We start from the raw sequence: 57671 nt of genomic DNA, 5'->3' as shown, positions 1-57671 counted from the left end.
AAATATAGAGGGCTTGTATTAACAACAAAAGGTAAAAAAATCGGAGAACGTCTCGTATATCGTCATGACTTGCTAGAGCAATTTATGCGTATTATCGGTGTGGATGAAAGTAAAATTTACAATGATGTAGAAGGAATTGAACATCATTTAAGTTGGGAAGCAATTGATCGCATTGGTGATTTAGTGGAATACTTTGAACAAGATGCAGTCCGAGTGGAAACACTTCGTGGTGTTCAAAGAGCAAATGAAGAGAAAAGTAATTAAGGGGAACGTATGGCGTTTCCTTTTTTATTTCAATTCGAAAAGGATGGGAGAATTATGAAAGCAATTATTTTTGATTTTGATGGATTAATTGTGGACACAGAAACGATATGGTTTCACTCTTTCAGAGATGCTGTTCGTGAATACGGCGGGGAACTACCTTTAGAGGAATTTGCGAAATGCATTGGAACAACAGATGAGGTACTTTATACATATTTAAATGATCAATTAAAAGAGAAGTTTAACAAAAGTGCATTAAAAGAAAAAGTGGCAACTTTACATAAAGAGAAAATGAGAATACCAGAAGCTCGTGACGGGGTAAAAGAATATTTAGAAGAAGCGAAAGAAATGGGATTAAAAATCGCACTAGCTTCTAGTTCTTCTAGAGAATGGGTTATTCATTTTTTAGAAGAGCTACAAATTCGAGAATATTTTGAAGTAATTAAAACGAGAGAAGATGTTGAGAAGGTAAAACCAGATCCAGCTCTTTATCGAGTTGCAATAGAAGAATTAGGAATTAAGCCGTCTGAAGCTGTTGTATTTGAAGATTCATTAAATGGATTGAGAGCAGCAGTTGCAGCGGGATTAACGTGCGTTGTGGTACCTAATGATGTGACACGGAATTTACCATTTGAAAATCATCATCTTCGAATTGAAAGTATGAGAGAGAAAAGTTTAAAAGAAGTGCTTCAAAGTATAAAAAAAGACCGTATTTCCTAAAAGGAAGCACGGTCTTTCTTTTTGCTTTTTTTGCCTTCAATGACAGTTAAATGAGACTGTTTTCTTTTTCGTTTCAAAGTGGAAGAATTCCCTTTTTTACTTTTGTCATTAGAAGTATTTGACTTAAAGAAAGAATTGCCTAGGGGTGCTACATTTTGTTTCCCATGTTTGCGGTTCGATTGTTTTGCCGCACGCTTATATGAGCTTTGTGAATTTGCAGAACCACTGGAATTTGTAAACATCTTGTATAGCAAGTAAAAGATACCAACAACAAGTAACATGTACCCGATATTTCTTAATACACCCATGGGATTTGTAATAACAGATGAAACAAGGCCGAATATTGCCAATCCGATAATAAGCACAAATATAGCGAAAGTAAACGAACGACCGTTCATAAGGGACACCTCCTAAAAACGTATATTAAAATTAGTATATTAACGATGAGGAAAGGAGTTGAACACCATTTTTAAATAATTATTGTTTGTTCTCTAAACGTAATAATTCTTCAAACGATGCAATTGCTACTTCCACTTGATCATCTGTTGGTTCTTTCGTTGTTAATAGTTGTAGCCATAATCCAGGATATCCAAGTACGCGTAATACGGGAATATCTCGTAATCGATTTGTAAATTGTAATACTTCAAAAGAAATACCAAGTACAACTGGAATTAATAAAATTCGGTTTATAACTCGTGCCCAAAGAGGATCTGTAGGGACTAGGAAATAAACGAACATTCCAATAATGACTGTAAATATAATAAAGCTACTGCCACATCTATAATGGAGACGAGTTTGCTTTTGAACGTTTTCTACAGTCAGAGGAAGGTTATTCTCGTAAGCATTGATTACCTTATGCTCTGCACCGTGATACTGAAATACCCGCTTAATAAGTGGGGTTAAAGAAATAAAGTATATATAGCTCAATAATAGCATGAGCTTAATGACACTTTCGACAATGATTTGCCCAGTATGAGACGGGAAAATCGGTCTTGTTAATTCAGCTAATAGTGCAGGAACTGCTGTGAAAATGACTTTACCGAATATAAAAGATAAAACGCCAACAGCTGCAACTCCTAATACCATCGTTAATTTTGATTGTTCTTCTTTTTTATTTGCAATTTGTTCATCATCTTCTGGGTGGACGTCAAATCGTTCTGAAGCGAAGTTTAAATGCTTTGCTCCATTCGCACTTGCATCCACAATAGCGGCAATCCCTCGTAAAAATGGAATTTTTTTTAGGGTAGATAGTACTTTATTACGAACGCGTGGTAATCGATAAAATTCAATCGATTTATCTTTACGACGAACCGCTGTAACAGTATATTCTCTACCGCCAAACATAACTCCTTCTATGACCGCTTGCCCGCCATATATTTGTTTTGACTCTTCTGCCATGTTAACACCAACCTGTATTTGTTTCTCTCTTATGTAGAAAAAGAGGCAATTGTCATACTGGGTTCTGTCGTTTTGAAATAAGACAATCACCGAGTTTCCTTTATTTTATCGGCAAATACAAGTAGATGACAAGGGAAAATGTTATGAGAGTCGGACATTTCTTATTCTTTTTATAGACAAATTTCGCAGGATTTAAACATGCTTCAAAATAGTTTCGGGCATACTATTGAGCGGAGGTGTCGATGTGAGTCAAGAACAATTAGGAACAAGGGATTTTGTGCAGATTGGTTTGTTTGGTGGAATCTTTTGGGGCGGGGTATGGTATTTCCTTCATATATTTTCATTCACGGAGGCGGGCCCGAATTATTTCCTTTTACCATTTGCGTTTGGAAGTTGGAAAGAGGGTGTATGGGGCAATGTGTTCGGAATAGTGTGTATGGGACTTCTTTCAATTTTGATTGCCTTTTTGTATAAAGCATTTTTTGCAAAGTTTGAAGGGATTATAGCGGGAATTATTTATGGGCTATTTTGGTGGGCACTACTGTTTTTGGGGATGGGTTTAATGGCTCCTGTTATTAAAAGTGCGCTCCATTTACCAAAAGAGACAATTGTGACGACAATATGTATTTTTATATTGTATGGTGTGTTTATAGCATATTCTGTTTCTTACGCAGTAAATAGCAATAAAGCAGAACAAGAAGGGTAAGAGAAGACGAACTATTCAAATAAGTAACTCCTATGTTAAAATATTGTATAGATATTTAATATTAAGGAGTTTTAAGAATATGAAAAAGTTACTCCTCGTAAACGGTCCTAACCTAAATCGCCTCGGTGTTCGTGAGGTAAATGTATATGGAAAGGGCACGCTAACGACACTTGAAGCAGATATGAAGCAAGAAGCAGAAACAATGGGAGTGGAGTTAGAATGTTTCCAATCGAATCATGAAGGTGCCATTATCGACATTATTCATGAAGCGGAAGATATATATGAAGGGATCATTTTAAATCCGGGAGCATTTACGCATTATAGCTATGCGATTCGTGATGCCATTGCGAGCATTTCGATTCCTGTTATTGAAGTACATATTTCTAACATTCATCAGCGTGAATCGTTCCGTCATGAATCTGTGACGGCAGCTGTTTGTGCAGGTCAAATTGTAGGATTTGGTTTTTATGGCTATAAGTTAGCGTTATTTGCATTAATGGAGAAATTGAGGGAGGCATAAAGTAATGGAGAAAATTGAAAGATTACGAAGTGCATTTGATGAGGCTGGTATTGACGGTATTTTGTTAACAAATGAACATAGTCGTAGATATATGGCTAACTTCACAGGAACAGCAGGCGTTGTTCTTATTTCAAAAGATCGTGCTCAATTTATTACAGATTTCCGTTACGTCGAGCAGGCAAGTAAACAAGCGGTTGGATATGAGGTTGTACAGCACGCAGGATTGATCATTGATGAAGTGGCAAAGCAAGTGAAAGAGCTTGGAATTCAAAAGCTTGGTTTTGAGCAAGATACTCTTACATATAGTTCTTATTCAGTGCATAAGGAAGCGATTGATGCTGAATTTATCCCGACTTCTGGACTTGTAGAAAAGTTACGCTTGATAAAGACTGATTCAGAGATTAAGATATTAAAGGAAGCTGCACAGATTGCAGATGCTGCCTTTGAGCATATTCTATCATTCATTCGCCCGGGAGTATCTGAAATTGAAGTGTCAAATGAACTTGAATTTTTCATGAGAAAACAAGGAGCAACATCTTCTTCGTTTGATATTATCGTTGCTTCAGGTCTTCGTTCGGCATTACCGCACGGCGTGGCATCTGAAAAAGTGATAGAAACAGGAGATTTCGTTACATTAGACTTCGGCGCTTATTACAAAGGATATTGCTCTGATATTACTCGTACGATTGCAGTCGGTGAACCATCTGATAAATTAAAAGAAATTTATAATATCGTTTTAGAAGCACAACTACGTGGTGTGAACGGTATTAAAGCTGGTTTAACAGGTCGCGAGGCTGATGCGCTAACGCGTGACTACATAACGGAAAAAGGATATGGTGAATACTTTGGACACTCTACTGGTCATGGAATAGGTCTTGAAATCCATGAAGCACCAGGTTTAGCGTTCCGTTCTCATACAGTACTTGAACCAGGTATGGCTGTAACAGTAGAACCAGGTATTTATATTCCAGGTATTGGCGGCGTACGTATTGAAGATGATATCATTGTGACAAGTGAAGGTAATGAAGTAATTACGAAATCACCAAAAGAACTTATTATTTTGTAATACACAGGAGGATTTTTTTACATGATTTCAGTAAACGATTTTCGTACAGGTTTAACAATTTCAGTGGACAATGCCCTTTGGCAAGTACTTGATTTCCAACACGTAAAGCCAGGTAAAGGTGCTGCATTCGTTCGTTCTAAACTACGTAATCTTCGCACAGGTTCTGTTCAAGAGAAAACATTCCGTGCAGGTGAGAAAGTAGAAAAAGCACACATCGAAAACCGTCGTATGCAATACTTATACGCAAGCGGTGAGGCTCACGTATTTATGGATAACGGAACTTATGAGCAAATCGAACTTGGTGAAAAACAAATCGAGCGCGAGCTTAAATTCCTAAAAGAAAACATGGAAGTAGCAATCATGACTTACCAAGGCGAAGTACTTGGTGTTGAACTTCCAAACACAGTTGAATTACAAGTTACAGAAACAGAGCCTGGTATTAAAGGTGATACTGCTTCTAACGTAACAAAACCAGCTACATTAGAAACTGGTCTTGTTGTACAAGTACCAATCTTCATTAACGAAGGCGAAATGCTTATCATCAACACTGGTGAAGGTAAATACGTTTCTCGTGCATAGTAGAAAAGCACTCGTGATAATTCACGAGTGCTTTTTTTATAGGAAATAGGGTAGATAGTAAATAGCTGTTATTATAAAACTGACTAAAACAAGTGAAAGAGTACCCATAATAGATGGAGTCAAAACAATTTGAAATGGTTTTATTTCGCCAGTCTCAACGCCAGTTAATGTTTTACTTATTGCGTGATCTGTAATGTTATTTCTATGGTTACTCATAATAATTAACCACATAATTGCAAATATTGCTAAACTACCAAGGAAAAAGGTCTCTATAAATGACCAACCGACCAATAATGAAAAAAGATAAATAAGAGCTAATTCTACTACAACGGTTAAACTAACTTTCAATGCCTTCATATTTTTCCCCCTCATTCTGTAATTTCAACCAGTTTAAAAAATTTTCACGTGACACGACATGCAGAGAGCAAGGTGACTTTACTTCTTTCTCTAGTGCAGCGTGTTCGTCTGGAAACTTGTTTTCCACATGCAATGAAATATAAGGTAGTTTTTCTTGTGCTTTTAAAGAGCGGATATTATTCGTTTTAGCACCAGCAAATACGTAGGAAAGTTGTAAGTCTAAAAAGGCGATTTTAAAGATTTCTTTTTTAGCAGCCTCGTTATAGCCTTTTCCCCAGTACGGATAGCCGAGCCAACTACCAATGTGAGATTGCTTTTTCTCATTATTAATATGTTTAAGTGTGGTGAGGCCAATTATTTCATTTTCTTCATTCACAATCATTCTCGATAAGGATTTCTTTTGACGCTCTTCGTCTATTGCGAAAAGAAGAAATGTTTTCGTGTCTTCGATGTTTTCTACCGTTATCCCCAATGCATTTTTTATATGTGGATCACTTGATAGCTCGAAAATCACATTTGTATAGCATAAATCTAGTGGTAATAAAGTGACGTGCTGCATGGTTTAAACCTCTTTTAAACTAAATATACCATAATATACCATGAAATAATATGAATATTCAGATTGTAATTCGGAATTTAGAGAAAAATTATGTTTTTACTTCTGAAATAGACAACCTCTGCATATGGTTGTACAAATATATTCTTTTTTAGAATACGAAGTTAGTAACTGTTACGGGAGAAGGTGGAAGAATGAAACAGTGGCTAGCGGCAATGGAAACATCCGTGCTTGTTATGGGGGCACTTCGATTATTTTCAGGTAGTGCGGAGATATTTGCTGCTTTGCTTATGCTTTATGTGAATGATGCGAAGAAAGCGTTGTTTATAAATGGTATGTTGGCGTTTGTTGGACCTACCGTATTAATTTTAACAATGACAATTGGGATAGCGAGTGTAGCAAGTGAAATTTCTTTCTTGAAGCTCTTTTTTCTAGCGCTTGGAATTTGCTGTATTTTTATCGCATTACTGAAATAGTAAGTCGAGTATAGTGGGGAGAAGCCGATGAAAGAGGTATTAGAAGTTTTACCAAAAACGATGAAGTACTTAATTGAAGAATGTAAGCAATACGATGCTTTAGAGGAAATTCGCGTTCGAATTGGAAGGCCGCTAGAGTGTATTGCACACGGAAAGGTGTTTTTTTATGACTATATCACTACTGCAGAGGATGCTATTTACTTATTGAATAAGTTAAGTCAATTCTCAATTTATACGATGGAAGAGGAATTAAAACGTGGGTATGTGACGCTTCGCGGAGGGCATAGAATCGGGTTAGCAGGAAAAGTCATTACAGAAAAAAGCGCAGTGAAAATGATTCGTGATGTCTCTTCCTTTAATATTCGTATTGCTCGTCAAAAAATAGGGATTGCTGAACCGCTTTTGCCATATTTGTATGAAAAAAGGTGGTTAAACACGATGGTAATTGGCCCTCCCCAAACGGGAAAAACGACACTCTTAAGAGATGTAGCACGTTGCATGAGTCAAGGGGTAAGTGCTTCGGAAATTCCTTCCTGTAAAGTGGGGATCGTTGATGAACGGTCAGAAATTGCTGGTTGTGTGAAAGGGATCCCGCAATATGATTTTGGTACCCGAGTCGATGTGTTAGACGCATGTCCAAAGGCAGAAGGAATGATGATGATGATTCGTTCTATGAGTCCTGATATTTTGATCGTAGATGAAATTGGCCGTAAAGAAGATAGTGAAGCAATTATGGAGGCAGTGCATGCAGGTGTCCAGCTTTTTATAAGCGCACACGGATTTTCCTATGAGGATGTTGTGAGACGTCCATCGCTCAAGGCAGTGCTAGAGCTTGGTATATTTGATAGGTTTGTGGAGTTGTCAAAAGCGAGGGGTCCAGGAACGGTTATGCAGGTGAAAGATAAATATGGAAAACCAGTGTTATCAAATAGAAAGGCTGAGGGCGTATGGTGAAAATATTTGGTGCAGTGTTAATCGTTGCGGTCAGCACCTTTTTCGGGTTTTCGTACGCTAAAAGATACAGTGAGAGACCGAGGCAACTTAGGTTATTAAAATCAGCACTTCAATCATTAGAGGCAGAAATTATGTATGGACACACACCTTTATCTGAGGCTGCCGAGCGATTAGTTAAACAAATGCCAAAGCCATTAAATTGGATATTTCAAAGTTTCGCTAAAAAACTAGAAAGTGGAGAACAAACAGTAAGGGAAGCTTGGATAGATAGTTTGAAAGAGAATTGGAAGTTGACGGCTTTTCAACAAACCGAGTATGAAATACTGCAGCAATTTGGTGAAACGCTCGGGCAACATGATCGTGAATCACAACAAAAACATATTCGCTTATGTATTACACATTTGGAGAGAGAAGAAGAGGAAGCGAAAGCTTTACAACTGCAATACGAAAAAATGATTAAGAGCTTAGGGGTACTAGCAGGGCTACTTATTGTAATTTTACTGCTATAGGGGGGAGAAAGGCGATGTCCATTGATGTTGGATTAATATTTCAAATCGCCGGAATCGGCATTGTTTTAGCTTTCATTCATACTGTACTAAAAGAATTGAAGCGTGAGGATATTGCAAATTGGGTTATCCTTGTCGGTTTTGTCGTCATTTTATTTCATGTTGCATTTTTAATTAATACGCTATTCGACAAGATTAAAAGTGTCTTTCTCTTCCAGTAAAGGAGGCGGTTCGAATCGAAATTATACAAATTGTCGGATTAGGCCTCGTTGCTACGTTTTTAGCTGCTGTTTTGAACCAGCATAAATCTAGTATTACATCTTTATTTATTGTGTTCGTAGGTAGCGTGATGTTTCTTATTTTAATCGATCAAATTCATTCTATTTTACAAATGATTGAGAGAGTAGCGAGTGAAGCGAAAGTTAGCAACGTCTACGTGGAAACGTTACTAAAAATTATTGGAATTGCTTATATTGCCGAGTTTGGAGCTCAAATTACAAAAGATGCTGGTCAAGGTGCCATCGCTTCGAAAATTGAACTTGCTGGGAAAATCTTAATTCTCGTTATGGCAATTCCTATTTTGACGGTTGTAATTGAAACTATTCTCGGATTTTTACCGACGGGATAAGGGGGAGTGAATGTTGAGGAGGTTTGGAGCTAAGCTGCTATTTGCTTGCTTCCTTTTCTTTTCTTTACCGGTTGTTGTACAAGCTTCTCCTGTAGAAACAAACGTCGTTGATCAACAATTGGATAAGCTCGGAATTGAAGATGTGAAGCAATTTTGGGACGGGCTTGTTACAAAATATGGTGGCTATTTGCCAGAGAGTCAAAAAGGGAGTTTTATGGAGTTTGTAAAGGGAGAAAAAGAATTCTCTCTAAAAGAGTGGATGATAGGGTTATTAAAATATTTATTTCATGAGCTTGCAGCTAATGGAAAACTGCTTGGCACACTCATTATGCTCACAATCTTTAGTGCATTGTTGCAATCACTGCAATCCGCTTTTTCAAAAAGTAGTGTAAGTAAAATTGCTGATGCTGTTGTATATATGGTACTTATTATTTTTGCTTTAAATAGTTTTTATGTCGTTATGACATATGCAAGAGAAACGATACAAACAATGGTAGATTTCATATTAGCGCTATTGCCAATTTTATTGGCGCTTATAGCGACTGGTGGCGGGGTTGTATCTGTATCTTTCTTTCATCCGATTATCATTTTCTTAATGAATACAAGCGGGCTTCTTATGAATTATATCGTTCTACCGCTTTTATTACTGGCAACGATATTAAGTATTGTAAGTACAATGAGTGATCAATATAAAGTTACAAAATTGTCCAAGCTTCTGCAAAACGTTAGCGTTGGGATTATCGGTATCTTCTTAACCATTTTTTTAGGGGTATTATCTGTACAAGGAACAGCGACAGCCGTTGCTGATGGCATAGCTGTGAAAACTGCTAAATTTGTAACAGGAAACTTCATTCCAGTAGTTGGAAGAATGTTTACGGAAGCGGCAGATACTGTTATTAGCGCATCAGGATTATTGAAAAACACAGTCGGAATTATTGGGCTCGTCATTTTATGCTTAATTGTTGCTTTTCCTGCGATTCAAATTTTCTGTATTGCATTTATTTATAAATTCGCAGCAGCAGTATTACAACCGGTTGGCGGCGGAGCAATTATTCAATGTTTAGACATTATTGGAAGAAGCATCATTTACGTATTTGCTTGCTTAGCTATCGTATCATTTATGTTCTTTTTAAGTATTACAATTATTATTGCTGCGGGGAATATTACACTTATGATGCGGTAGGAGGTGAAGAGTATGCAATTTGTTACAGAGTGGATCAGAAATATTATCGTTTTTTTGCTCTTAGCGACAATGCTTCATCTTATTCTTCCAAATTCGAATTTGCAAAAATACGTTAAATTCGTTGTAAGTCTTTTGTTAGTCGTATTAATTTTAACACCCCTTTTTAAACTATTGCAGACAGATGTAAATGAAGTAATTGCAAATTTTAATGAAGAAAAGTACGTAGCAGAAGGATCTGTAAAAAATTCAATAGATTCGAAGAAAAAAGAAATACAAGCTCTAACACGTGCATATAGTTTAGAAGAGATGGCTACCAAAATGAAAAAAGAAGTAGGAAAAGAGTTTGAGAAAAAGTATGGTATGGCTGTCTCTGAAATACAAATAGTCGCAGCAGAAAATATAGAAGAAGTAAAGTCAGCGAAAGATATTCAATCTGTTGTTGTGACGTTGAAAGAAAAAGAACGTAGTAAAAATGATGCAATCGAAACAGTAAAGCCAATTGAAATTAACACGAAAGAGCCTCCAAAAAAAGTGGAAGAAACGAATGTAGAAATGAAAGATTTCTTTTCAAGCAGGTGGCAACTAGAGGGTAAACAAATCCAAGTTCAAATGGAAGGGAGGACAGGTAGAGTAAATGGACAATAAAGATAAAAATTCGAAGTTCTCATTTTTTCGAAACTTATTGAATGGGGATCAAAAAGAAAGCAACGAGAAGGGTAAAAAGGTAACACCTAAGTTTTTACTTGTCCTACTCATACTTGGAATTTTGCTTATGTTTTCTAGTAGTCTCTTTTCAAGTAAAAAAGAAGAAGTACCTGTATTTAAAGAACAAAAAACTCAAAACCAAGAAAAAGACGTACCAACTTTCGGACAAAAAAGTAATGATAGTATGTCAAATGTAGAAAAATATGAAAAAGCGTATGAACAAGAATTAAAAACTGCTTTAGAAGAAATAGCAGGAGTAAAAGACGTAACGATTAAAGTGAATTTAGATTCATCTGAAGAAAAAATTTTAGAAAAAAATACAGTGAAACGCTCACAAACAACAGGTGAAACAGATAAAACAGGCGGTAAGAGAGAAGTAGAGGACGAGTCTCTTGATGAAAAGACTGTCATTATACGTGAAGGGGATAAAGAAACTCCTGTTGTTTTACGAACAGAGAAGCCGAAAGTACGTGGTGTTCTTGTCGTAGCAAAGGGAGTGGATAATATACAAGTTAAAGTAATGGTAAAAGAAGCTGTGATAAGGCTGCTAGATGTACCGGCCCATCGCGTTTCAGTTTCACCGAAAAATTGATAGGGAGGAAATAAAGTGTTAAAAAAACAAACAGTTTGGTTATTAACGATGTTAAGTTTAGTTGTTGTACTATCTGTGTATTACGTGACAACTCCTGACAAAATGAATACAGCATCGCCAGCAACAGGTGAAAAGATTGGACAAGAAAAACAAGGTACTGATAAAGCAGTAACAAACGAAGCGCCTAAAGAAACTCCGAAAAAAGAAAATACAAGCAAAGAAACAACAAATAAAGAAACAGACAAAAAAGAAAATGCAAAAAAAGAAACAAGTAAAAAAGAGGGCAATGTATCAGTTCAATCAAGTGATGAGAATTTCACAGCTTTACGTATGCAAATGGAAGATCAGCGTAGTGAACAAAAAGCAAAATTACAAGAAGTGATGAGTTCAACAAAAGCTTCAGCAACAGAAAAGAATAAAGCGAAAGAAAATTTTGATGCCATTACGACAATGGAAACGAAGCAAGAATTACTTGAGACAGTAATTAAATCTCAAGGAGGATATCCAGATGCTCTTGTAAGAGCTGATGGTACTGATATTAGAGTAACGGTTAAAGCGGCAAAACATTCACAGAAAGAAGCAAATAAAATTATTCAACTTGTAAGAAGTGAAGGCGGATCAAAAGATGTAGGTGTGAAATTTGATCCACCAGCGAAATAAGTGAAACTTTAATCCGTAGGGATTTCCCTACGGATTATTATCTTTTACTAAGCAAAGGGTATGCAAATAGTAAAAAGAGTATGTAAGTACGTGTGAATAGAAAAAAGCTATCATTTTCGATAGCTTTTTTCTATTGCGTCTTTGTAATTATTTTTACTATGTTCAGCTCGGAATGGAGAAACACGTTGTGAGTAAAAGATTAATGGTTCATGGTACTGATGATTACTTTTTCCGGATTTGACGTGGATGCAAAGAACGCATGCCCAAACGATTACAGCAGGTAAAAAGAGAATGAGCCATATCATATTTCCACACCTCGACACAATATATTTTCTACACTTTGAACATACTATTCTTATATGAAGGAATGATGAACGGTGTGTAAACAAAAAAAAATATTTGGTAAAAATATGTTATTGACTATAGGTGTGGTGAAGAGGGAATGGCATGTTTGCTGTGTAACGTTTTGAAAAAGTAGTGAATGTTTTTTAAGAAGTGGTCTTGCCAATTTCGTGTGAAACTTGGTATTATTACTAGGTATTAAATTTTTATTGGAATAATATTTTTACAGGAGTTTCGATTTATTATAAAGAAATATAAATTGGAATGTTTAAAAAATTTATCGTAAGATGGAAATAGTAAATATTTCTATTAGTTAATGAAATATATTTTCTAATAGAATACATCGTATTTTTACAGTCAATCTAGTTTTCGTGACGAGAATCTGTAAAAACGGGACAAACAAGAGTATGGGAGTGGATTTTACATGTTTAAAATTCAAGAAGTTCGCGAATTAATTAAATTAATTGATAGCTCTAATATTGATGAATTTGAATACAAAAAAGACGGTACAACAATCAAAATGAAAAAGCGTGGTAATGAAGTTGTTGCTGTGCAAGCACCTGCAGCAAAACAAGCTATGCAACCAGTAGCGCCTGTTGAAGTTGAAACGAAAGTAGCAGCAGCACAAGCAGAAGCGCCAAAACAAGAAGAGAAGAAGGCTGTTCAAAATGAAAACCTACATAAAATCACATCACCGATGGTAGGTACATTCTATTCTTCTTCTTCGCCTGATACACCTCCATATGTAAGTGTTGGGGATAGAGTATCGAAAGATTCTATCGTGTGTATTGTCGAGGCTATGAAGTTATTTAACGAAATTGATGCTGATGTAGAGGGCGAAATTGTTGAAATTCTTGTTAATAACGGACAGCTTGTTGAGTATGGACAACCGCTATTTCTTGTAAAAGCGTAATAAGGGAGTCTTTGTGATGATAAAAAAAGTATTAATAGCCAATCGTGGGGAAATTGCTGTACGAATTATTCGTGCTTGTAAAGAAATGGATATTGAAACAGTTGCAATTTATTCAGAAGCAGATAAAGAGTCACTTCACGTACAGATTGCAGACGAGGCGTATTGTGTAGGACCAACGATTTCGAAAGAAAGCTATTTAAATTTGACGAACATTATTAGCGTTGCGAAGTTAACAGGCTGCGATGCTATTCATCCGGGATACGGATTTTTAGCAGAGAATGCAGATTTCGCAGAATTATGCCGTGAATGTAACTTGATTTTTATCGGTCCAAGTCCAGAAGCTATTTCAAAGATGGGCACAAAAGACGTTGCTCGTGATACAATGAAAGAAGCAGGGGTTCCGATTGTACCAGGTTCACAAGGGATTATTAAAAATACCGAAGAAGCGATCGAGCTTGCTAATCAAATTGGATATCCAGTTATTATTAAAGCGACTGCAGGTGGCGGCGGAAAAGGTATTCGTGTTGCACGCCATGAAGAAGAGCTTATAAAAGGAATTCAAATTACACAGCAAGAAGCTAGTACCGCTTTTGGGAACCCTGGTGTATACTTAGAAAAGTACGTTGAAGATTTCCGCCATGTTGAGATTCAAATAATGGCAGATACACACGGAAATGCCATTCATTTAGGAGAGCGTGATTGTACAATTCAGCGCCGTTTGCAAAAACTACTAGAAGAAAGTCCATCACCTGCACTTGATGAAGATATTCGCAAGCAGATGGGTGAAGCGGCAGTTAAAGCGGCGGTAGCGGTTGATTATACAGGTGCTGGTACGGTTGAGTTTATTTATGAATATAAAACGAAAACCTTTTATTTCATGGAGATGAATACGAGAATTCAGGTTGAGCATCCGGTTACTGAAATGGTAACGGGAATGGACTTAATTAAAGAGCAAATTCTTGTTGCTTCAGGAGAAAAGTTATCGTTACAGCAAGAAGAAGTACAATTTAATGGTTGGGCAATTGAATGTCGAATTAATGCGGAAAACCCTGCCAAAAAATTTATGCCATCTCCAGGTAAAGTAGAAATGTACTTACCACCAGGAGGATTTGGTATTCGCGTCGATTCAGCTGTATATCCGGGATATTCAATCCCACCTTTCTATGATTCGATGGTTGCTAAATTAATTGTTCACGGAAAAACACGTGAAGAGGCAATTGCAAAAATGAAGCGCGCACTTAGTGAATTTGTCATTGAAGGCGTACATACAACAATCCCGTTCCATTTGCAATTGCTAGATCATCCTGATTTTGTAAAAGGTGAGTTTAATACGAAATTTTTGGAAGAGCATGAACTTGTGACGCAGTGATACATTAAAGGAGGTTTTTTTCATGGCTGAACATATGTTAGATATGGGTCAAGATACAACTCTTGGTAAAGTAGAAATTGCACCAGAAGTAATTGAAGTAATTGCAGGTATTGCAGCTGCTGAAGTAGAAGGTGTAGCGGCAATGCGCGGTAATTTTGCTACAGATGTTGTTGAGAAGTTAGGTAAGAAAAATCATGGTAAAGGTGTAAAGGTTGAATTAGCAAACGAAGATATTATCGTTGACCTTTATGTTGTAATGTATTTTGGTGTAGCAATTCCAGTTGTTGCACAAAAGATTCAAGACAATATTCGCCAAGCACTCTTTACAATGACAGGACTTGAGCCAAAAGAAGTGAATGTTCACATCGTTGGCGTAACATTCGAAACACAAAAAACAGAAATCGAACCAGTGTAAGAATGAAAAGGTGCCTAGTAACATAGGCATCTTTTTTATCGTTTCATTTCTTCACAAATTACAACCCTCTAATTATTATACTATTTCAAAAAATAAGAAATAAACAAGAAAATGTGTCGTTTTTCCAAAAAACGTACATTGTGATAAGATATGGAACTTGAAGTTAATCTTTTTATTATTTTTCAGCCTTGTAACCCGTGTGTGAAACGATAAATTGTGTTATTATCATTGTATTATAAGGTTGGAAAATCAATGAAAACTGTAAGAGTAAGTGAATTGACGGCTTATAAATTATAATAATATAACAAAGTATAAGGAAAGACTTGAAGCATAAAGGAGAGTTACAATGAAACGTAGGACGGCTAGAGAAAGAGCAATGCAAGCATTATACCAAATGGATATTACAGGTGAATTAGAACCGAAAGTAGCAGTGGAAAACACGCTGGATGAAGGCGAAGAAACAAATGAGTTTCTAGAGTCACTTGTAGTAGGTTTTGTAGAAAATAAAGAAGCAATCGATGAAGCGATTCGTCAAAACTTAAAAAAGTGGAAGCTTGAGCGTATTAGTATTGTTGATCGCAGTATTTTACGTGTAGCTGTGTATGAAATGAAGTACATGGAAGAAATTCCACACAACGTAACAATTAACGAAGCAATTGAAATTGCAAAAACATTTGGGGATGAGGAATCTCGTCGTTTTATTAACGGCGTTTTATCTAATATAAAAGATACACTGTAAATTCTTTAAGGGGGAATCTTAAAATGGTAGCAGTAATCATCAAAGGAAATGAAGTTGCGGAGAAAAAACGAGCACAATTAACAGAAGAAGTTGTGAAGTTGAAAGAGCAAGGTATTGTACCAGGATTAGCAGTTATTTTAGTTGGAGAAGATCCAGCATCTCGTTCTTATGTGAAAGGAAAAGAAAAAGGCTGTGAACAAGTAGGGATTTACTCAGAGCTAATTGAACTTCCTGAAACAATTACTGAGGAACGTTTGCTTGCTGAAATCGATCGCTTAAATGGCGATGACCGTATTAATGGCATATTAGTGCAATTACCTTTACCAAAACATATTGAAGAAAAAGCTATCATTGAAAGAATTTCACCAGAAAAGGATGTAGACGGATTTCACCCAATCAGCGTGGGACGTATGATGACGGGACAAGATACATTCCTTCCATGTACACCGCATGGTATTGTAGAATTAGTAAAAGAAACAAATCTTGATATTTCTGGAAAACATGTAGTAGTAATTGGAAGAAGTAATATTGTCGGTAAACCAGTGGGACAATTGTTTTTAAATGAAAATGCCACTGTAACATATTGTCATTCTAAGACGCAAAATATGAAAGAGTTATCGAAGTTAGCTGATATTTTAATCGTAGCTGTTGGACGACCTAAAATGATAACAGCGGATTATATTAAAGAAGGAGCGGTTGTAATTGACGTTGGTGTTAACCGTTTAGAAACAGGAAAACTTTGTGGTGATGTTGACTTTGACAACGTGTTAGATGTTGCGGGTTACATTACACCTGTGCCAAAGGGTGTTGGTCCAATGACAATCACAATGCTTCTTCATAATACTGTTGAATCTGCCAAACGTGCAGGTGTCGTTTGTAAATAATTTGAGTCGGCTATGAGGAGAGAGAAATGGAGAAGCAATATTTAACCGTTACAGCGTTAACACGCTATATAAAAACAAAAATAGAATATGATCCGCATTTGCAGTCTGTTTGGTTAAAAGGTGAAATTTCCAACTTTAAAAATCATAGCCGTGGCCACATGTATTTTACATTGAAAGATGAAAATGCAAGAATCGCAGCGGTTATGTTTGCGGGCCATAATCGTAATATTAAATTCAAACCTGAAAATGGGATGAAGGTACTCGTGAAAGGGAAAATCTCTGTTTACGAGGCGAGTGGTTCTTATCAAATTTATATTCAAGACATGCAGCCTGACGGAGTCGGGAATTTACATTTAGCGTACGAACAGTTAAAAGTTCGTTTAGAAGAAGAAGGACTTTTTTCTCAAGTTTATAAAAAAGCGATTCCTCCTTACGCTAAAACAATAGGTGTGATTACGTCGCCAACAGGAGCAGCGATTCGTGATATTATAACAACGATTAAACGTCGTTATCCAATTGGGAATGTTATTGTATTTCCGGTACTTGTACAAGGGGAGTCAGCGGCTCCCTCGATTGTACAAGCGATTCGTACAGCGAATGAAATGGGAGAGATAGATGTACTAATCGTTGGTCGTGGTGGAGGTTCTATTGAGGAATTATGGGCTTTCAATGAGGAAATGGTTGCAAGAGCAATCTTTAAGAGTGAAATTCCTATTATTTCGGCAGTAGGCCATGAAACGGATTTTACAATCGCAGATTTTGTTGCAGATTTACGCGCGCCAACACCGACTGCAGCAGCTGAGCTGGCAGCACCTAACATTATAGAGTTACAAGAAAAGGTATTACAAAGAACTCTGAGATTGCAAAGAGCAATGAGAGAGTTAGTACATAAAAAAGAAGAAAAACTACAAGTGTTGCAAAAATCGTATGCGTTCCGTTATCCAAGACAAGTATATGAGCAAAAGGAAGAGCAATTAGATAGAGCGCTAGAACAGCTTGTTTTAGCGAAAGAGCGCTATATTGATAAAAAGGTGAATCAGTTAAAGCAACTTTCATTTTATTTAGAGAAGCACCACCCATCTCAAAAAATTATGCAAACGAAGGTAGCTGTTGAAACGTTGCAAAAGCAATTACAACGTGAAATGCAAACGTTACTTCAAACGAAAGAATTTGCCTTTGTAAGAGCTGCTCAAAAACTTGAAGCGTTAAGTCCGCTTAAAGTAATGATGAGAGGGTACGGGCTTGTATATGATGAAGAGAAGCAAGTGTTAAAAAGTGTGAAAGATGTAAGCCTTGGAGATGCTGTTTCAGTTCAATTACAAGATGGAATACTAGATTGTAGCGTATCAGGCATAGAGGAGCGTGAATTGAATAATGGAAAATAAATTAAGCTTTGAAGAGGCAATTTCGCAACTTGAGCATCTTGTTTCTAAGCTAGAACAAGGTGACGTACCTTTAGAAGAAGCGATTTCTTATTTTAAAGAAGGTATGGAATTATCTAAGCTTTGTGATGAGAAGCTGAAGAATGTACAAGAACAAATGGCAGTTATTCTTGGGGAAGATGGAGAGCTTGAACCGTTTACTGCTTTAGGAGATGAAGCATAGTGACGATTGCTTTTGATACTTTTTTGAAAGAAAGTAAAACTTTCGTAGAAGAAAAACTTGTAAGCTATGCAAATGAATTACAATGTCCAAATGTACTTCGTGAAGCGATGGCATATTCTTTGGAAGCGGGTGGAAAACGTCTCCGCCCGTTACTTTTGTTTGCAACATTACAAGCGTTTGGGAAAGAAAGAAATCTTGGAGTAGGTGCAGCTTGTGCTCTTGAAATGATTCATACATATTCATTAGTTCATGATGATTTACCTTGTATGGATGATGATGATTTAAGAAGAGGAAAGCCCACAAATCACAAAGTATTTGGTGAAGCGATGGCAGTTTTAGCAGGAGATGGCTTATTGACGTATGCTTTTCAAGTTATTATGGCATATGAGCAAAAAGAAATTTCTGCCGAAAAAAAAGTAAGACTTGTACTTGAACTTGCAAAAGCAGCAGGACCAGAAGGAATGGTTGGCGGACAAGTGGCAGATATGGAAGCTGAAGGGAAACGCCTTACGATTGATGAATTGGAGTACATCCATAAACATAAGACCGGAAAACTGCTTGAATTTGCTGTACTTGCGGGTGCGATACTTTCTGATGCGACAGAAGAGCAAGAAGAAAAGTTGCTTACGTTTGCCAAATATATCGGTCTAGCTTTCCAAATTCGAGATGATATTTTAGATGTCGAAGGAACTGAAGAAGAGATTGGAAAACCGATTGGTAGCGATCTTTCTAATGAAAAGAGCACATATACAACGTTGTTTACTGTAGATAGAGCAAAGGATATTTTAGAAGAAACAATTGCAGAAGCAAAAGGTGCGATTAGTTCCTTGCAATTACAAGATGAATATTTACTATCTATTTGTGATTTGATTGCAAAACGTAATAACTAATATAACAGCGTTTTCATTTGTTGAGTCATTCATCATTTTATGATATAAATGTAGGAAAAGGTTTTTCTTTTCTTGTTATTGGCAAAAATATATGTAGATTACATTGCCGTTATCACTTCGTGTTAGCGGCTATTTTTTTCATCGCCTAAAGAAATATGGTTTATAATAGGATTAGGGCGCAATAGACTGGTTAATAGCGGGACAAGACGAAAAATAGAAAAGAGAATTTCTTGTTTTGTGTAAATGTTTTTTATAATATTTGACATGTTGACAGATTATGAAATGAAAGTGAGTGATCCATGTGGATCTAACGCAAATTCAAAACCCTAGTTTTTTGAAAGATATGTCTATCAGTGAACTAGAGGGATTGAGTGAGGATATTCGTAAGTTTTTAATTGAAGAGCTCTCTCAAACAGGTGGACATATTGCACCTAATTTAGGTGTAGTAGAACTCACAATTGCTCTGCACAAATTATTTGATAGCCCGCAAGATAAATTTTTATGGGATGTAGGACATCAATCCTATGTACATAAAATTTTAACTGGACGTGCGAAAGAGTTTGGTACATTAAGGCAATATCAAGGTCTATGTGGTTTCCCGAAACGTTGCGAGAGTGAGCACGATGTATGGGAAACTGGTCATAGCTCGACTTCGTTATCGGCTGCAATGGGAATGGCTCTGGCACGTGATTTAAAGAAAACGAAAGAATATGTTATACCAATTATTGGAGATGGTGCTTTAACAGGCGGAATGGCTTTAGAGGCATTGAACCATATTGGACATGAAAAAACAGACATGATTGTTATTTTGAATGATAATGAAATGTCAATTGCACCAAACGTTGGTGCGCTTCATAATGTGCTCGGTCGTTTACGTACCGCAGGAAAATATCACTGGGTAAAAGATGAATTAGAGTATATATTAAAGAAAATCCCAGCAGTTGGCGGGAAAGTGGCTGCGACAGCAGAGAAAATAAAAGATAGTCTTAAATATTTACTAGTATCTGGTGTCTTTTTCGAAGAGTTAGGCTTTACATATTTAGGTCCAGTCGATGGGCATGATTATGAAAAGTTATTCGAAACGTTGCAATATGCAAAGAAAACAAAAGGCCCAGTGCTTGTTCACGTTATTACGAAAAAAGGAAAAGGTTATAAACCGGCTGAGAGTGACGTTATTGGAACTTGGCATGGAACAGGACCTTATAAAATTGAATCAGGTGACTTCGTTAAGCCGAAAGAAGTTGCACCAGCATGGAGTGCTGTCGTTAGTGAAACAGTACTTAAGCTAGCGAGAGCGGATGAGCGTATCGTAGCAATTACACCTGCAATGCCTGTTGGATCAAAACTTGAGAAATTCCAAAAAGAATTCCCAGATCGTATGATTGATGTAGGTATTGCAGAACAGCATGCTACAACAATGGCAGCAGGTATGGCAACGCAAGGAATGAAGCCATTCTTAGCGATTTATTCAACATTTTTACAAAGAGCATATGACCAAGTTGTTCATGATATATGCCGCCAAAATTTAAATGTTTTCATCGGAATAGATCGCTCGGGATTAGTAGGAGCAGATGGTGAAACGCATCAAGGCGTATTTGATATCTCATTCTTACGTCACTTGCCGAATATGGTGCTTATGATGCCGAAAGATGAAAATGAAGGGCAACATTTAGTTTATACGGCGATGCAATATGAAGATGGACCAATCGCATTGCGTTATGCTCGCGGTAATGGACTTGGCGTTCATATGGATAAAGAATTAAAGGCGATTCCAATCGGTACGTGGGAGACGTTAAAAGAGGGGACACAAGCAGCTATTTTAACGTTTGGTACGACAATACCAATGGCAATGGAAGCAGCTGAGCGTCTTGAAAAAGCTGGGGTTTCAGTGAAAGTAGTGAATGCTCGCTTTATTAAACCAATGGATGAAGCATATTTACATGATCTTCTAGGAAAGAATATACCGATTTTAACGATTGAAGAAGCTTGTTTAATCGGTGGTTTTGGAACAGGAGTAGTTGAATTTGCATCTGAAAATGGTTACCATAGTGCATTAGTTGAACGAATGGGTATTCCAGACCGCTTCATAGAGCACGGAAGTGTAACAAAATTATTAGAAGAAATTGGTTTAACGACAGATGCTGTTGTAGACCGTATTCATACAATGATTCCATCAAAACAAAAAAGGGCGTAACAAATGAGCGTAAAAAAAGAAAGAGTAGATGTACTATTAGTAGAGCGAGGACTTATAGAAACGCGTGAGAAAGCAAAGCGCGCCATTATGGCCGGACTCGTATATGCAAATGAGATGAGACTTGATAAGCCAGGAGAGAAAATCTCGCAAGATACTGAGATTACGGTGAAGGGACAAGTTATGCCGTATGTAAGTCGTGGTGGTTATAAACTTGAAAAGGCATTAGAGACATTTCATCTTGATTTACAAGATAAAGTTATGATAGATATTGGTTCATCAACTGGTGGCTTTACAGATTGCGCGCTTCAAAATGGAGCGAAATTATCTTATGCATTAGATGTAGGATACAATCAACTAGCGTGGAAATTACGTCAAGATGAGCGTGTTGTTGTAATGGAACGAACAAACTTCCGTTACGTGACACCAGCAGACTTAGAACGTGGTTTACCTCAATTTGCAAGTATTGATGTTTCATTTATATCATTAAAGCTTATACTGCCAGTTTTAAAAACAATGCTTATGCCTAACGGAGATGTAGCAGCGTTAATTAAACCGCAGTTTGAAGCTGGAAGAGAGCAAGTTGGGAAAAAAGGTATCGTTCGTGATAGAAAAGTACATGAAGCTGTTGTAGAAATGATTGTCGAGTTTGCTTTAAAAGAAGGCTATGATGTGGAAGGTTTAACATTCTCACCAATTACGGGTGGGGATGGTAATATTGAATTTTTAATTCATCTGAAATGGCATGGTGAACGTGAGAATGGCGAAAATCATTCTCCGATTTCTATAGAGCAAGTTGTTACAGAAGCGCATGACGTTCTAAAACAAAAAGGGAAAGGGGAATAACATATGTTGTTCCTCTTTTTGCTGTAATTGTATAATGATTGTAAAAACAATTGTGTACAAGAAACGAATTATAAGTTAACATAAATAAGTGAAGTATACCAATGTTTAAACTATGGTAAGAGATAGTGTGAGGTGCAAATGTATGAATAAAGGTCAGCGCCATATTAAAATCAGGGAAATTATTGCAAACAAAGAAATTGAAACACAAGATGAATTAGTTGATATTTTACGTAATGAGGGATTTAATGTAACGCAAGCAACAGTATCGCGCGATATTAAAGAACTGCACTTAGTGAAGGTGCCATTACATGATGGGCGCTATAAATATAGCTTGCCAGCAGATCAACGATTTAACCCGTTACAAAAATTAAAACGAAATCTAGTGGATTCATTTGTAAAATTAGACACGGCAGGACATATGCTTGTGCTAAAAACATTGCCTGGTAACGCTCATTCACTTGGAGCACTTATTGATCATTTAGAGTGGGATGAGATCATCGGAACCATCTGTGGTGATGATACTTGCTTAATTATTTGCCGTACACCTGACGATACAGGTGTTGTCTCTGATCGTTTCTTAAATATGTTGTAACAAAAAATCTTGTTTGCTTTCCATCGTAAAGTGGAAAGTGAACAAGATATTTTTATTGGTTAAAAATATGAATTTTCAATTGTAATATAATATTTTGTTTGCATAAAGTTAAAAAATAGATGGATTGACCCGTAAAACAAATGTTTGGTACAATGAAGCGGGTTAGAAGAGTATATACATACAAATATATAGCATGATTATTTGAATGAAGAACTGAGAAAATCCTTTAGTAAGGGATTATTTTATAACGAGGTGAATGGGGCATTGTTATCGGAATTATCGATTAGAAACTTTGCTATTATTGAAGCATTAAATATTTCTTTTCAAAAAGGTTTAACGGTTTTAAGCGGTGAAACAGGGGCCGGAAAATCGATTATTATTGATGCAATTAGTTTACTTGTAGGTGGCCGTGGGTCAGCAGAATTTGTTCGATATGGAACAGAAAAGGCTGAGATTGAAGGGCTATTTTATGTTGAAGATGAGAAGCATCCATGTATTGAAAAGGCAGAAGAGTTAGATATAGAAATAGAAGATGGTATGATTATTTTAAAGCGTGATATTGCTGCGAACGGGAAGAGTGTATGTCGTGTAAATGGGAAGCTTGTTACACTTAGCATATTAAAAGAAATTGGGAAAACACTTGTTGATATTCATGGACAGCACGAAACGCAAGATTTAATGAATGAAGAACGACATCTGTTTATGCTTGATCACTTTGATGGGGATCGAATCGTTAAACAATTAGACATATATCAAAACGTATACGCTGACTATGAAAAATTAAAAAAACAATTGAAATCGTTAAGTGAAAATGAGCAACAAATGGCACATCGCTTAGATTTAATTCAATTTCAGCACGAGGAAATTCGCAAGGCGGATTTAAAGATGGATGAAGAAAATGAATTAACTGAGGAACGATTGCAAATTTCTAATTTTGAAAAGATTTATAAAGCGTTAGGTGATGCATATCGTTCTTTAAGTGCCGACGGACAAGGATTAGATAATGTAAGAAGTGCAATGGGGCAAATGGAAAGTATTACACATTTAGATGAAGTGTATCAAGAGAATCATGATTCAATTGCAAATAGCTATTACTTATTAGAAGAGGTTGCCTATCAACTGAGGGAAAAGCTCGATATGATGGAATATGATCCAAATCGTTTAGATGAAATTGAAACACGTTTGAATGAAATTCGTATGCTAAAGAGAAAATATGGAAATAATGTAGAAGAGATTTTAGCGTATGCTGATAAAATTGAACAGGAAATTTTTACGATTGAAAATAAAGACGTTCATATTGAAACGACGAAGAAACAGTTGAAGGAATTAGAAAGTGTTATTATGAAAGAAGCAACGTTGTTAAGTAATATGCGTCATGAGCTTGCAGAACACCTTACAAATGCAATTCATCAGGAATTAAAAGAATTATATATGGAAAAAACGAAATTTGAAGTGAGAATTATGAAGAGAGAAGGAAATGCAGAAGAGCCCCTTGTGGAAGGTGCGCCGGTAAGACTTACGGCGGATGGTTACGATCATGTGGAATTTTATATTTCAACGAACCCAGGAGAGCCGCTAAAACCACTTTCAAAGGTTGCTTCTGGCGGAGAGTTATCTCGTATCATTTTAGCTTTAAAAAGCATTTTTTCTAAGCATCAAGGGGTTGCATCTGTTATTTTTGATGAAGTGGATACGGGTGTAAGTGGCCGGGTCGCACAGGCTATTGCGGAAAAAATTTATCGAGTATCAGTAAACTCGCAAGTACTTTGTATTACGCACTTACCTCAAGTAGCTTCAATGGCGGATTCACATTTATTTATTCGAAAACAAGTAGCGAATGATCGGACAATTACATCAGTTACTGTTTTAACTATGGAGGATAAAGTAACAGAAATAGCTCGAATGATTTCTGGTGTGGAAATCACAGATTTAACGACAGAGCATGCGAAAGAATTACTTACGCAAGCGCATCATTTTAAACAGACAGCAGAGGCTATCCAGTAATGGATAGCTTTTTTTCTCAAATGACGATTTCTTAATTCTTCCGGTTATAAATAAAGCACTGCAAGGAGAGATTAAAAAGTGAAGCCAAGAGGCTGAATGTGGGGTAGGAGCGAGGAGAGTGAACAAGTTGAAATTAGAAAAATTTCGAAAAATAATAGGTCTTTGTCTCCTTGTTTCTTTAGTTTTTATTGGATGTTTTAAACCGCTTCGAACGTTTATTTCATCACCGAAACAACTTGTTGTTTTTGAAGGGCAACAATCAGAAATATCATCATTACCAGTTTTCAAAGCTTCATCCACAAATCGTCATGTATTTACAGTGAGTTCGAATGAACAAAAACAAGGACTTATGGTAAATTCTCATCAAAATGGTGAAGCTGATATGGTATTTCAGCTTGCTGGTTTTCCAGTGAAAAAAGTAAATGTGAAAGTGTTAAAAGATTTTAAAGTGATTCCAGGTGGACAATCAATTGGTGTGAAATTAAATACAAAAGGTGTACTTGTTGTAGGCCATCATTTAATTCAAACTGAAAAAGGTAAAATATCTCCTGGTGAAACAGCAGGTGTACAAATTGGAGATATGATTACTGAAATTAATGGTAAAACAATTGAAAGAATGAGTGATGTAGCACCGTTTATTCATAATAGTGGAGAAACAGGTGAACCGCTTAATCTTGTATTGTTAAGAGATGGAAAATATATTCGTACGAAGCTAACTCCACAAAAAGACAACGGTGAATCGTCTTATCGAATTGGCTTGTATATCCGTGATTCGGCAGCTGGAATTGGAACGATGACATTTGTTCATCCAGATTCTATGAAATATGGGGCACTTGGTCATGTTATTTCTGATAATGATACGAAAAAGCCGATTCAAGTCGAAGATGGACAAATTATGCGCTCGACAGTTACATCAATTGAAAGAGGTAGTCATGGGAATCCAGGGGAGAAATTAGCAAGATTCTCACCAGACCGTGAAGTGATTGGCAATATTACAATTAATAGTCCATATGGTATTTTTGGAAAATTAAATACGAATATGAAAAACGGTATAATGGATAAAGCAATGCCTATCGCATTATCTCATCAAGTAAAAGAAGGACCGGCAAAAATATTAACAGTTATTGATCAAGATAAAGTAGAAGCGTTTGATATTGAAGTTGTTAGTACAGTGCAGCAAAAATTCCCAGCCACAAAGGGTATGGTAATAAAAGTAACAGATAAACGTCTATTAGCGAAAACGGGCGGTATCGTACAAGGAATGAGCGGAAGTCCAATTGTACAAAATGGAAAAGTAATTGGTGCTGTTACACATGTATTTGTAAATGATCCAACATCAGGATATGGTGTTCATATTGAATGGATGTTACATCAAGCTGGAATTAATATTTATGATCAAGAGAAAAAAGCGAGCTAATATATATTATTAGCTCGCTTTTTCTGTTGAAAAATTCGTTGAAATTTTGTAAAAGCTCCGCAAGAGGTGTTTTTTGTTGTAAAATAAAAGGAAAGGGTTGAACGTTTCGTTGTATTTCTATGATGGAATGTGTTGCGAAAGGGAATAAATGAACGATAAACATATTTTTTTGTGATTTTATCGGAAAGTAAGAAACTTTAAAAGGGAATTTTCACACAATTGTCGAACAATTCATGTAGCCTAGAAGGATACACATGTCGGAGAATCGATTCGGTAAGGGAGGAAAAGCTGTGGAGAAAATTAAAGTATGTCTTGTGGATGATAATAAAGAACTAGTATCAATGTTAGAGAGCTATGTAGCCGCTCAAGATGATATGGAAGTAATCGGTACTGCTTATAATGGTCAAGAGTGTTTAAACTTATTAACAGATAAGCAACCTGATGTACTCGTTTTAGACATTATTATGCCACACTTAGATGGTTTAGCTGTATTGGAGAAAATGCGACATATTGAAAGGTTAAAACAGCCTAGCGTAATTATGTTGACAGCATTTGGCCAAGAAGATGTGACGAAAAAAGCAGTTGACTTAGGTGCCTCATATTTCATATTAAAACCATTTGATATGGAGAATTTAACGAGTCATATTCGTCAAGTGAGTGGTAAAGCAAACACTATGATTAAGCGTCCACTACCATCATTCCGATCAGCCACAACAGTAGATGGAAAACCGAAAAACTTAGATGCGAGTATTACGAGTATCATTCATGAAATTGGTGTACCCGCTCATATTAAAGGATATATGTATTTACGAGAAGCAATCTCCATGGTATACAATGATATCGAATTATTAGGATCGATTACGAAAGTATTGTATCCAGATATCGCAAAGAAATATAATACAACAGCAAGCCGTGTGGAGCGCGCAATTCGTCACGCTATTGAAGTAGCTTGGAGCCGTGGGAATATTGATTCTATTTCGTCCTTATTCGGTTATACAGTATCCATGTCAAAAGCAAAACCTACGAATTCTGAGTTTATCGCAATGGTTGCGGATAAGCTGAGACTTGAACATAAAGCTAGTTGAGAGTAAAAGTAGTAAGGGATTTAAGCTTTAGTAAAGCTTAATAATTCTTGAAATTGATACTCGATATCAAATTTAAAACCAATGAACTTTTTATTTAAAGACCAATGAATGTTATAATTCGTTGGTCTTTTTATTTTGTTGAGAAAAAGAGATTATTTGATAGTATGGAAAATAAAACCTATTTTTAGTAATATTACATGTAAGTGAGTTTTTTATAAGGCAATAAAATAGATATAGATAGGGAGAAGGGGAATGGAAAATAAAATTTCAACTTGGCTAGGAATAGTAGCAGCTATGGGAGTTCTTGCTATTGCAGTTACATTTGGAATGTTAGAACTTGCAGATAATCCCGTAGATAAAGAAGTGAGTGCTCAAATAGATAAAAAAGAAGACCAAACAATAGTAGGTAGAGAGGTAGATGGGGTCTTTGTTGATGTGTATGTTACTGAAAATTCTACTGAAAGCGAAGTCATTACAGCGATGCATCGCATGACTCATCAAAAAGTGGTGGCAGAACGAAAATCGGGCTCTATCCCAATGATTCAAAGTAATACTAAAAAATTAAAAGAAATTATAAATAAGAGTAGCTTTGCGAAGAAAAATGAACTTTTAGCAATTGCTGATAGATGGGCGAAAAAAGATTTTAGTAAAATTGTAGAAGATCACAATTATTTCTCAGATGCTCAAGAAGATAGCGTTTGTAAAGCAACTAGAGCAATGGATGCGTTAGAAGAGCAACATTATATTTTAACTACATTCGGGGAGGAAAAAGCGAAAGAACTATACGAATCAGGGGATGCTCCGCACGTTCAATAAAAACAATATAAAGGGCTTCTAGTTTTTTTATGATCGTGTTTTTAGGACGCAATGGGGACTTATAAATAAATGGTCTGCTTTCTTTATGACGTGTAACAAAAAAGAAAAGATGTGATTCATTATTAAATGATGAAGGAACGGCTAAATCACATCGTAGTACATCTGTTAAAGGATTTTAGTAGGAAAGGCATCCGTGATATAATAGAAAATAATAAAAAGTCCTGCAAAACAGGACTGTATTATTCTTCGTCTTTATTTTGTTTTTCTAATTCAACTAGTTTTTGAATTAAAATGTGCTGCGGCATATGCATGAGTTGTTCAAGTGGAACACCTAGTGCTTTTGATAAGCGGACTGCAGTATCTGGAGAGATTTGTAATGGTCTCATAGAAGTACCTCCTTTTTCGTATAGTATAGCATAAGATTGGGGGAGTGAGGATGACTCTTATATTTGCACATCGTGGTGCGGCTGGAACGTACCCAGAAAATACAATGATTTCATTTGAAGCAGCTGAGTCTTTTAGAGCGGATGGAATTGAACTTGATGTTCAATTAACGAAAGATGGAAAAGTTGTCGTCATTCACGATGAAACGGTGGACCGGACAACAAATGGAAAAGGTGCGGTTCGGAATTATGTATATGAGGACTTATGCAAGTTAGATGCAAGTTATAAATTTGGTGATAAAGTAGGTTTTTGTAAAATACCACTTTTAGAAGAGGTATTAGAATGGCTTGAACAAACGAGTTTGCTACTTAATATTGAACTTAAAAATAATAAAATTCCATACAGAGGTTTAGAGGAAGAAGTTATAACGCTTGTACGGAAATTTAGTCTAGAGGATCGTGTTATATTTTCTTCGTTTAATCACTACAGTATGAAACGGTGCCATATGATGGCTCCTGATATTCAAACAGCAATTTTATATCGCGAAGGTTTGCATAGTCCGTGGGCATACGCGAAAAAAATGGGGGCTACAGCAGTACATCCGAATTATCGTTATCTTCAAGATGCTATTGCCGAACTAACGATGGAAAGTGGTGTAGAAGTTCGCCCTTATACAATTAATGAAGAAACGCTTATGCGTAAATATTTTGATATGAATATATCGGCGATTATTACTGATTACCCTGAAACGGCAAGAACGTTATTGCCAATAAAAAAATGAGACCGCGTGTAACGGTCTCATTTTTTTATTTATAAATAGTGGGGTATTCCTATCTTCTAAAGCGAGCTTGTACTTTATTTCGTTTGCGATCTCGGTGCAAGACGAAGCCACCAAAGATATAAAACCCGAGCGCGAAGCAGAGAGCGCCGATTAAAAATTGTAACCATAGTATAGAAATTGGTGGAAATAGAATCCCGAATACAGTATCTCTCATTAACTTTATACCAAACACAGCTAATGAAATAGGGATGAGTGCTAATAGTAGAGCAACGTAACGCTGCATACATAACGCTCCTTTTCAGATTATTTCGTATATTTTAATGATGTTATACGGAAAGGGGGTTTGTCAAGAGGGTGCTGAACGAGTAAGATAAGGGTGTGAAAAAATTTGCAGAGTTACTTCGAGAGGAAGTGTAATATATGAAACAAAAAGTATTAATTGTTGGTGCAGGTGAAGGCGGGAGCGCGCTGCTGAATCTGTTACAAAGTTCGAATATATTTCAAATTATAGGGATTATTGATATAAATCCGTTGGCAAAAGGACTACAAATTGCTAAGGAATACGGGATTGCAATTGGAGAAAGTGTAACTCCATTTCTTTCTATGCATATCGATGTAATATTTGATATGACAGGTGAAGATGATGTACATAAAGTTTTATTAGAAAAAAAGAAAAAAGACACTCTTCTTATACCAGGTGATATCGCAAAAATTGTTACAGGATTAGCGCATGAGAAGGAAGGGCTAATTGGGCGGTTAGAGGAACAGACGCAACAAGGAGAATTAATTTTAAATTCTACACATGACGGCATGATTGTAATTGATCGAGAGGGACAAGTTCGTCTTTTTAATAAAAGTGCAGAGCGTATTATCGGATATAAAAAAGAAGAGGCGATAGGAAAGTATATTTTAGAAGTCATTCCAACTAGTAAATTACTTCGCATTATACGTACGAAACAAATAGAAGTAAATTATGAACTGACATTAGAGAATGGAAAGAAAATTATTACAACGCGTATTCCAATATTAAAAGAAGGAGGAGAGGTACAAGGGGCATTTGCAATTTTTAAAGATATAACAGAAGTTGTAGATCTTGCGGAAGAAGTTACAGACTTAAAAGAAATTCAAACACTATTAGAGGCAATTATTAACTCATCTGAAGAAGCGATTTCGGTTGTGGATGAAAAAGGAAGAGGTTTAGTCATTAACCCGGCATATACGAAATTAACGGGTTTAACAGAAGAAGATATTATTGGGAAGCCTGCTACAACTGATATTGTAGAAGGCGAAAGTATGCATATGAAAGTACTTCGAACGCGTCGTGCGGTGCGCGGAATACATATGAAGATTGGGCAAAAAAAGCGAGATGTAATTGTAAACGTAGCACCAGTTATTGTGGATGGAATATTGAAAGGAAGCGTCGGTGTTATCCGTGACGTGTCGGAAATTCAAAAATTAACAAATGAATTGAATAGAGCAAGGCAAATTATTCGTACATTAGAAGCAAAATATTCATTTGATGATATTGTCGGAAATTCAGATGAAACAACGGCAGCTATCGAACAGGCGAAGCTAGGAGCGAATACACCAGCAACAGTACTGTTACGCGGGGAATCTGGGACTGGTAAAGAATTGTTTGCACATGCAATCCATAATGGAAGTAATCGAAAATACAATAAGTTCGTCCGTGTAAACTGTGCGGCCATTTCGGAGACGTTGTTAGAAAGTGAATTATTTGGTTATGAGGAAGGGGCGTTTTCTGGAGCGAAAAGAGGCGGGAAACGTGGGTTCTTTGAGGAAGCGAATAACGGTAGTATTTTTTTAGATGAAATAGGGGAGTTGTCTGCAAATACACAAGCGAAACTCCTTCGTGTATTGCAGGAAAAAGAAATTGTAAAAGTTGGTGGAACGAAAGCGATACCTATTAATGTTCGAGTAATTGCAGCGACACATGTGAATTTAGAAAAGGCTATTCTAGAAGGGAAGTTTAGGGAGGATTTATATTATCGATTAAATAAAATTCCAATTCAAATTCCATCTCTTCGTCAACGTAAAGGAGATATACCGACAATTGCGGACAGATTGATTCAAAAAATTAATCAAGATTACGGTCGTAATGTAGAAGGGCTCACTGATTCAGCCGTTTTATATTTACAATCATACGAATGGCCAGGAAATGTGAGGGAACTTGAAAATATTTTGGGGAGAGCTATTATCTTTATGAATTATAACGAGACCTATATTGATGTACACCATTTACCGCCATTACATAACGAAGAGCAGGTGGAGTCAAAGCAATCTCATTTATTACCTGAATTAGAAGAAAAGCCACTTGAACATTTAGTGACAGAGTTTGAAGGGAATATTATTTATGAATATTTGGAGAGATTTGATGGGAATAAAACACAAACTGCAAAAGCGTTAGGAATTTCCGTTCGAAATTTATATTACAAGCTAGAAAAGTATGACCATGCAAAAAATAGCATGCAATAAATTGCGTACCGTGCAATTTATTGCATGGTATACAAAAAGTGACAAAATAAGACAGAATCTTTCGTTATTTTCCAAAGTATTGATTTTACTGCATTTTGAATGCGTTTTCATTATTGGTAAGACCACTTTTAAAAGTTGGCACGGTATTTGCTTTATAAATAGACGAGGGACGACGGAAAGGGTTGATTACAAAATATGAAGTTAGAATACTTAATTGATCAAGCAGCAGGAAAGCCTAAAAAAACTGTGGCTGTAGCAGTAGCTGAAGATCATGAAGTAATTGAAGCTGTAGCGAAAGCAATTAAATTACAGCTAGCTCAATTTCGTCTATATGGAAATCAAGAAAAAATAATGGGGATGCTACAAGAACATGGTTTACAAACTTCAGAACATGTTGAAGTGATTGCAGCAATGTCTAGTGCTGAAGCTGCAGAACTTTCTGTTAAAGCTGTGAGAAATGGTGAAGCAGATGTGCTTATGAAGGGGAACATCCCAACAGCGAATATTTTGAAGGCTGTGTTAAACAAAGAGTGGGGCCTACGTAAAGGTAGCGTACTTTCACATGTAGCAGCATTTGAAGTTCAAAATTACGACCGTCTTATTTTCGTTACAGATGCAGCGATGAACATCGCACCTGACGTAACACAAAAAGCTGCTATTATACAAAATACTGTAGAAGTTGCCCAGGCAATAGGAATCGACTTGCCCAAAGTGGCACCAATCGCAGCAGTAGAAGTTGTGAATCCAGCGATGCAGGCGACAATTGATGCAGCGATGTTAACACAAATGAATCGCCGCGGACAAATTAAAGATTGTATCGTTGATGGACCACTTGCTTTAGATAATGCAGTATCACAAATTGCAGCAGAGCATAAAGGCATAGTAAGTGATGTAGCAGGTAAGGCAGATATTTTACTCGTCCCAACGATTGAAGCTGGAAATGTGCTATATAAATCACTCGTATACTTTGCGGATGCAAAAGTAGGAGCAATGATTGCTGGCGCAAAAGCACCGATTGTTTTAACATCTCGTGCTGATTCAGCAGAAACAAAAGTATATTCATTAGCATTGGCAGTTGCGACTGCTTCAAAATAAACCAAAAAGGGTAAAACATTAGGGGGAAACGACAATGACATTAGAAATCTTCGAATACTTAGAAAAATATGATTATGAGCAAGTAGTATTTTGTCAAGATAAAGAATCTGGTTTAAAAGCAATTATTGCAATTCATGATACAACACTTGGACCGGCTCTTGGTGGAACAAGAATGTGGACATATGATTCTGAAGAAGCGGCGATTGAAGATGCATTGCGTCTTGCAAAAGGGATGACATACAAAAACGCAGCAGCTGGTTTAAACTTAGGTGGTGCGAAAACAGTAATTATCGGTGATCCTCGTAAAGATAAGAGCGAAGCAATGTTCCGTGCACTAGGACGTTATATCCAAGGACTAAACGGACGTTACATTACAGCTGAAGATGTTGGTACAACAGTAGATGATATGGATATTATCCATGAAGAAACTGACTTTGTAACAGGTATCTCACCATCATTCGGTTCTTCTGGTAACCCATCTCCAGTAACTGCATACGGTGTTTACCGTGGTATGAAAGCAGCTGCAAAAGAAGCTTTCGGTACTGACAATTTAGAAGGAAAAGTAATTGCTGTTCAAGGCGTTGGTAACGTAGCATATCACCTATGCAAACATTTACACGCTGAAGGAGCAAAATTAATCGTTACAGATATTAATAAAGAAGCTGTACAACGTGCTGTAGAAGAATTCGGTGCATCAGCAGTTGAACCAAATGAAATTTACGGTGTTGAATGCGATATTTACGCACCATGTGCATTAGGCGCAACAGTTAATGATGAAACTATTCCACAACTTAAAGCAAAAGTAATCGCAGGTTCTGCAAATAACCAATTAAAAGAAAATCGTCACGGTGACATCATTCATGAAATGGGTATTGTATACGCACCAGATTATGTAATTAATGCAGGTGGCGTAATTAACGTAGCAGACGAATTATATGGATACAATAGAGAACGTGCACTAAAACGTGTTGAGTCTATTTATGACACAATTGCAAAAGTAATCGAAATTTCAAAACGCGATGGCATAGCAACTTATGTAGCGGCAGATCGTCTAGCTGAAGAGCGCATTGCAAGCTTGAAAAATTCTCGTAGCACTTACTTACGCAACGGTCACGATATTATTAGCCGTCGCTAATCATTCATATATAACTTTTACAAAAGGCGTGGTTACCTCTTATGAGGTTTCCACTTCCTTTTGAATTTATTAGTGGAGGTAGCAACATTGTCTGTAAATCGAATTCTTGTTATTAACCCAGGTAGTACATCCACAAAAATTGGTGTTTTTGATAATGAAAGACCCGTTTTAGAAGAAACGATTCGTCATGACGTAGAACAGATTGGGAAATACAAGCGAATTATCGACCAATATGAGTTTCGAAAAGAAACGATTTTAGAAGTTCTACATTCTCATGGTATTAACATTTCAAAATTAAACGCTGTTTGTGGACGTGGTGGATTACTTCGTCCAATCGAAGGCGGTACGTATACAGTAAACGATGCGATGTTAGAAGATTTAAAAAATGGGTTTAGCGGTCATCACGCTTCAAACCTTGGAGGCATTTTAGCATATGAAATTGCTTCTGGATTAAACATTCCTGCATTTATTGTGGATCCTGTCGTTGTAGATGAGATGGAGCCAGTTGCTCGTATAAGTGGTATTGCTGGTATGGAACGTAAAAGTATCTTCCATGCATTAAATCAAAAAGCAGTTGCTCGTAAAGTAGCCGAACAGTTAAACCACAAATATGAGGATTTAAATTTATTAGTTACACATATGGGCGGTGGTATTACAGTTGGTGCTCATAAAAAAGGAAGAGTAATCGATGTGAATAACGGTTTAAACGGAGAAGGACCATTTAGTCCAGAGCGTGCTGGTACAGTACCAGTAGGGCAACTAGTAGAAATGTGTTTCTCTGGTGAGTATTACCGAGATGAAATGATTAAAAAGCTTGTCGGACAAGGTGGACTTGTAAGTTTAATCGGTACAAATGATGCGATTAAAGTAGAGAAAATGGTTGAAAAAGGTGATCCTGAAGCAACTCTTATTTATAAAGCAATGGCATATCAAGTTGCAAAAGAGATTGGCGGAGCTAGCGCTGTACTTCACGGGAAAATCGATGCAATCGTATTAACTGGTGGACTGGCATACAGTAAAATTCTTGTCGATGAAATAAAAGAGCGAGTGGACTGGATTGCAGATGTTATCGTACATCCAGGCGAAGATGAGTTAGAAGCGTTAGCAGAAGGAGCACTTCGTGTATTACGTGAAGAAGAAGCTCCAAAAGAATATGTTGTACGTGAAAAAGAAACGGTAGCTAGGGGTTGAGATAATGGCAAAAGAATATGATTTAGTCATCGTTGGCGGCGGTACTGGTGGATATGTTGCTGCAATTCGTGCATCACAACTAGGGTTAAAAACTGCACTAGTCGAAAAAGAAAATCTTGGTGGTACTTGTTTACACAAAGGATGTATCCCTAGTAAAGCTCTTTTACGTAGTGCGGAAGTATATGCAACTGCTAAAAAAAGCGAAGAGTTCGGAGTTATTGCAAGCAATGTAGAACTAAACTTTGCGAAAGTACAAGAGCGTAAAGAGAAGATTGTAACGCAGCTTCATAAAGGCGTTCAACACTTAATGAAACAAGGTAAAATTGATGTGTTTGAAGGTATTGGCCGTATTCTTGGCCCATCTATTTTCTCTCCGATGCCAGGGACAATTTCAGTTGAACTTGCAAGTGGAGAAGAGAATGAAATGTTAATTCCAAAAAATGTACTTATTGCAACAGGTTCTCGTCCAAATTCATTACCAGGTTTAGAATTAGACGGAGAGTACGTAATGTCTTCAGATCATGCCCTAAAAATGGAAACGCTTCCTAGTTCGATTATTATCGTTGGTGGCGGTGTAATCGGTATTGAGTGGGCATCTATGCTTGCTGACTTCGGTGTAGAAGTTACAGTATTAGAGTATGCAAAAACAATATTACCACTAGAAGATCAAGACGTTTCAAAAGAAATGCAACGTCTATTCAAGAAAAAAGGTATTAAAGTGGTAACTGGTGCAAAAGTATTACCAGAAACATTGGTAAAAGATAATGGAGTAACAATCCAAGCTGAACACAACGGTGAAAATAAAGAATTTAAAGCAGAAAAAATGCTTGTATCTGTAGGAAGACAAGCGAATACGCAAAATATTGGCTTAGAGAACACAGATATTGTTGTGGAAAAAGGATACATTCAAACAAATGAGTTTTATCAAACGAAAGAATCGCATATTTACGCAATTGGAGATGTAATCGGTGGCCTGCAACTTGCTCACGTTGCTTCTCATGAAGGAATTGCTGCAGTAGAACATATTGCAGGGAAAGAAGTTACACCAATTGATTACTCTATGGTATCAAAATGCGTATATAGCAGTCCAGAAGTTGCTTCTGTCGGTTTAACAGAACAAGAAGCGAAAGAAAAAGGCTATCAGTTAAAAGTAGGTAAGTTCTCATTCCGCGCAATCGGAAAAGCACTTGTATACGGAGAATCAGATGGTTTCGTAAAACTTGTAGTTGATGAAGAGACAAATGACATTCTTGGTGTTCATATGATTGGACCACATGTAACAGATATGATTTCTGAAGCGGGTCTTGCAAGAGTACTTGATGCAACACCTTGGGAAGTAGCACATACAATTCATCCGCATCCATCATTATCTGAGGCGATTGGTGAAGCAGCACTTGCTGTAGATGGAAGAGCGTTACACGCATAAAAATGTGGATTTAGGAGGTTATGAAAAATGGCAGAAGTAAAAGAAAAGCGCCATGAAGAGCTTGGCTTAAGTGATGAGCAAGTATTAGAAATGTTCCGTACGATGTTACTTGCACGTAAAATTGACGAACGTATGTGGTTATTAAACCGCGCTGGTAAAATTCCATTCGTAATTTCTTGTCAAGGACAAGAGGCTGCACAAGTTGGAGCGGCGTTCGCTCTTGATAGAGAGAAAGATTATGCATTACCATACTACCGTGATATGGGTGTTGTACTAGCATTTGGTATGACAGCTAAAGAGCTTATGTTGTCTGCTTTTGCGAAAGCTGGAGATCCAAACTCTGGTGGTCGTCAAATGCCTGGTCACTTCGGTCAAAAGAAAAATCGTATTGTTACAGGTTCATCTCCAGTAACAACACAAGTACCACATGCAGTTGGTATTGCACTAGCTGGAAAAATGGAGAAGAAAGATTTAGTAACGTTCGTTACATTTGGAGAAGGTTCTTCAAACCAAGGTGACTTCCATGAAGGGGCAAACTTTGCTGGTGTACACAAACTACCTGTTATTTTTATGTGTGAAAATAACAAATATGCAATCTCTATTCCAGTTGAAAAACAATTAGCATGTAAAAACGTATCAGATCGTGCGATTGGTTACGGTATGCCTGGATATACAATAGACGGAAACGATCCACTTGCAGTATATAAAGCTGTAAAAGAAGCAGCAGATCGCGGTCGTCGTGGTGAAGGACCAACTTTAATTGAAACAGTATCATATCGTTTAACAGCACATTCTAGTGACGATGATGATCGTGTTTATCGTGATAAGGAAGAAGTAGAAGAAGCAAAGAAAAAAGATTCAATTATAACATTCGCAGCTTATTTAAAAGAAGCTGGTGTGTTAACTGAGGAATCCGAAAAACAAATGTTAGACGAAATTATGCATATCGTAAATGAAGCAACAGAATATGCAGAAAATGCTCCGTATGCAGCACCTGAAGATGCATTGAAGCACGTATACGCAGAATAGGGGGGAACGTTTCATGGCTGTAATGTCTTATATTGATGCTATTACATTAGCAATGCGCGAAGAAATGGAACGCGATGAGAAAGTATTCGTTTTAGGAGAAGATGTTGGTAAAAAAGGTGGCGTGTTTAAAGCGACACACGGTTTGTATGATCAATTTGGTGAAGATCGTGCGCTTGATGCACCGCTTGCAGAATCTGCAATTGCTGGGGTAGCAATTGGTGCAGCAATGTATGGTATGCGTCCAATCGCTGAAATGCAGTTTGCTGATTTCATCATGCCAGCAGTAAACCAAATTGTTTCTGAGGCAGCAAAAATTCGTTATCGTTCTAATAATGATTGGACTTGTCCAGTTACAATCCGTGCACCATTTGGCGGGGGGGTTCACGGTGCATTGTATCATTCACAATCTGTAGAAGCGATGTTTGCAAACCAACCAGGTTTAAAAATCGTTATCCCTTCTACACCATATGATGCAAAAGGCTTATTAAAAGCAGCCATTCGTGATGAAGATCCAGTATTATTCTTCGAACATAAACGTGCATATCGTTTAATTAAAGGTGAAGTACCAGAGGATGACTACGTATTACCAATCGGAAAAGCAGATGTAAAACGTGAAGGTGATGATATTACAGTTATCACGTACGGATTATGTGTTCATTTTGCTCTTCAAGCGGCTGAAAAGTTAGCACAAGATGGCATCTCTGCACACATTCTTGATTTACGTACTGTATATCCATTAGATAAAGAAGCAATCATTGAAGCAGCTTCTAAAACAGGTAAAGTTCTTCTTGTAACAGAAGACAATAAAGAAGGAAGCATTATGAGTGAAGTGGCAGCAATTATCGCTGAAAACTGTCTATTTGATTTAGATGCGCCAATCGCACGTCTTGCAGGTCCAGACGTTCCAGCAATGCCATATGCACCAACAATGGAAAAATTCTTTATGGTAAATCCAGATAAAGTTGAAAAAGCAATGCGTGAACTTGCGGAATTTTAATCGGGGGGACTATACATGGCTGTAGAAAATATTACAATGCCTCAGCTCGGGGAGAGCGTTACAGAGGGCACAATTAGTAAATGGCTCGTTAATGTTGGCGATCACGTAAATAAGTATGATCCGCTTGCAGAAGTAATGACTGATAAAGTAAATGCTGAAGTACCATCTTCTTTCACGGGTGTTGTGAAAGAGTTAATCGCTGGTGAAGGTGATACGTTAGCTGTAGGTGAAGTAGTTTGTGTTATTCAAGTAGAAGGCGCAGATGAAGTAGCAGCAACAGCTGTTGAGGAAAAAACTAAAGAAGAATCAAAGGCAGAAGTAGCTACGTCTGAAAAAGCACCGAAAGTAAAACAACCAACTGATGGAAAACCACGTTTTTCACCAGCTGTGTTAAAGCTTGCGGGTGAGCATAACGTTGATTTAGATCTAGTAGAAGGTACGGGAGCAAACGGCCGTATCACTCGTAAAGATATTTTAAAGCTAGTGGAATCTGGAAATATCCCACAAGCAGGTGCGGCGAAGAAAGAGGAAGCTGTAGCGGCAGTAGTAGAAGCTCGCCCAGAAGCACCAAAAGCAGCACCAGTAGCGCAAAAAGTAGAAGCTGCGAAACCAGTTTCTGTACCTACAATGCCTGGAGATATCGAAATTCCAGTAACAGGTGTGCGTAAAGCAATCGCAGCAAACATGTTACGTAGTAAACACGAAGCACCACATGCTTGGATGATGATTGAAGTAGATGTGACAAACCTTGTGTCATACCGTAACTCAATTAAAGGTGACTTTAAGAAGCGTGAAGGCTTTAACTTAACGTTCTTTGCTTTCTTCGTAAAAGCAGTAGCACAAGCGTTAAAAGAGTATCCTCAAATTAATTCAATGTGGGCTGGCGATAAAATTGTTCAGAAGAAAGATATTAACCTTTCTATCGCTGTTGCAACAGAGGAAGAACTATTTGTACCAGTAATTAAGCAAGCGGACGAGAAAACAATTAAAGGCATCGCTCGTGAAATTACAGAACTTGCAGGAAAAGTACGTACGAAATCGTTAAAAGCAGACGAAATGCAAGGTGGAACATTTACAATTAATAACACAGGATCATTCGGTTCTGTTCAATCTATGGGTATTATTAATTACCCGCAAGCAGCTATTTTACAAGTTGAATCAATTGTAAAACGCCCAGTAATTATGGATAACGGTATGTTCGGTGCTCGTGATATGGTTAACTTATGTTTATCACTTGATCACCGAGTACTTGATGGTTTAATTTGTGGTAAGTTCTTAGGACGTGTTAAAGAAATTTTAGAAAACATGTCAGAAAATAATACATCTGTATATTAATAAAAAGCTCGCTTATGCGAGCTTTTTATTATCTTATTTCTTCATCTACATCCTACTATATGTATAAATATCTTTCCCAGTAATCTTACAATAAACGATTATGTATTAGGAATTTACGAAAATACATTGCTGATATATGGTATATGGATATAAAATAAGAAAAGAATAATTTTTTTGGCAAATCTTACTGACGAAACTGTAGTATAATATATTGTATTGTATGAAAAAGAGAGTTATTCTATATAAGTGTTTTATAGATAATGTGTAATCAGTCGTCAAAACATGAAGAATGTTGACTCCTGGTTTTTTATTTTTGCCGTAACAATGTTTCAGGAGGATGTCATGAAAAGAAGTACCGAGTTTCTAAAAAGTTTAGATGTAAAATTAATTTTAATTTTGTGTGCACTATGTGTGACGAGTATAGCTGCTATATATAGCAGTCAGCAAACGGGACAGTATGGAGCTGCAAACTTTGCTATGAAACAAGGTGTTAACTACATAATTGGGGTTGTATTGTTACTTCTTGTTGCAAGCATCGACTTAGATCAATTGCAAAAATTATCTTGGCCACTTTATATTGCCGGGTTTGGTTCACTTATTCTTTTGAAAATACTACCGGTTTCCACCTTCACACCTGAAAAATTAGGTGCAAAAAGATGGTTCGTTTTTCCAGTACTTGGACAAATTCAGCCGTCTGAGTTTTTCAAAATTGCATTGCTTCTTGTAGTAGCAAGCATAGCTGTGAAACATAATGCGCAGTATATGGCGAGGACATTCCAAACGGATTTAAAATTAGTAGGTAAAATTATGCTAGTTTCTCTTCCGCCTATGGCTGTTGTATATAGCCAACCGGATACAGGTATGGTGTTCTTATATGCTGCTGCTATTGCATGTATTTTATTTATGTCAGGTATTCAAAAGAAATTGATAGCATTATGTACAGTTATTCCGTTGACCATATTATCTGCTTTAATATTTATTTTCTTTAAGTATCCAGATTTTTTCTATAATAAGTTAGTTACTTTACTAAAACCTCACCAACAGTCGCGTATTGTAGGTTGGTTAAATCCATTTGAAAATGCAGATCAAGGTTATCAAACACAGCAATCGATTTTAGCTGTAGGTAGTGGAGGAATGGAAGGTAAAGGATACGGTGGAGGAAGCGTCTATATCCCAGAGAAGCATACTGACTTTATTTTCGCTACAATTGCCGAAGAAGGTGGATTTATCGTAGCAGCCTTAGTTGTCTTCTTGTTCCTATTACTACTATATCGAACAATTATTATTGGTTATTCCGCTGATAATTTATTTGGTACATTATTATGCGCTGGATCAATCGGTATATTAACAGTTCAAATATTCCAAAACATCGGTATGATCGTTGGATTAATGCCTGTAAAAGGTATTGCATTACCTTTCTTATCGTATGGGGGAAGTTCCTTATTCTCAAATATGATTATGATGGGGCTCATACTATCGGTACGGAAAACGTATAAAAAATATATGTTTTCAGTTAAGTAAAAAAAGCTGGTTCGTTTTTAAACGAACCAGCTTTTTTACATATATGCTCATAAACGTTGCAAACTAAAACAGGATAGCAGTTTGAGACGGGTAAGGAGTGCAAAGTGATGCATATGCATATTTTTGAAGGAGCACGGCATCTTTCTAATAGTGAATGGGTTATTCGGGCTATTATAGCATACATATTTTTAATATTAGTTGCGAAAGCGATGGGGCAAAGGTCTATCGCACAACTTCGTTTTTTAGATGTTGTATTAGTGTTATTGCTTGGTGGGAATATTTCTAACGCATTGTCTGATGAAAAAGTAGGGTTACTGGGCTCGATGATTACAACGTTCATACTTGTTGTACTTCATATTATAAGCTCAGTTTTAATGCTGAAATGGGATAGATGGAGACGTTTTTTAGAGCCAGCACCTATTATTCTTATACATAATGGTTCCATTGATTTTAGCAATTTGAAAAAGGCGAGAATTACCGTAGAATATTTGTTTTCGGAACTTCGTATGCGAAATGTGAGCGATATTCAAACGATTAAATTAGCATTATGGGAAGCGAACGGTGTCGTTTCTATATTTCGGTATCCAGAATATGAAGCAGTTTCGCGGCTTGATCTTAAAGTGGCGGGAAAAAAATCTCCAGTTTCTTTTGTATTAGTAAAGGATGGGAGGATACAGAAAGATGTTCTTGCATTATTAGGAAAAACAGAAGCGTGGGCGAGAGAATTTCTAGAGGAGAGTACAGAAGTGGAATCTATTATGTTAGCTACAGTAGATGAATCACATAAAATAAATATTTTGTTAAAAAAATGAAAAATATACGCATTTTGTCGTTTCGAACATATGATACAATAGTGTGGACAACGAAAAAGGAGGCGATACGGTGGGATATGTAGAAGAATTACGAAAAATAGTTGGTCATCGCCCTTTAATTTTAGTTGGTGCTGTTGTACTCGTTATAAATGAAAATGGATATGTTTTATTGCAGCAGCGGACAGAGCCGTACGGAAAATGGGGGCTACCTGGCGGGCTAATGGAGCTTAGTGAATCACCAGAAGAAACAGCTTATCGTGAAGTATATGAAGAGACAGGAATAAAAGTGAAGAACTTGCGACTAATCAATGTATTTTCTGGAGCGAACTACTTTACAAAATTAGAAAACGGTGATGAATTTCAATCTGTAACAACCGCCTATTATACGGATGAATACGAAGGGGATTTTGTTATGAATAAAGAAGAAGCAGTTCAGCTTAAATTCTTTTCAGTAACAGAACTACCTGACTATATTGTAGGATCGCATAAAAAAATGATTGCTGAATATATGAAGATTATGGAAAAAAAGATATAATAATAGTGAAAGAAATACAAAAACACAGCTCTGGTTGGTAGTCCAGACGCATGATTTCATGTCAGTAACCTTCCCCTCCGGGATGTCCCGTATTTCTAATCTTTTAAAGGAGGGGCTGTCAATGGATTTGACAGTATATCACGATGGCCAATTTTTTGTTGGAATCATTACATGTAAAGAAAAAGGGAAATTGTATGGGGCGAGGTATATTTTTGGGGCGGAACCGTCAGATGAAGAAGTGCTTATGTTTGTGAATGGTTCACTTTTAGAGCATTTTCAGCACTTTGCAAAATGTGGTGTAGAAGTTAAAGAAAAACAGCGTCCTAAAAACATAAAGCGTATCATACGACAAGCAGCAAAAGAAACAACTATTAAACGTTTTACTAAGGCGCAAGAGGCGATTAGTTTATCTTATGAATTGCATAAACAAGAAAAGAAACTGCAGTCTAAAGAGAAGCGAGAAGCTGAAAAAGAAAGAAGACGTTTAATGAAAGTACAAAAAGCAAAGCAAAAACATCGTGGTCATTAAAGAAAAGGTGTTAGAGCAAGAGCTCTAACACCTTTTCTATACTTAAATACAAGTAAACTTACTTGTATTTCATAAACATTAACTGGTAAGATACAAATAGGTAGTTTTAGAGGAGGGAAAAGAGTGATTAATTTTAACTTTTTTATGAATGATGTTGTCCGCCAAGCGCGTGAAGAGATTGTCTCTGCTGGATATACAGAATTGACGACGCCGGAAGCGGTAGAAGAAGCGTTTAAAAGAAATGGAACAACACTTGTAATGGTAAACTCTGTATGTGGTTGTGCAGGTGGTATTGCTCGTCCTGCTGCTGCGCATTCCGTACATTATGATAAACGTCCTAACCACCTTGTAACGGTGTTTGCAGGTCAAGATAAAGAAGCGACAGCAAGAGCGCGTGAATATTTCGAAGGGTACCCACCTTCTTCTCCATCATTTGCTTTATTAAAAGATGGAAAAATTGTAACGATGGTAGAGCGTCATGAAATTGAAGGTCATGAACCGATGCAAGTTATTGCGAAACTACAATCATATTTCGAAGAGAATTGTGAAGAACTATAAAAAATAAGAGAAAAGGCGGCACGTCCACAATCAAGTGGATGTGCCGCCTTTTTTATTTATTATTAAAATTTCTGAGATATGCATAGTTGTGTTATTTTATGCATCATTTTATACATAACAAACAGCATTTATATTGTTTCGTTATTTATTTTTATTTTATATATTGCATAAAAATAAAAGTGCTGATACAATACAAACATCGAATAAATATTCTATTAAACTTTTAAATATACATTATTAGGGGGAAGAAAGATGAAGAAGTTAGTATCAATATCGTTTGCACTTATTTTAATTGTAAGTATATTCAGCGCTTGTAGTAATGGGGAATCGAAAGAAACAAAAGGAAATAAAAAAGTACTCGTAATGGGAACTTCAGCAGATTATAAACCTTATGAATATGTAGATGCGTCAAAGAGCGATGAAATTATTGGCTTTGATGTTGATGTTGCTAAATATATCGGAAAAGAACTTGGGTATGAAGTGAAAGTGAAAGATATGGATTTTGGTGGTTTATTAGCATCTCTTAGTTCAGGAAAAGTTGATTTCGTAATGGCAGGTATGACGCCAACTGCAGAGCGTAAAAATAATGTTGATTTTACAGATATTTATTTTGTTGCGAAAAATATGGTCGTTTCTAAAAAGGATTCTAACATTAAATCTGTAGAGGATTTAAAAGGGAAAAAAGTAGGGGTACAAACAGGGTCTATTCAAGAAGAGAAAGCTGCAGAATTTAAAAAACAAGTAGATTTCCAAGTTGAGGGACGTGACCGTATACCAGAAATCGTACAAGAAATTAAAGCTGGTCGTTTTGACGCTGCAATTATAGAAGATACAGTTGCTAAAAATTATTTAGAGAAAATGAAAGATTTACAAGGAATTGAAATTAAAGAAGCACCAGAAGAAGTTGGAGCAGCAATTGCCCTTCCGAAAAACAGTGATAAAACAGCTGAATTTAATAAAGTAATTAAAAAAATGCAAGAAAATGGAGAAATGGATAAATTAGTGAAGAAATGGTTTGGCAGCGGAAAATAAGCTGCCTTTCACTTTTCTGTGAGGGGAATGAAAAGAATGAACTTAGATTTTTCGGCGATTACGCCTTCGATACCATATATACTAAAAGGTTTAGAAGTTACTTTGAAAATTGTAGCAGTATCAGCTTTAGCAGGATTTATTTTAGGAACGCTATTAGCACTTTGTAAAATTGCTAGAATACGAGCATTAAATATAGCAGCAGATTTTTATACATCAATTTTTCGTGGTACACCCCTTGTATTGCAATTAATGATTATTTATTTCGGCGTCCCACAAATAATTGGTTATGAAATACCAGCATTCTTAGCTGCTGTACTTGCATTTAGCTTGAATTCAGGTGCATACATGTCAGAAGTAATTCGTGCTGGTATTCAAGCGGTTGATAAAGGACAAACAGAAGCAGCAATGGCTTTAGGGATACCGTACGGAAAAATGATGAGAAATATTATTTTCCCTCAAGCATTAAAAAATATATTACCAGCGCTTGTGAACGAATTTGCGACACTTACGAAAGAATCGGCTGTAGTAACAGTAATAGGCGCGACTGATTTAATGCGTCGTGCTTACATTGTAGGCGGTGAGACATTTAAATATCTTGAACCATTACTTTTTGTTGGACTGATTTATTATATGTTAGTCATTATTCTTACATTAGTCGGGAAGGCAATTGAAGGGAGAATGAAGAAAAGTGATTAAAATTGAAAACCTTCATAAATCATTTGGTAAAAACGAAGTATTAAAAGGAATTACAACAACAATTGAAAAAGGGGAAGTAGTCGCAATTATAGGGCCTTCTGGATCAGGAAAATCAACATTTTTACGTTGTATGAATATGTTAGAAGCACCAACGGATGGTCACATTTGGATTGGGACGGAAGAAGTAACGAATCCGAAAACGAATGTTATGCATGTTCGTGAAAATGTCGGTATGGTATTTCAACATTTTCACTTATTTCCTCATATGACTGTATTAGAAAATATTACGTATGCTCCTATCAATGTAAAAGGGGTAACGAAGCAAGAAGCTGAAAAGAAAGCTGAGAAACTTTTAGAAAAGGTTGGATTAGTAGATAAAAAAGATACGTATCCAAATCGTCTTTCGGGAGGACAAAAGCAACGTGTAGCAATTGCAAGAGCGTTAGCGATGGAACCGGAAGTTATGTTATTTGATGAACCGACATCGGCGCTAGATCCAGAGATGGTGAAAGAAGTGTTAGAAGTTATGAAATCGTTAGTTACGACAGGAATGACGATGGCTATCGTTACACATGAAATGGGCTTTGCAAAAGAAGTGGCAGATCGTGTTCTTTTCTTGGACGGAGGAAAGCTTGTAGAAGATAGTGCGCCAGAAGAATTTTTTGCAGCGCCGAAAAGTGAACGTGCGCAACAATTTTTACAAAAAATATTGTAATATGAAAAGGTTATGTGAATAATAAGTAGAAAAGGATGACATTGTGTCATCCTTTTTTTATACTAGCTGTAAATACGTTTATACATATAGGAGTAATGATATGTTTAAAATTGGATATCGTACAGTAAAAACAGCAATAGGGACAGGTGCGGCAGTTTTTATTGCTCAGTTATTAGGGTTAGAATTTTATAGTTCAGCAGGCATTTTAGTTATTTTATGTGTACAAAATACGAAGCGCAAATCACTTCAAGTGTCGTTACATCGTTTTCTAGCGTGTGTATTATCAATGGCATTCGCGTTTTGTATTTTTGAAACGATTGGCTATACACCACTTGCAATTAGCATATTGTTACTTACATTTATTCCGACTGCAGTAATGCTTAAAATTCAAGAAGGTATTGTCACGAGTTCAGTTATTGTTATGCATCTATATTCATTAAAGCAAATTACATGGCTTATAGTTGGAAATGAAATTGCTATATTAACGATAGGGATTAGCGTGGCGTTATTAGTAAATATGTATATGCCGAGTAGTGAAAATAAGCTAAAAGAGTATCAGGATAAAATAGAGAATAATTTTAAAACGATTTTGTTTGAAATGGTTGTGTATTTACGAAATCGAGAAAGTAGTTGGAGTGGAGCAGAACTCATTGAAACCGAGAATATGTTAAATGAAGCAAGAGATTTATCATTTAAAAAACTTGAGAATGCATTTATGCGAGAAGATGATTATTACTATCGTTATTTTAATATGCGTATGCAACAATTCGAAATTTTAGAGCGAATGATACCACTAGCAGCTTCTTTATCGTGGACATATGAACAAGCTGACATGATTGCAGATGTTGTTGAAAACATTGGTAATGCTATTAGCCCTGAGAGTACTGGCGTTATTTCCTTAAGGCAGCTTCAAGAAATGAGGGAATTATTTAGAGACATGCCATTGCCAGCTACACGCGAAGAATTTGAGATACGTGCGAAACTTGTTCAACTTGTGTATGAAATGGAACAATATTTACTCATTAAAAGTCGCTTTAAGGGAAAGGATAATATAAAAGAACTTATATAGAAGGTAGGAATTATCTATGCCGTATCTTCTCTCTATCATATTATGTCTTTCTTTATCGCCGATTTGGCCTCTTGGGGATAATCCACGTGCCGGAGATCCTTTTATTATTGTAAATAAAGCAACGAATAAATTAGCTTACATTGACGATGGAAAGATTCAAAAGGTTTTTCCAGTAGCGACAGGGAAAACGAATGAATTAACTCCAGAAGGAACTTTTGATGTTGTAATGAAAGCAAAGGATCCGTATTACATTGCGAAGGATATTCCAGGTGGATCGCCAAAAAATCCACTTGGGTCAAGGTGGATTGGATTTAATGCAAGAGGAACTGATGGAAGTAAATATGGAATACATGGAACAAACCAACCGAGTTCAATTGGAAAGTATATTTCACAAGGGTGTATAAGAATGAAGAAAAACGATGTGGAATATTTGTTTGATCGCATTCCAATTGGAACGAAAGTATGGATTGTGAAATCGAAAAAATCATTTCAGCAATTGGCAAAAGAAAAAGGAGCCGTTGCATATGAAAAAGCCAACAAAAAGGTTGGCTTTTTCTATTATAATAAGTTGTCTTGACATGTGTACATAACCGTGCGTTAATGAGAGTATAGAAAGATAAAATTAGATAAAGGGGTTGCTCATATGTACTTGAATCCAAAACTTTCGTATATGCAGTTTTTTATGGGATTTCTATTTGTTATTACATTCATATTGGCAACTTTTAATATATGTTCTTATCTTGTAGCGATTGTATGTATGGCATTACTTAATCTCACTTTTGTTATTGGGGCATTTCAGCAGAAACAATATACAAGTTTTGTAATAGCGCTTGTAATGTCATTTTCCTTTAGTATTGTAGCGATTGTGTTTTATATAAAATAAACCATCTCGATGTCGAGATGGTTTATTTTGTTATGTGTAAAAAGTAAAAAAAGGACGAACACATCGCCCTTTTTACCAAAACATACTCGCGCCAGCAAGTAATGTTGTTACAAGCATAGAAATTAGCATCACATAAACCATAACTTTTTGAGCTTTTTTATGCATCGTTATACCTCCTTGCAAATCAGTACAATTTCATTGTAACGAGAAATGAAATTATGGACAAGGGGAGAGTGAGGACAAAATTCGGGAGGGGATTGCAAAATATAACAGGAAATTTGAGAGTGTGTAGAGAATATAGTAAAAGGGTATATTGTTAATTTTTAGTTGGGCAAGCTGAAGAATGGAGATACGATGATGAAAATATACGAAACAGATCGTTTATACTTAAGGGAAATTGATGAGTCGTATGCTGAAACAGTTCTTCAATATTACGACAGAAATCGTGAATTTTTAAAAGCTTGGGAAGAGTATAGACCGGATGATTTTTTTACGCTAGATTATCAAAAGAAAAAGTTGCAAAAGGATAGAAAAGAGTTCGAAGAAGGGAAAATCATCAGACTATGGATTTTTAAAAAGGGTGATGATACGAAAATAATTGGGTGTATTTCATTTAATTTAATCGTTCGTGGCATTTATCAATCTTGTGTACTCAGTTATAAATTAGATAAAGCAGAGTTAAACAAAGGGTATACGACAGAAGCGCTTAGAAAAGCAATTCAAGTTGCTTTTGGGGAATTTCAGTTACATCGTATAGAAGCTCCGATTATGCCTCGTAATTTAGCATCTATACAAGTAGTAACGAAGATAGGTTTTCAATATGAAGGCGTATCTAGGAAGATGTTAATGGTAAATGGCGTGTGGGAAGATCATATGCGCTGGGTATTGTTAAATGAGTAATAGAAAGCAGATGGTTATCTAGACATGTAAACCATCTGTTTTTTGTCTTGTATTTCGAAACTTTTGCGAAATTCTGTTATAATTAATAGTGTTACATACATAATGGTAGTGCAGGAGGCGCAGTCTTATGATTAATCAAGAACGTTTAGTAAATGAATTTATGGAATTAGTACAAGTAGATTCTGAAACGAAATTTGAAGCAGAAATCTGCAAAGTATTAACGAAGAAATTTACAGATTTAGGTGTAGAAGTATTTGAAGATGACACAATGGCTGTAACTGGTCATGGTGCAGGTAACTTAATTTGTACTTTACCAGCAACAAAAGATGGTGTTGATACAATTTACTTTACTTCTCATATGGATACAGTAGTTCCTGGTAATGGAATTAAGCCTTCTATTAAAGATGGATATATCGTATCAGATGGTACAACAATTTTAGGTGCGGATGATAAAGCTGGATTAGCATCAATGTTCGAAGCAATCCGTGTTTTAAAAGAGAAAAATATCCCTCATGGTAAAATTGAATTTATTATTACAGTCGGAGAAGAATCAGGTCTTGTTGGTGCAAAAGCATTAGACCGTGAGCGTATTACAGCGAAATATGGCTACGCATTAGATAGCGATGGAAAAGTTGGTGAAATCGTTGTTGCAGCTCCAACACAAGCGAAAGTGAACGCAATTATTCGCGGGAAAACAGCTCACGCTGGTGTAGCGCCGGAGAAAGGTGTATCTGCAATTACTATCGCAGCGAAAGCAATTGCGAAGATGCCACTTGGTCGCATTGACTCTGAAACGACTGCAAATATTGGACGTTTTGAAGGTGGTACACAAACGAATATCGTTTGCGATCATGTACAAATCTTTGCAGAAGCTCGTTCTTTAATCAATGAGAAAATGGAAGCACAAGTTGCGAAAATGAAAGAAGCATTTGAAACAACTGCAAAAGAAATGGGCGGGCATGCAGACGTTGAAGTAAACGTTATGTACCCAGGATTTAAATTTGCTGATGGTGATCATGTTGTAGAAGTTGCAAAACGTGCAGCTGAAAAAATTGGTCGTACACCTTCTCTTCACCAAAGTGGTGGCGGAAGTGATGCAAACGTAATTGCAGGACATGGTATCCCAACAGTTAACTTAGCAGTTGGTTATGAAGAAATTCATACAACAAACGAGAAGATTCCTGTTGAAGAATTAGCAAAAACAGCAGAATTAGTTGTTGCAATTATTGAAGAAGTAGCGAAGTAATGGAATAGAAAAAGCGGGTAAATCAATTGTGATTTACACGCTTTTTATTTTGATTCGATTGCTTTGACAAGACGTATAAGCCAATATAAGAAAACCTATGGAAGTATATACGTTGTTGCTACATGTACTAGACGAAGGAATAATCCTAACGTATTCATATTGAAAATCGGAAGTAGTAAATAATTAATTGCAATGATTAATATAACTACAAGGAATGTATAATTGAGTTTATCCCGCTATTTGCCGGACAGTAAGCCCCCCCCCACCTCAAAATTCAGCGAAAGTAAAGAATTTAGGTGAGGGCTGATTAAAGTTTCACTTTATTAGTTGATCTCATCATAATCAGACCCTTTCACATATATATCCTCTTTATATCGATTATAAAAAAGAACAAGTAATTATTATAACTATTGTGCAAAATTTGATATAATGAAAGAACGAACGTTCTGATTAGGGAGTGAGTACTATGCGAGAAATGTATCCGAAAAATGGTCGTGTTATTTTACATGTAGATATGAATTGCTTTTTCGCATCTGTTGAAATTGCTCATGATCCATCATTACAAGGAAAGCCATTAGCGGTTGCTGGAAATGAAAAAGAGAGAAAAGGAATTATTATAACATGTAGTTATGAGGCGAGAGAATACGGAATACGTACGACGATGCCCCTTTGGGAAGCGAAAAGGTTATGCCCGCAATTAGTTGTAAGGCGTCCTAATTTCACATTATATCGCGAAGCTTCATTTCAAATGTTTCAAGTCCTTTCCCGTTTTACAGAAAAGATACAACCAGTCTCAATAGATGAAGGATATTTAGATATTACAGATTGCTACGCACTTGGTTCGCCTCTTGAAATAGCAAAGATGATTCAACAAGCACTATTAACAGAGTTGCAGCTTCCGTGTAGTATCGGAATTGCTCCAAATCTTTTCCTAGCAAAGACAGCTTCTGATATGAAAAAACCTCTCGGTATTACCGTACTTCGAAAACGTGATATTCCAGAAATGATTTGGCCACTTCCAGTTGAAGCAATGCATGGGATTGGAGAAAAAACAGCTGAAAAATTAAATGAAATTCATATACATACAATTGAACAGTTAGCGAAGGGAGACGAGCATATCATTCGCGCTAAAATTGGGAAGCACGGTATTGATTTACAAAAGCGTGCAAAAGGTACGGATGATAGGGAAGTGGATCCGAGTCAAATGGGCCAACATAAAAGTGTCGGTAACTCGATGACTTTTTCAAAGGATATGGATGAAGAGAAAGAATTGCTTGATATGTTAGAACGTTTATCAAAATCAGTGAGTAAAAGATTACAAAAGCGAACCCTTGTCAGCTATAATATTCAAATTATGATTAAATACCATGATAGGCGAACAGTAACACGGAGTAAGCAATTGAAAAATGCAATTTGGGAAGAACGCGATATTTTTCAAGCAGCATCCCGTTTATGGAAGCAACATTGGGATGGTGATTCCGTTCGTTTACTAGGTGTTACAGCTACTGAAATAGAGTGGAAGACAGAATCGGTGAAACAATTAGATTTGTTTTCATTTGAAGAGGATGCGAAAAAAGAGCCACTACTTGCTGTCATTGATCAAATTAATGATAAGTATGGAACACCGATTTTACAACGAGGTAGTCAACTACTACGTAAGCAAGAGAAGTCGTTTCAACAAAAGTTAGAAAATAAGTTTATGTAGAAGGTGTCATGAAGTAGTAAAATCATGACACCTTTCCTATTATACAGGCACCAAGTGATACGAGAGCATTTGTCCGTAACCCAGCCATTCGGTGTCTCCATTGTCTTTCCATTCCAATGCAAGCTCCTACAATAATTGCGATAACTAATCTGAATACAATGTCGTACCATACCATCATGGTCACCTCCATATATAAATATGTGTTATGTTTTTTAGAATGAGCGGGGAATACCCACTCATTCTTATTTTTACAACCAGCTATGAAACTTTTTAATATAAAGCTTTTTTAGGAACTGTGTTAAAAAAGCGTAGCCTAATAGTATTCCTACTAACCAAGGGAAGTAGTTAAGTGGCAATGCTTGCAAACCAACGGCTGCACCAAGTGGTGAGAATGGAATATAAATCCCGATTGCCATAATAAGAGCGGTTAATAAAACGACTGGTGTTGATGCAGTGCTTTGAATAAATGGAATCTTTTGTGTTCTTATCATGTGAACAATTAAAGTTTGTGTTAACAATCCAACGACAAACCAACCGGACTGGAATAATGATTGCTCGCTCGGTGTATTTGCACCAAATACATTCCACATGACTACGTATGTGATAATATCAAATACGGAACTAATTGGGCCGATACAAATAATGAAGCTTCGTAAGTTTGCAGTATCCCATTTTCGTGGTTTTTCTAGAAACTCTTTATCCATTTTGTCCCATGGAATAGAAAGTTGTGAAATATCATAAAGTAAGTTTTGAATTAAAAGATGAATGGCAAGCATCGGTAAAAAAGGAATGAAAGCACTTGCTACTAACACGCTAAACACATTACCGAAGTTAGAGCTAGCTGTCATCTTAATATATTTTAAAATATTTCCGAATGTAGTACGTCCTTCTAAAATACCTGCTTCTAATATAGTTAAACTTTTTTCGAGTAGAATAATATCGGAAGCTTCTTTCGCAATATCAGTAGCAGTATTAACAGATATTCCGACATCAGCTTCACGTAATGCTACAGCATCGTTAATGCCGTCTCCCATGTAACCTACAGTGTGTCCATTTCCTTGTAATGCGTGTATAATACGAGATTTTTGCATTGGATTAAGCTTCGCAAATACAGTCGTTTCTTCAGCAAGTTTTGCTAATGCTTTATCTGGTAAAGAATCAATCTCGTAACCGAGGATTGGTTCGCCGATATCTAATCCAACTTCTTTACAAACCTTTCTTGTAACAATTTCGTTATCGCCAGTTAAAATTTTCACTTGTACACCATGTTTTTGTAATGCTTGAATTGCAGCTGCTGCAGATGGTTTCGGTGGATCTAAAAAGCCGATATATCCACTGAGAATCATATCAGTTTCGTCTTTTACTGCGTACTCTGTATCATTTATTCTTCTATCTTTTTTATAAGCCACAGCAATAACCCGCATACCTTCACTATTTAATGTCTCACTTAGTTTTTTGACATTTGAACGTATTTCCTCGGTGAGTGGAACGACTTTTTCATCCACTTCGGTGTAGTTACAAATTGATAAAATTTCTTCTACGGCACCTTTACAAACCATTGTATGTTCACCTGAAATATCCTTTACGATAACTGACATACGCCGGCGGGCGAAATCGAATGGAATTTCATCTAGCTTTTGAAAAGCTGATGGATTAAATTTATTGTTTTCCTCTGTATGCTTAATAACAGCTTTATCTATTAAATTTTTCAATCCAGTTTGATAGAAACTATTTAAATAGGCAAATTGCAAGACACGATTGCATTCATTTCCCTTGGGATCTAAGTGACGAACAAGGACCACTTTATCTTCTGTTAAAGTTCCGGTTTTATCTGTACAAAGAATGTTCATAGCACCTAAGTTTTGAATAGAATTTAGCTGTTTTACAATTACTTTTTGTTTAGACATGTTAACGGCACCTTTAGCTAAATTAGCAGTTACAATCATTGGTAACATTTCAGGTGTAAGGCCAACAGCAACGGCAATAGCGAAGAAGAAAGCTTCTTGCCAATCTCCTTTTGTGAATCCATTAATGAGAAGGACAATAGGTGCCATAATAAGCATGAATGTAATTAAGAGCCAGCTTACTTTGTTTACACCTTTATCAAAGCTTGTTTCTACACGCTTTCCAATTACCTTATTTGCTAAAGAGCCGAAATACGTATCGGTACTTGTTGAGATGACAACAGCTTTTGCGCTGCCACTTACAATATTTGTTCCCATGAAGCAAAGGTTTTCCATATCGAGTGGATTGTAATTTTTTTTCATGTTTTTCGGTAAGATATGCTTATTTTCTGTATGGTAGCAGTGTTCGTATTTTTCTACAGGAAGTGCTTCCCCTGTCAAAGAAGATTGATTAACAAATAAATCTTTAGCGGATACAACACGCACATCAGCTGGAACGATATCACCAGCTGAAAGGGAAATAATATCGCCAGGTACAAGTTCCTCAATTGGAATTTCTGTTGTGTAATTTCGGTTTAAATTCTTTACATTTTTTGTTTCATGTACAAATCCATTTATTCTAAATACGCTCGCAGTTGTTCGAACCATAGCTTTTAACTTATCGGCAGCTTTTTGAGAACGAAATTCTTGGGAAAACCGAATCGTTGCACTAAGTAGGACCATTACAGATACGACAATCGTTCCTTGCATATCATCTGTGAAAAAGGAGAGTGCTCCAAGAGCTAATAAAACGAAAATAAATGGATTTTTAAATGCCAATAGAAATTGAATGTACCACGGCGCCATTTTATTATGAGCTATTTCATTCGGACCATATAAAGAAAGTCTACGAGACGCTTCTTGTTTAGATAATCCATCTTGTGTTGTTTCTAAAAGTTTTAACGCAGAGCTTACATCTTGTGTTGCAACCTCCACTAATAATTCGTTATTTGTTTTCATGCTATCTTGCTCATAAGCATGCTTTGTTTCTTGTCTTTGTAAATTAAACATCGGTAGTTCCTCCTCTGTCATGAAGGAGGAAACAATCTGTTACCTAACTATTTGAAATGGTGAGGAACAGTTTCTTTCCTACCTACATGATGAAATATGAATGTAAAACGTATGGGTATCTGGGCCGAATCATCAATTGCCAACTGTTCCTCACCTCCGTACAATTTAGTAGTTTCTGAATATGCTATGTTTGTTTCATAGTAAGGTGCATATAGACGTAAAAAGACCTTTACTCAAAACGAGTAAAGGTCTGAATTCGCAGTTAAAAGAGTCCACAACAAAGACTGTTAGTAGACATAAATAAAAACAGTTTTTGTGTATGACAAAATACATGCACCTCTCCCTCGTTGAGTTTTAGCACTGTATAGCATAGGTACTGAAACCAGCTACGTTAAAAAAGGCCTTCATTCCGACCTTTCCTGTTGACCCATTGGCGTCTCTCGACATTTTTGGGCAGCAGCGTTTCTCTATACAGGAGCCTCACCTAACAGAGACCATATTCAATTACATGTTGATGTTAGCACTGTAAAATCGTAGTGTCAATATCTTTTTTATCTGTGTTTTTAAAATATTAAATGGATTTATAATAGATATATGGGATGAAATGCATGATATTGATTATGAATAATATGGAAAATAAATATTTTTATAAAAGGGGAATTTGTAATGGTACCACAAAATTTTATTATAAATATTGAGAATCAAAAATGGTTGTTTAATGAGCAGGAAGATTTATGTTCTCATGGAGAAATATATTTAAATATGGCTGGAACGATTATTACGCAGGCAGGTATGGATGAGGAATGGGGAATAAGTGAATCAGCTTTAGCTTTGTTACGAACTTTAGATAAAGAATATATTTGTGATATTGAAAATGAAGAGGGGCTTATTTTGCACGGATGTGGCACTATGCTAATGTTAGGATGCCCAATTTCAATTCATTGGACTATAAACCATATAGGTAAAAACGTGATTTTAAAGGACTTTGTCAAAGTTATTTCTACTGATCAAAAGGCTATATACTATGAAGGGCTTCATATAGAATTGAATGAAAATGAATATAGAAGACAAATTGTTTCTTTTGCATTACAAGCAAAAGAATTATTTAATAAATCAAGTGACAAGATAATTTTAGATGAGTTTGATCAAAGGATGTATACAAACTTTTGGACGGAATATGACGATTTACTAAATAAGTATAAATAAAAAAGCACTGTAACCAGTGCTTTTTTATTTATAGATTACGAGATTGTAGGGTTTTCAAAAATAACAATCTCTGAACTGTTTGTAGTTGAAACACGTTGGGCGTAATATGTTAAAGCTGAAGAAATATATGCTGGTAACGTATCATTTGTATGTGATGTTGTATATTCATGGATTAATTCCTTTAAAGTTGTCCATTCTAATTGTGCTGGGTGATCAGACACGAAAGAACTTACCCAGCGATCAAATGAAGATGAAAAATCAGTTTGTAAACGAAATACTTCTTTCATAATAAAACGCTCCCTTAAAATGTAGTATAATCATTTTACCATAAAACACGAACGATAGCTAAATTTTTTAAGTATAATGTTCGTGTTATATAGTTGTCTAGATGATTGGTTATGTAAATTCAATTTGCCATTTGAAATAACATTCCGTAAGATGAGAGATAGAGTATATTTAGAGCTGGAGGAAAGAAAGTGGAATTTGTATTTTTAGGAACTGGTGCAGGTGTTCCTTCAAAAGGAAGGAACGTTTCAGCAATTGCTTTACAATTGTTAGAAGAACGAGGACAAACTTGGTTATTTGATTGTGGCGAGGCCACGCAACATCAAATATTACATACATCTGTACGTCCGCGCCGCATTGAAAAAATATTTATTACGCATTTACATGGCGATCATATTTTTGGATTGCCTGGTTTATTAGGTAGCCGTTCATTTCAAGGAGGAACTACGCCTTTAACGGTGTATGGACCGAAAGGAATTAAACAATTTATTGAAGTGGCATTATCGGTAAGTACGACACATGTGAAATATCCACTTGAAGTTGTGGAGATAACAGAAGAAGGTACCGTATTTGAAGATAATGAATTTTATGTAGAAACGAAAAGATTGTCACACGGTATAGAATGTTTTGGATATCGTATTGTAGAGAAAGATATACAAGGTGCTCTTTTAGTTGATAAGTTACTTGAGATGGGTGTGAAACCAGGTCCAATCTTTAAACGTTTAAAAGATGGTAAAGCAGTTGAATTAGAGGATGGTACGATATTAAATGGAAATGAGTTTATCGGCCCACCTCAAAAAGGAAGAATTATTACTATCTTAGGTGATACGCGATATTGCGAAGCGAGTAGGGAGCTTGCGCAAGATGCAGATGTACTTGTCCATGAAGCGACTTTCGCAGCAGAAGATGGGCAACAAGCGTATGATTATTTTCATTCTACATCTAAGCAAGCTGCGAGCATTGCACTTCAGGCAAATGCGAAGCGACTAATATTAACTCACATTAGTTCTCGCTATCAAGGAGATACATATAAGGAATTATTGAAAGAGGCTAGAGAGTTGTTTTCTAATACAGAAATAGCGACGGATTTGAAATCATTCCCAGTAGAAAAATGATAATTTTATAAAAAATGGTAACGGCGGGTTACCATTTTTTTTTGTCTAAAAAAATTTAAAAATAAAACT

65 protein-coding genes, 1 pseudogene and 1 riboswitch (1 of these 67 running past the window's edge) are annotated in these 57671 nt (G+C 36.4%); of the genes and pseudogenes, 55 read left to right on the top strand and 11 right to left on the bottom strand.

What is annotated here, in order from left to right; translation table 11 throughout:
• Together mntR and ACQGSG_RS04285 are read left to right on the top strand one after the other, a co-directional pair.
• Positions 1-264, top strand: the 3' portion of a protein-coding gene (gene mntR / locus ACQGSG_RS04290; protein ID WP_001143083.1) for a transcriptional regulator MntR. It extends 165 nt beyond the left edge of the window; only the last 264 of its 429 coding nucleotides appear in the window; its start codon lies off the left edge, out of view; its stop codon occupies positions 262-264.
• A gap of 54 nt (positions 265-318) precedes the next feature.
• The gene (locus ACQGSG_RS04285; protein ID WP_025966333.1) at positions 319-981 is read left to right on the top strand and encodes an HAD family hydrolase; all 663 of its coding nucleotides are present in this window, start codon (positions 319-321) and stop codon (positions 979-981) included.
• Here ACQGSG_RS04285 and ACQGSG_RS04280 read toward each other — a convergent pair.
• A complete protein-coding gene (locus tag ACQGSG_RS04280; RefSeq protein ID WP_001014463.1) occupies positions 978-1379 on the bottom strand; it encodes an SA1362 family protein in 402 nt (133 codons plus the stop codon). The two genes, ACQGSG_RS04285 and ACQGSG_RS04280, sit on opposite strands and share 4 nt — an antisense overlap.
• 79 nt (positions 1380-1458) lie before the next feature.
• Positions 1459-2379: a DUF1385 domain-containing protein gene (locus tag ACQGSG_RS04275; RefSeq protein WP_000807121.1), complete on the bottom strand. Its 921-nt coding sequence runs from the start codon at positions 2377-2379 to the stop codon at positions 1459-1461.
• Positions 2380-2623: 244 nt separating this feature from the next.
• Between ACQGSG_RS04275 and ACQGSG_RS04270 the strand changes: the two genes are divergently transcribed.
• The 4 genes from ACQGSG_RS04270 (at position 2624) to efp (ending at position 5250) form a co-directional block, all read left to right on the top strand.
• A complete protein-coding gene (locus ACQGSG_RS04270; RefSeq protein ID WP_325842503.1) occupies positions 2624-3085 on the top strand; it encodes a YqhR family membrane protein in 462 nt (153 codons plus the stop codon).
• Between the two features lie 79 nt (positions 3086-3164).
• Positions 3165-3605, top strand: a complete 441-nt coding sequence (gene aroQ, locus ACQGSG_RS04265) for a type II 3-dehydroquinate dehydratase (protein WP_000735147.1) — start codon at positions 3165-3167, stop codon at positions 3603-3605.
• A gap of 4 nt (positions 3606-3609) precedes the next feature.
• Complete coding sequence (gene pepQ, locus ACQGSG_RS04260; protein WP_000411041.1) at positions 3610-4671, top strand: Xaa-Pro dipeptidase; 1062 nt, start codon at positions 3610-3612, stop codon at positions 4669-4671.
• 21 nt (positions 4672-4692) lie between these two features.
• Positions 4693-5250 (top strand): elongation factor P, encoded by a 558-nt coding sequence (efp, locus tag ACQGSG_RS04255; RefSeq protein ID WP_000626516.1) that lies wholly within the window; start codon positions 4693-4695, stop codon positions 5248-5250.
• 36 nt (positions 5251-5286) lie between these two features.
• Here the strand turns inward: efp and ACQGSG_RS04250 are convergent, their stop codons facing one another.
• The gene (locus tag ACQGSG_RS04250; protein ID WP_000645695.1) at positions 5287-5607 is read right to left on the bottom strand and encodes a hypothetical protein; all 321 of its coding nucleotides are present in this window, start codon (positions 5605-5607) and stop codon (positions 5287-5289) included.
• On the bottom strand, positions 5588-6166 hold the full coding sequence (locus ACQGSG_RS04245) for a GNAT family N-acetyltransferase (RefSeq protein WP_001164984.1): 579 nt from the start codon (positions 6164-6166) through the stop codon (positions 5588-5590). The genes ACQGSG_RS04250 and ACQGSG_RS04245 overlap by 20 nt, the downstream gene beginning before the upstream one ends.
• 191 nt (positions 6167-6357) lie before the next feature.
• On the opposite strand from ACQGSG_RS04245, the gene ACQGSG_RS04240 reads away from it, so the two are divergent.
• The 9 genes from ACQGSG_RS04240 to ACQGSG_RS04200 are packed head-to-tail and all read left to right on the top strand — an operon-like array spanning position 6358 to position 11867.
• Positions 6358-6639, top strand: a complete 282-nt coding sequence (locus tag ACQGSG_RS04240) for a YqhV family protein (protein ID WP_000816050.1) — start codon at positions 6358-6360, stop codon at positions 6637-6639.
• Positions 6640-6666: 27 nt separating this feature from the next.
• Entirely contained in the window at positions 6667-7593 is a 927-nt protein-coding gene (spoIIIAA, locus tag ACQGSG_RS04235; RefSeq protein WP_000665905.1) for a stage III sporulation protein AA, read from the top strand.
• Complete coding sequence (gene spoIIIAB, locus ACQGSG_RS04230) at positions 7587-8102, top strand: stage III sporulation protein SpoIIIAB (protein WP_000238702.1); 516 nt, start codon at positions 7587-7589, stop codon at positions 8100-8102. The genes spoIIIAA and spoIIIAB overlap by 7 nt, the downstream gene beginning before the upstream one ends.
• Before the next feature lie 14 nt (positions 8103-8116).
• Complete coding sequence (gene spoIIIAC / locus ACQGSG_RS04225; protein WP_000020914.1) at positions 8117-8320, top strand: stage III sporulation protein AC; 204 nt, start codon at positions 8117-8119, stop codon at positions 8318-8320.
• A 23-nt stretch (positions 8321-8343) separates the two neighbouring features.
• Complete coding sequence (gene spoIIIAD, locus ACQGSG_RS04220; RefSeq protein ID WP_077393170.1) at positions 8344-8727, top strand: stage III sporulation protein AD; 384 nt, start codon at positions 8344-8346, stop codon at positions 8725-8727.
• A gap of 10 nt (positions 8728-8737) precedes the next feature.
• Complete coding sequence (gene spoIIIAE, locus ACQGSG_RS04215) at positions 8738-9910, top strand: stage III sporulation protein AE (RefSeq protein WP_000946110.1); 1173 nt, start codon at positions 8738-8740, stop codon at positions 9908-9910.
• A 12-nt stretch (positions 9911-9922) separates the two neighbouring features.
• Positions 9923-10555, top strand: a complete 633-nt coding sequence (gene spoIIIAF / locus ACQGSG_RS04210) for a stage III sporulation protein AF (protein WP_001161033.1) — start codon at positions 9923-9925, stop codon at positions 10553-10555.
• Positions 10545-11207 carry a stage III sporulation protein AG gene (gene spoIIIAG / locus ACQGSG_RS04205; protein WP_000368891.1) on the top strand — a complete coding sequence of 221 codons (663 nt, stop codon included), beginning with the start codon at positions 10545-10547 and terminating at the stop codon, positions 11205-11207. Before spoIIIAF ends, spoIIIAG begins: the two co-directional genes overlap by 11 nt.
• Before the next feature lie 15 nt (positions 11208-11222).
• Positions 11223-11867, top strand: coding sequence for a SpoIIIAH-like family protein (locus tag ACQGSG_RS04200; RefSeq protein ID WP_000914710.1), 645 nt, complete (start codon positions 11223-11225; stop codon positions 11865-11867).
• Positions 11868-11977: 110 nt separating this feature from the next.
• Here the strand turns inward: ACQGSG_RS04200 and ACQGSG_RS04195 are convergent, their stop codons facing one another.
• The gene (locus ACQGSG_RS04195; protein ID WP_002101315.1) at positions 11978-12172 is read right to left on the bottom strand and encodes a hypothetical protein; all 195 of its coding nucleotides are present in this window, start codon (positions 12170-12172) and stop codon (positions 11978-11980) included.
• 461 nt (positions 12173-12633) lie between these two features.
• Between ACQGSG_RS04195 and accB the strand changes: the two genes are divergently transcribed.
• The 15 genes from accB (at position 12634) to ACQGSG_RS04120 (ending at position 27975) form a co-directional block, all read left to right on the top strand.
• Positions 12634-13122 (top strand): acetyl-CoA carboxylase biotin carboxyl carrier protein, encoded by a 489-nt coding sequence (gene accB / locus ACQGSG_RS04190; protein WP_000472859.1) that lies wholly within the window; start codon positions 12634-12636, stop codon positions 13120-13122.
• Positions 13123-13138: 16 nt separating this feature from the next.
• Entirely contained in the window at positions 13139-14491 is a 1353-nt protein-coding gene (gene accC / locus ACQGSG_RS04185; protein ID WP_000592870.1) for an acetyl-CoA carboxylase biotin carboxylase subunit, read from the top strand.
• A 22-nt stretch (positions 14492-14513) separates the two neighbouring features.
• Entirely contained in the window at positions 14514-14906 is a 393-nt protein-coding gene (locus ACQGSG_RS04180) for an Asp23/Gls24 family envelope stress response protein (RefSeq protein WP_000807630.1), read from the top strand.
• Positions 14907-15252: 346 nt separating this feature from the next.
• Entirely contained in the window at positions 15253-15645 is a 393-nt protein-coding gene (gene nusB / locus ACQGSG_RS04175; protein ID WP_000830247.1) for a N utilization substance protein NusB, read from the top strand.
• A 23-nt stretch (positions 15646-15668) separates the two neighbouring features.
• Complete coding sequence (folD, locus tag ACQGSG_RS04170) at positions 15669-16529, top strand: bifunctional methylenetetrahydrofolate dehydrogenase/methenyltetrahydrofolate cyclohydrolase FolD (RefSeq protein ID WP_000226732.1); 861 nt, start codon at positions 15669-15671, stop codon at positions 16527-16529.
• 26 nt (positions 16530-16555) lie between these two features.
• Complete coding sequence (gene xseA, locus ACQGSG_RS04165) at positions 16556-17914, top strand: exodeoxyribonuclease VII large subunit (protein WP_000415249.1); 1359 nt, start codon at positions 16556-16558, stop codon at positions 17912-17914.
• On the top strand, positions 17904-18134 hold the full coding sequence (gene xseB, locus ACQGSG_RS04160; protein ID WP_000428423.1) for an exodeoxyribonuclease VII small subunit: 231 nt from the start codon (positions 17904-17906) through the stop codon (positions 18132-18134). The genes xseA and xseB overlap by 11 nt, the downstream gene beginning before the upstream one ends.
• Positions 18134-19024 (top strand): (2E,6E)-farnesyl diphosphate synthase, encoded by an 891-nt coding sequence (ispA, locus tag ACQGSG_RS04155; RefSeq protein WP_000150374.1) that lies wholly within the window; start codon positions 18134-18136, stop codon positions 19022-19024. The genes xseB and ispA overlap by 1 nt, the downstream gene beginning before the upstream one ends.
• A gap of 301 nt (positions 19025-19325) precedes the next feature.
• Positions 19326-21218: a 1-deoxy-D-xylulose-5-phosphate synthase gene (gene dxs, locus ACQGSG_RS04150; RefSeq protein WP_000366454.1), complete on the top strand. Its 1893-nt coding sequence runs from the start codon at positions 19326-19328 to the stop codon at positions 21216-21218.
• Between the two features lie 3 nt (positions 21219-21221).
• A complete protein-coding gene (locus ACQGSG_RS04145) occupies positions 21222-22061 on the top strand; it encodes a TlyA family RNA methyltransferase (protein WP_000111874.1) in 840 nt (279 codons plus the stop codon).
• A 142-nt stretch (positions 22062-22203) separates the two neighbouring features.
• Positions 22204-22653, top strand: coding sequence for an arginine repressor ArgR (argR, locus tag ACQGSG_RS04140; RefSeq protein ID WP_001032580.1), 450 nt, complete (start codon positions 22204-22206; stop codon positions 22651-22653).
• 264 nt (positions 22654-22917) lie between these two features.
• Complete coding sequence (gene recN / locus ACQGSG_RS04135; RefSeq protein ID WP_000947765.1) at positions 22918-24657, top strand: DNA repair protein RecN; 1740 nt, start codon at positions 22918-22920, stop codon at positions 24655-24657.
• Between the two features lie 118 nt (positions 24658-24775).
• Complete coding sequence (gene spoIVB, locus ACQGSG_RS04130) at positions 24776-26074, top strand: SpoIVB peptidase (protein WP_002000940.1); 1299 nt, start codon at positions 24776-24778, stop codon at positions 26072-26074.
• A gap of 290 nt (positions 26075-26364) precedes the next feature.
• On the top strand, positions 26365-27159 hold the full coding sequence (gene spo0A / locus ACQGSG_RS04125) for a sporulation transcription factor Spo0A (RefSeq protein WP_021727703.1): 795 nt from the start codon (positions 26365-26367) through the stop codon (positions 27157-27159).
• 252 nt (positions 27160-27411) lie between these two features.
• On the top strand, positions 27412-27975 hold the full coding sequence (locus ACQGSG_RS04120; RefSeq protein ID WP_000428232.1) for a PRK06770 family protein: 564 nt from the start codon (positions 27412-27414) through the stop codon (positions 27973-27975).
• A 239-nt stretch (positions 27976-28214) separates the two neighbouring features.
• Here ACQGSG_RS04120 and ACQGSG_RS04115 read toward each other — a convergent pair whose 3' ends face one another.
• Positions 28215-28361, bottom strand: coding sequence for a YycC family protein (locus tag ACQGSG_RS04115; protein WP_001247671.1), 147 nt, complete (start codon positions 28359-28361; stop codon positions 28215-28217).
• 50 nt (positions 28362-28411) lie between these two features.
• Between ACQGSG_RS04115 and ACQGSG_RS04110 the strand changes: the two genes are divergently transcribed.
• Positions 28412-29140: a glycerophosphodiester phosphodiesterase gene (locus tag ACQGSG_RS04110; protein ID WP_000172580.1), complete on the top strand. Its 729-nt coding sequence runs from the start codon at positions 28412-28414 to the stop codon at positions 29138-29140.
• A 49-nt stretch (positions 29141-29189) separates the two neighbouring features.
• Here the strand turns inward: ACQGSG_RS04110 and ACQGSG_RS04105 are convergent, their stop codons facing one another.
• Complete coding sequence (locus ACQGSG_RS04105; protein WP_001190210.1) at positions 29190-29423, bottom strand: DUF2627 domain-containing protein; 234 nt, start codon at positions 29421-29423, stop codon at positions 29190-29192.
• A 137-nt stretch (positions 29424-29560) separates the two neighbouring features.
• Between ACQGSG_RS04105 and ACQGSG_RS04100 the strand changes: the two genes are divergently transcribed.
• The 19 genes from ACQGSG_RS04100 (at position 29561) to ACQGSG_RS04010 (ending at position 48191) form a co-directional block, all read left to right on the top strand.
• Complete coding sequence (locus ACQGSG_RS04100) at positions 29561-31633, top strand: sigma-54 interaction domain-containing protein (protein WP_000810974.1); 2073 nt, start codon at positions 29561-29563, stop codon at positions 31631-31633.
• Positions 31634-31828: 195 nt separating this feature from the next.
• Positions 31829-32728, top strand: a complete 900-nt coding sequence (yqiS, locus tag ACQGSG_RS04095; RefSeq protein ID WP_000764670.1) for a phosphate butyryltransferase — start codon at positions 31829-31831, stop codon at positions 32726-32728.
• A 34-nt stretch (positions 32729-32762) separates the two neighbouring features.
• The gene (locus ACQGSG_RS04090) at positions 32763-33863 is read left to right on the top strand and encodes a leucine dehydrogenase (RefSeq protein ID WP_000171357.1); all 1101 of its coding nucleotides are present in this window, start codon (positions 32763-32765) and stop codon (positions 33861-33863) included.
• A gap of 87 nt (positions 33864-33950) precedes the next feature.
• The gene (gene buk / locus ACQGSG_RS04085; RefSeq protein ID WP_000115780.1) at positions 33951-35054 is read left to right on the top strand and encodes a butyrate kinase; all 1104 of its coding nucleotides are present in this window, start codon (positions 33951-33953) and stop codon (positions 35052-35054) included.
• Positions 35055-35058: 4 nt separating this feature from the next.
• Positions 35059-36480 (top strand): dihydrolipoyl dehydrogenase, encoded by a 1422-nt coding sequence (lpdA, locus tag ACQGSG_RS04080; protein WP_426947025.1) that lies wholly within the window; start codon positions 35059-35061, stop codon positions 36478-36480.
• 27 nt (positions 36481-36507) lie between these two features.
• Positions 36508-37509, top strand: a complete 1002-nt coding sequence (gene bfmBAA / locus ACQGSG_RS04075) for a 3-methyl-2-oxobutanoate dehydrogenase subunit alpha (RefSeq protein ID WP_000852551.1) — start codon at positions 36508-36510, stop codon at positions 37507-37509.
• Between the two features lie 13 nt (positions 37510-37522).
• A complete protein-coding gene (gene bfmBAB / locus ACQGSG_RS04070; protein ID WP_000290071.1) occupies positions 37523-38506 on the top strand; it encodes a 3-methyl-2-oxobutanoate dehydrogenase subunit beta in 984 nt (327 codons plus the stop codon).
• Between the two features lie 15 nt (positions 38507-38521).
• Positions 38522-39841, top strand: a complete 1320-nt coding sequence (locus ACQGSG_RS04065) for a dihydrolipoamide acetyltransferase family protein (RefSeq protein ID WP_000257681.1) — start codon at positions 38522-38524, stop codon at positions 39839-39841.
• Positions 39842-40183: 342 nt separating this feature from the next.
• A complete protein-coding gene (locus ACQGSG_RS04060) occupies positions 40184-41362 on the top strand; it encodes an FtsW/RodA/SpoVE family cell cycle protein (RefSeq protein ID WP_000831182.1) in 1179 nt (392 codons plus the stop codon).
• Between the two features lie 107 nt (positions 41363-41469).
• Positions 41470-42174: a DUF421 domain-containing protein gene (locus ACQGSG_RS04055; protein WP_069605392.1), complete on the top strand. Its 705-nt coding sequence runs from the start codon at positions 41470-41472 to the stop codon at positions 42172-42174.
• 70 nt (positions 42175-42244) lie between these two features.
• Positions 42245-42709, top strand: coding sequence for an NUDIX hydrolase (locus ACQGSG_RS04050; RefSeq protein WP_000542555.1), 465 nt, complete (start codon positions 42245-42247; stop codon positions 42707-42709).
• Between the two features lie 121 nt (positions 42710-42830).
• Entirely contained in the window at positions 42831-43238 is a 408-nt protein-coding gene (locus ACQGSG_RS04045; protein ID WP_000366585.1) for a YjdF family protein, read from the top strand.
• Positions 43239-43382: 144 nt separating this feature from the next.
• A complete protein-coding gene (locus ACQGSG_RS04040; protein ID WP_001979317.1) occupies positions 43383-43796 on the top strand; it encodes a BrxA/BrxB family bacilliredoxin in 414 nt (137 codons plus the stop codon).
• A 252-nt stretch (positions 43797-44048) separates the two neighbouring features.
• Positions 44049-44828, top strand: coding sequence for a transporter substrate-binding domain-containing protein (locus tag ACQGSG_RS04035; RefSeq protein ID WP_000737673.1), 780 nt, complete (start codon positions 44049-44051; stop codon positions 44826-44828).
• A 36-nt stretch (positions 44829-44864) separates the two neighbouring features.
• Positions 44865-45524: an amino acid ABC transporter permease gene (locus tag ACQGSG_RS04030; RefSeq protein WP_001046915.1), complete on the top strand. Its 660-nt coding sequence runs from the start codon at positions 44865-44867 to the stop codon at positions 45522-45524.
• Positions 45517-46239 carry an amino acid ABC transporter ATP-binding protein gene (locus ACQGSG_RS04025; protein ID WP_000590202.1) on the top strand — a complete coding sequence of 241 codons (723 nt, stop codon included), beginning with the start codon at positions 45517-45519 and terminating at the stop codon, positions 46237-46239. Before ACQGSG_RS04030 ends, ACQGSG_RS04025 begins: the two co-directional genes overlap by 8 nt.
• A 100-nt stretch (positions 46240-46339) precedes the next feature.
• A complete protein-coding gene (locus tag ACQGSG_RS04020) occupies positions 46340-47308 on the top strand; it encodes an aromatic acid exporter family protein (protein ID WP_000472665.1) in 969 nt (322 codons plus the stop codon).
• A gap of 16 nt (positions 47309-47324) precedes the next feature.
• Positions 47325-47885: a L,D-transpeptidase gene (locus tag ACQGSG_RS04015; RefSeq protein ID WP_016118615.1), complete on the top strand. Its 561-nt coding sequence runs from the start codon at positions 47325-47327 to the stop codon at positions 47883-47885.
• A gap of 66 nt (positions 47886-47951) precedes the next feature.
• Complete coding sequence (locus tag ACQGSG_RS04010) at positions 47952-48191, top strand: DUF3894 domain-containing protein (protein WP_000281167.1); 240 nt, start codon at positions 47952-47954, stop codon at positions 48189-48191.
• 72 nt (positions 48192-48263) lie between these two features.
• On the opposite strand, the gene prli42 is transcribed toward ACQGSG_RS04010, so the two are convergent.
• The gene (prli42, locus tag ACQGSG_RS04005) at positions 48264-48356 is read right to left on the bottom strand and encodes a stressosome-associated protein Prli42 (RefSeq protein ID WP_000549040.1); all 93 of its coding nucleotides are present in this window, start codon (positions 48354-48356) and stop codon (positions 48264-48266) included.
• Between the two features lie 189 nt (positions 48357-48545).
• Between prli42 and ACQGSG_RS04000 the strand changes: the two genes are divergently transcribed.
• The 3 genes from ACQGSG_RS04000 (at position 48546) to ACQGSG_RS03990 (ending at position 52042) form a co-directional block, all read left to right on the top strand.
• Complete coding sequence (locus ACQGSG_RS04000; RefSeq protein ID WP_001987197.1) at positions 48546-49091, top strand: GNAT family N-acetyltransferase; 546 nt, start codon at positions 48546-48548, stop codon at positions 49089-49091.
• Positions 49092-49218: 127 nt separating this feature from the next.
• The gene (locus ACQGSG_RS03995; protein WP_000609803.1) at positions 49219-50337 is read left to right on the top strand and encodes a tripeptidase T; all 1119 of its coding nucleotides are present in this window, start codon (positions 49219-49221) and stop codon (positions 50335-50337) included.
• Between the two features lie 466 nt (positions 50338-50803).
• Positions 50804-52042, top strand: coding sequence for a DNA polymerase IV (locus ACQGSG_RS03990; protein ID WP_001208856.1), 1239 nt, complete (start codon positions 50804-50806; stop codon positions 52040-52042).
• Between the two features lie 40 nt (positions 52043-52082).
• Here the strand turns inward: ACQGSG_RS03990 and ACQGSG_RS03985 are convergent.
• Together ACQGSG_RS03985 and mgtA are read right to left on the bottom strand one after the other, a co-directional pair.
• A pseudogene (locus tag ACQGSG_RS03985) lies at positions 52083-52217 on the bottom strand (MgtC/SapB family protein); the annotation flags it as partial.
• Between the two features lie 73 nt (positions 52218-52290).
• Positions 52291-54996 carry a magnesium-translocating P-type ATPase gene (gene mgtA, locus ACQGSG_RS03980; RefSeq protein ID WP_000482691.1) on the bottom strand — a complete coding sequence of 902 codons (2706 nt, stop codon included), beginning with the start codon at positions 54994-54996 and terminating at the stop codon, positions 52291-52293.
• 331 nt (positions 54997-55327) lie between these two features.
• Positions 55328-55495, bottom strand: a riboswitch (M-box (ykoK) riboswitch).
• Between the two features lie 167 nt (positions 55496-55662).
• On the opposite strand from mgtA, the gene ACQGSG_RS03975 reads away from it, so the two are divergent.
• Positions 55663-56202: a hypothetical protein gene (locus ACQGSG_RS03975; protein WP_000249056.1), complete on the top strand. Its 540-nt coding sequence runs from the start codon at positions 55663-55665 to the stop codon at positions 56200-56202.
• A 35-nt stretch (positions 56203-56237) separates the two neighbouring features.
• On the opposite strand, the gene ACQGSG_RS03970 is transcribed toward ACQGSG_RS03975, so the two are convergent.
• Complete coding sequence (locus ACQGSG_RS03970; RefSeq protein ID WP_000665709.1) at positions 56238-56489, bottom strand: DUF3932 family protein; 252 nt, start codon at positions 56487-56489, stop codon at positions 56238-56240.
• Positions 56490-56678: 189 nt separating this feature from the next.
• Between ACQGSG_RS03970 and rnz the strand changes: the two genes are divergently transcribed.
• Entirely contained in the window at positions 56679-57602 is a 924-nt protein-coding gene (rnz, locus tag ACQGSG_RS03965; protein ID WP_426947019.1) for a ribonuclease Z, read from the top strand.
• Positions 57603-57671 lie beyond the last annotated feature (69 nt).

It is taken from the genome of Bacillus sp. GMa5/1 (assembly GCF_050172015.1).
Taxonomy (GTDB): Bacteria; Bacillota; Bacilli; order Bacillales; family Bacillaceae_G; genus Bacillus_A; species Bacillus_A cereus.
The sequence above is the reverse complement of the archived record's forward strand: the minus strand, read 5'-3'. Positions and strand labels throughout refer to the sequence as shown.

Coding starts and splice junctions, on each gene's coding strand:
- ACQGSG_RS04040 (WP_001979317.1), top strand. CDS start 43,383: ATGAATGATGTTGTCCGCCAAGCGCGTGAAGAGATTGTCTCTGCTGGA.
- pepQ (WP_000411041.1), top strand. CDS start 3,610: ATGGAGAAAATTGAAAGATTACGAAGTGCATTTGATGAGGCTGGTATT.
- ACQGSG_RS04065 (WP_000257681.1), top strand. CDS start 38,522: ATGGCTGTAGAAAATATTACAATGCCTCAGCTCGGGGAGAGCGTTACA.
- spoIIIAG (WP_000368891.1), top strand. CDS start 10,545: ATGGACAATAAAGATAAAAATTCGAAGTTCTCATTTTTTCGAAACTTA.
- ACQGSG_RS04240 (WP_000816050.1), top strand. CDS start 6,358: ATGAAACAGTGGCTAGCGGCAATGGAAACATCCGTGCTTGTTATGGGG.
- ACQGSG_RS04285 (WP_025966333.1), top strand. CDS start 319: ATGAAAGCAATTATTTTTGATTTTGATGGATTAATTGTGGACACAGAA.
- folD (WP_000226732.1), top strand. CDS start 15,669: ATGGTAGCAGTAATCATCAAAGGAAATGAAGTTGCGGAGAAAAAACGA.
- ACQGSG_RS04110 (WP_000172580.1), top strand. CDS start 28,412: ATGACTCTTATATTTGCACATCGTGGTGCGGCTGGAACGTACCCAGAA.
- ACQGSG_RS04090 (WP_000171357.1), top strand. CDS start 32,763: ATGACATTAGAAATCTTCGAATACTTAGAAAAATATGATTATGAGCAA.
- prli42 (WP_000549040.1), bottom strand. CDS start 48,356: ATGCATAAAAAAGCTCAAAAAGTTATGGTTTATGTGATGCTAATTTCT.
- ACQGSG_RS03970 (WP_000665709.1), bottom strand. CDS start 56,489: ATGAAAGAAGTATTTCGTTTACAAACTGATTTTTCATCTTCATTTGAT.
- ACQGSG_RS04000 (WP_001987197.1), top strand. CDS start 48,546: ATGATGAAAATATACGAAACAGATCGTTTATACTTAAGGGAAATTGAT.
- lpdA (WP_426947025.1), top strand. CDS start 35,059: ATGGCAAAAGAATATGATTTAGTCATCGTTGGCGGCGGTACTGGTGGA.
- ACQGSG_RS04120 (WP_000428232.1), top strand. CDS start 27,412: ATGGAAAATAAAATTTCAACTTGGCTAGGAATAGTAGCAGCTATGGGA.
- ACQGSG_RS03975 (WP_000249056.1), top strand. CDS start 55,663: ATGGTACCACAAAATTTTATTATAAATATTGAGAATCAAAAATGGTTG.
- spoIIIAA (WP_000665905.1), top strand. CDS start 6,667: ATGAAAGAGGTATTAGAAGTTTTACCAAAAACGATGAAGTACTTAATT.
- nusB (WP_000830247.1), top strand. CDS start 15,253: ATGAAACGTAGGACGGCTAGAGAAAGAGCAATGCAAGCATTATACCAA.
- ACQGSG_RS04010 (WP_000281167.1), top strand. CDS start 47,952: ATGTACTTGAATCCAAAACTTTCGTATATGCAGTTTTTTATGGGATTT.
- aroQ (WP_000735147.1), top strand. CDS start 3,165: ATGAAAAAGTTACTCCTCGTAAACGGTCCTAACCTAAATCGCCTCGGT.
- spoIIIAE (WP_000946110.1), top strand. CDS start 8,738: ATGTTGAGGAGGTTTGGAGCTAAGCTGCTATTTGCTTGCTTCCTTTTC.
- accC (WP_000592870.1), top strand. CDS start 13,139: ATGATAAAAAAAGTATTAATAGCCAATCGTGGGGAAATTGCTGTACGA.
- ACQGSG_RS04275 (WP_000807121.1), bottom strand. CDS start 2,379: ATGGCAGAAGAGTCAAAACAAATATATGGCGGGCAAGCGGTCATAGAA.
- ACQGSG_RS04245 (WP_001164984.1), bottom strand. CDS start 6,166: ATGCAGCACGTCACTTTATTACCACTAGATTTATGCTATACAAATGTG.
- xseA (WP_000415249.1), top strand. CDS start 16,556: ATGGAGAAGCAATATTTAACCGTTACAGCGTTAACACGCTATATAAAA.
- xseB (WP_000428423.1), top strand. CDS start 17,904: ATGGAAAATAAATTAAGCTTTGAAGAGGCAATTTCGCAACTTGAGCAT.
- bfmBAA (WP_000852551.1), top strand. CDS start 36,508: ATGGCAGAAGTAAAAGAAAAGCGCCATGAAGAGCTTGGCTTAAGTGAT.
- efp (WP_000626516.1), top strand. CDS start 4,693: ATGATTTCAGTAAACGATTTTCGTACAGGTTTAACAATTTCAGTGGAC.
- ACQGSG_RS04100 (WP_000810974.1), top strand. CDS start 29,561: ATGAAACAAAAAGTATTAATTGTTGGTGCAGGTGAAGGCGGGAGCGCG.
- ACQGSG_RS03995 (WP_000609803.1), top strand. CDS start 49,219: ATGATTAATCAAGAACGTTTAGTAAATGAATTTATGGAATTAGTACAA.
- ACQGSG_RS04030 (WP_001046915.1), top strand. CDS start 44,865: ATGAACTTAGATTTTTCGGCGATTACGCCTTCGATACCATATATACTA.
- ACQGSG_RS03990 (WP_001208856.1), top strand. CDS start 50,804: ATGCGAGAAATGTATCCGAAAAATGGTCGTGTTATTTTACATGTAGAT.
- argR (WP_001032580.1), top strand. CDS start 22,204: ATGAATAAAGGTCAGCGCCATATTAAAATCAGGGAAATTATTGCAAAC.
- ACQGSG_RS04055 (WP_069605392.1), top strand. CDS start 41,470: ATGCATATGCATATTTTTGAAGGAGCACGGCATCTTTCTAATAGTGAA.
- yqiS (WP_000764670.1), top strand. CDS start 31,829: ATGAAGTTAGAATACTTAATTGATCAAGCAGCAGGAAAGCCTAAAAAA.
- ACQGSG_RS04280 (WP_001014463.1), bottom strand. CDS start 1,379: ATGAACGGTCGTTCGTTTACTTTCGCTATATTTGTGCTTATTATCGGA.
- ACQGSG_RS04115 (WP_001247671.1), bottom strand. CDS start 28,361: ATGAGACCATTACAAATCTCTCCAGATACTGCAGTCCGCTTATCAAAA.
- spoIIIAC (WP_000020914.1), top strand. CDS start 8,117: ATGTCCATTGATGTTGGATTAATATTTCAAATCGCCGGAATCGGCATT.
- spoIIIAB (WP_000238702.1), top strand. CDS start 7,587: ATGGTGAAAATATTTGGTGCAGTGTTAATCGTTGCGGTCAGCACCTTT.
- ACQGSG_RS04195 (WP_002101315.1), bottom strand. CDS start 12,172: ATGATATGGCTCATTCTCTTTTTACCTGCTGTAATCGTTTGGGCATGC.
- ACQGSG_RS04105 (WP_001190210.1), bottom strand. CDS start 29,423: ATGCAGCGTTACGTTGCTCTACTATTAGCACTCATCCCTATTTCATTA.
- mgtA (WP_000482691.1), bottom strand. CDS start 54,996: ATGTTTAATTTACAAAGACAAGAAACAAAGCATGCTTATGAGCAAGAT.
- ACQGSG_RS04015 (WP_016118615.1), top strand. CDS start 47,325: ATGCCGTATCTTCTCTCTATCATATTATGTCTTTCTTTATCGCCGATT.
- ACQGSG_RS04250 (WP_000645695.1), bottom strand. CDS start 5,607: ATGAAGGCATTGAAAGTTAGTTTAACCGTTGTAGTAGAATTAGCTCTT.
- ACQGSG_RS04045 (WP_000366585.1), top strand. CDS start 42,831: ATGGATTTGACAGTATATCACGATGGCCAATTTTTTGTTGGAATCATT.
- ACQGSG_RS04145 (WP_000111874.1), top strand. CDS start 21,222: ATGAGCGTAAAAAAAGAAAGAGTAGATGTACTATTAGTAGAGCGAGGA.
- ACQGSG_RS04060 (WP_000831182.1), top strand. CDS start 40,184: ATGAAAAGAAGTACCGAGTTTCTAAAAAGTTTAGATGTAAAATTAATT.
- ACQGSG_RS04180 (WP_000807630.1), top strand. CDS start 14,514: ATGGCTGAACATATGTTAGATATGGGTCAAGATACAACTCTTGGTAAA.
- spoIIIAF (WP_001161033.1), top strand. CDS start 9,923: ATGCAATTTGTTACAGAGTGGATCAGAAATATTATCGTTTTTTTGCTC.
- bfmBAB (WP_000290071.1), top strand. CDS start 37,523: ATGGCTGTAATGTCTTATATTGATGCTATTACATTAGCAATGCGCGAA.
- accB (WP_000472859.1), top strand. CDS start 12,634: ATGTTTAAAATTCAAGAAGTTCGCGAATTAATTAAATTAATTGATAGC.
- ACQGSG_RS04020 (WP_000472665.1), top strand. CDS start 46,340: ATGTTTAAAATTGGATATCGTACAGTAAAAACAGCAATAGGGACAGGT.
- ACQGSG_RS04035 (WP_000737673.1), top strand. CDS start 44,049: ATGAAGAAGTTAGTATCAATATCGTTTGCACTTATTTTAATTGTAAGT.